General features: G+C 72.0%; 55 protein-coding genes, 1 tRNA gene and 1 pseudogene (1 of these 57 cut by a window edge). 26 read left to right on the top strand and 31 right to left on the bottom strand.

What is annotated here, in order from left to right; genetic code table 11:
* Positions 1 to 211 precede the first annotated feature (211 nt).
* Complete coding sequence (locus DRV96_RS12250) at positions 212 to 1,096, top strand: LysR family transcriptional regulator (RefSeq protein WP_119291464.1); 885 nt, start codon at positions 212 to 214, stop codon at positions 1,094 to 1,096.
* 24 nt (positions 1,097 to 1,120) lie between these two features.
* On the opposite strand, the gene DRV96_RS12255 is transcribed toward DRV96_RS12250, so the two are convergent.
* The 14 genes from DRV96_RS12255 to DRV96_RS12320 all read right to left on the bottom strand — a co-directional run bounded on the left by DRV96_RS12255 (position 1,121) and on the right by DRV96_RS12320 (position 15,406).
* Complete coding sequence (locus tag DRV96_RS12255; RefSeq protein ID WP_119291467.1) at positions 1,121 to 1,969, bottom strand: class I SAM-dependent methyltransferase; 849 nt, start codon at positions 1,967 to 1,969, stop codon at positions 1,121 to 1,123.
* Positions 1,970 to 2,037: 68 nt separating this feature from the next.
* Entirely contained in the window at positions 2,038 to 2,901 is an 864-nt protein-coding gene (locus DRV96_RS12260; RefSeq protein ID WP_119291469.1) for an isocitrate lyase/PEP mutase family protein, read from the bottom strand.
* Positions 2,898 to 4,265 carry an FAD-dependent oxidoreductase gene (locus DRV96_RS12265; RefSeq protein ID WP_119291472.1) on the bottom strand — a complete coding sequence of 456 codons (1,368 nt, stop codon included), beginning with the start codon at positions 4,263 to 4,265 and terminating at the stop codon, positions 2,898 to 2,900. Before DRV96_RS12265 ends, DRV96_RS12260 begins: the two co-directional genes overlap by 4 nt.
* The gene (locus DRV96_RS12270) at positions 4,262 to 5,734 is read right to left on the bottom strand and encodes a dihydroorotase (RefSeq protein ID WP_119291474.1); all 1,473 of its coding nucleotides are present in this window, start codon (positions 5,732 to 5,734) and stop codon (positions 4,262 to 4,264) included. The genes DRV96_RS12265 and DRV96_RS12270 overlap by 4 nt, the downstream gene beginning before the upstream one ends.
* Positions 5,731 to 6,243 carry a LeuD/DmdB family oxidoreductase small subunit gene (locus tag DRV96_RS12275; RefSeq protein WP_119291476.1) on the bottom strand — a complete coding sequence of 171 codons (513 nt, stop codon included), beginning with the start codon at positions 6,241 to 6,243 and terminating at the stop codon, positions 5,731 to 5,733. Before DRV96_RS12275 ends, DRV96_RS12270 begins: the two co-directional genes overlap by 4 nt.
* Complete coding sequence (locus tag DRV96_RS12280) at positions 6,240 to 7,520, bottom strand: 3-isopropylmalate dehydratase large subunit (protein WP_119291479.1); 1,281 nt, start codon at positions 7,518 to 7,520, stop codon at positions 6,240 to 6,242. The genes DRV96_RS12275 and DRV96_RS12280 overlap by 4 nt, the downstream gene beginning before the upstream one ends.
* Positions 7,521 to 7,522: 2 nt before the next feature.
* Positions 7,523 to 8,233 carry an ABC transporter ATP-binding protein gene (locus tag DRV96_RS12285; RefSeq protein WP_119291480.1) on the bottom strand — a complete coding sequence of 237 codons (711 nt, stop codon included), beginning with the start codon at positions 8,231 to 8,233 and terminating at the stop codon, positions 7,523 to 7,525.
* Entirely contained in the window at positions 8,230 to 8,985 is a 756-nt protein-coding gene (locus DRV96_RS12290) for an ABC transporter ATP-binding protein (RefSeq protein WP_119291482.1), read from the bottom strand. The genes DRV96_RS12285 and DRV96_RS12290 overlap by 4 nt, the downstream gene beginning before the upstream one ends.
* Positions 8,978 to 9,940 (bottom strand): branched-chain amino acid ABC transporter permease, encoded by a 963-nt coding sequence (locus tag DRV96_RS12295; RefSeq protein ID WP_119291485.1) that lies wholly within the window; start codon positions 9,938 to 9,940, stop codon positions 8,978 to 8,980. The genes DRV96_RS12290 and DRV96_RS12295 overlap by 8 nt, the downstream gene beginning before the upstream one ends.
* A gap of 5 nt (positions 9,941 to 9,945) precedes the next feature.
* Positions 9,946 to 10,818 carry a branched-chain amino acid ABC transporter permease gene (locus DRV96_RS12300; RefSeq protein WP_119291490.1) on the bottom strand — a complete coding sequence of 291 codons (873 nt, stop codon included), beginning with the start codon at positions 10,816 to 10,818 and terminating at the stop codon, positions 9,946 to 9,948.
* A 135-nt stretch (positions 10,819 to 10,953) separates the two neighbouring features.
* The gene (locus DRV96_RS12305) at positions 10,954 to 12,153 is read right to left on the bottom strand and encodes an ABC transporter substrate-binding protein (protein WP_119291492.1); all 1,200 of its coding nucleotides are present in this window, start codon (positions 12,151 to 12,153) and stop codon (positions 10,954 to 10,956) included.
* Between the two features lie 29 nt (positions 12,154 to 12,182).
* Positions 12,183 to 12,962, bottom strand: coding sequence for a GntR family transcriptional regulator (locus DRV96_RS12310; RefSeq protein WP_119291494.1), 780 nt, complete (start codon positions 12,960 to 12,962; stop codon positions 12,183 to 12,185).
* A gap of 136 nt (positions 12,963 to 13,098) precedes the next feature.
* Positions 13,099 to 14,187, bottom strand: a complete 1,089-nt coding sequence (locus DRV96_RS12315) for a M14 family metallopeptidase (protein WP_119291576.1) — start codon at positions 14,185 to 14,187, stop codon at positions 13,099 to 13,101.
* A gap of 10 nt (positions 14,188 to 14,197) precedes the next feature.
* Positions 14,198 to 15,406 (bottom strand): M20 aminoacylase family protein, encoded by a 1,209-nt coding sequence (locus DRV96_RS12320; protein WP_119291496.1) that lies wholly within the window; start codon positions 15,404 to 15,406, stop codon positions 14,198 to 14,200.
* 116 nt (positions 15,407 to 15,522) lie between these two features.
* Here DRV96_RS12320 and DRV96_RS12325 point away from each other — a divergent pair, with 116 nt between their 5' ends.
* On the top strand, positions 15,523 to 16,101 hold the full coding sequence (locus DRV96_RS12325) for a hypothetical protein (RefSeq protein ID WP_119291498.1): 579 nt from the start codon (positions 15,523 to 15,525) through the stop codon (positions 16,099 to 16,101).
* Positions 16,102 to 16,276: 175 nt separating this feature from the next.
* The gene (locus DRV96_RS12330; RefSeq protein ID WP_119291501.1) at positions 16,277 to 16,930 is read left to right on the top strand and encodes a DUF2202 domain-containing protein; all 654 of its coding nucleotides are present in this window, start codon (positions 16,277 to 16,279) and stop codon (positions 16,928 to 16,930) included.
* Between the two features lie 100 nt (positions 16,931 to 17,030).
* Here the strand turns inward: DRV96_RS12330 and DRV96_RS12335 are convergent, their stop codons facing one another.
* From DRV96_RS12335 to DRV96_RS12345, 3 genes are all read right to left on the bottom strand, one after another.
* The gene (locus tag DRV96_RS12335; RefSeq protein ID WP_119291504.1) at positions 17,031 to 17,474 is read right to left on the bottom strand and encodes a hypothetical protein; all 444 of its coding nucleotides are present in this window, start codon (positions 17,472 to 17,474) and stop codon (positions 17,031 to 17,033) included.
* 127 nt (positions 17,475 to 17,601) lie between these two features.
* Entirely contained in the window at positions 17,602 to 18,096 is a 495-nt protein-coding gene (gene mrtJ / locus DRV96_RS12340; RefSeq protein WP_162911036.1) for a JDVT-CTERM system glutamic-type intramembrane protease MrtJ, read from the bottom strand.
* A 144-nt stretch (positions 18,097 to 18,240) separates the two neighbouring features.
* Entirely contained in the window at positions 18,241 to 20,649 is a 2,409-nt protein-coding gene (locus DRV96_RS12345) for a choice-of-anchor O protein (protein WP_210757036.1), read from the bottom strand.
* Between the two features lie 328 nt (positions 20,650 to 20,977).
* On the opposite strand from DRV96_RS12345, the gene DRV96_RS12350 reads away from it, so the two are divergent.
* The 4 genes from DRV96_RS12350 to DRV96_RS12365 all read left to right on the top strand — a co-directional run bounded on the left by DRV96_RS12350 (position 20,978) and on the right by DRV96_RS12365 (position 25,372).
* Positions 20,978 to 21,706 (top strand): Crp/Fnr family transcriptional regulator, encoded by a 729-nt coding sequence (locus DRV96_RS12350; protein ID WP_162911038.1) that lies wholly within the window; start codon positions 20,978 to 20,980, stop codon positions 21,704 to 21,706.
* A 71-nt stretch (positions 21,707 to 21,777) separates the two neighbouring features.
* A complete protein-coding gene (locus DRV96_RS12355; protein ID WP_119291512.1) occupies positions 21,778 to 23,841 on the top strand; it encodes a molybdopterin-containing oxidoreductase family protein in 2,064 nt (687 codons plus the stop codon).
* On the top strand, positions 23,838 to 24,962 hold the full coding sequence (locus tag DRV96_RS12360) for an aminopeptidase (protein ID WP_419187053.1): 1,125 nt from the start codon (positions 23,838 to 23,840) through the stop codon (positions 24,960 to 24,962). Before DRV96_RS12355 ends, DRV96_RS12360 begins: the two co-directional genes overlap by 4 nt.
* Before the next feature lie 20 nt (positions 24,963 to 24,982).
* Positions 24,983 to 25,372, top strand: a complete 390-nt coding sequence (locus tag DRV96_RS12365) for a polyhydroxyalkanoic acid system family protein (RefSeq protein ID WP_119291514.1) — start codon at positions 24,983 to 24,985, stop codon at positions 25,370 to 25,372.
* A 135-nt stretch (positions 25,373 to 25,507) separates the two neighbouring features.
* On the opposite strand, the gene DRV96_RS12370 is transcribed toward DRV96_RS12365, so the two are convergent.
* The gene (locus DRV96_RS12370; RefSeq protein ID WP_119291515.1) at positions 25,508 to 25,762 is read right to left on the bottom strand and encodes an acyl-CoA-binding protein; all 255 of its coding nucleotides are present in this window, start codon (positions 25,760 to 25,762) and stop codon (positions 25,508 to 25,510) included.
* Between the two features lie 90 nt (positions 25,763 to 25,852).
* Here DRV96_RS12370 and DRV96_RS12375 point away from each other — a divergent pair, with 90 nt between their 5' ends.
* Entirely contained in the window at positions 25,853 to 27,406 is a 1,554-nt protein-coding gene (locus DRV96_RS12375; RefSeq protein ID WP_162911039.1) for a wax ester/triacylglycerol synthase family O-acyltransferase, read from the top strand.
* On the opposite strand, the pseudogene DRV96_RS12380 reads toward DRV96_RS12375, so the two are convergent.
* Positions 27,393 to 28,367: pseudogene (locus DRV96_RS12380) on the bottom strand (LysR family transcriptional regulator); the annotation flags it as partial. The gene DRV96_RS12375 and the pseudogene DRV96_RS12380 overlap by 14 nt on opposite strands.
* Here DRV96_RS12380 and DRV96_RS12385 point away from each other — a divergent pair.
* The 3 genes from DRV96_RS12385 to DRV96_RS12395 are packed head-to-tail and all read left to right on the top strand — an operon-like array spanning position 28,294 to position 33,090.
* Positions 28,294 to 30,453 (top strand): thiamine pyrophosphate-dependent enzyme, encoded by a 2,160-nt coding sequence (locus tag DRV96_RS12385; protein WP_119291519.1) that lies wholly within the window; start codon positions 28,294 to 28,296, stop codon positions 30,451 to 30,453. The pseudogene DRV96_RS12380 and the gene DRV96_RS12385 sit on opposite strands and share 74 nt — an antisense overlap.
* Positions 30,454 to 30,494: 41 nt before the next feature.
* The gene (locus DRV96_RS12390) at positions 30,495 to 31,484 is read left to right on the top strand and encodes a Bug family tripartite tricarboxylate transporter substrate binding protein (protein ID WP_119291521.1); all 990 of its coding nucleotides are present in this window, start codon (positions 30,495 to 30,497) and stop codon (positions 31,482 to 31,484) included.
* A 4-nt stretch (positions 31,485 to 31,488) separates the two neighbouring features.
* Positions 31,489 to 33,090 carry an indolepyruvate oxidoreductase subunit beta family protein gene (locus DRV96_RS12395; protein WP_119291523.1) on the top strand — a complete coding sequence of 534 codons (1,602 nt, stop codon included), beginning with the start codon at positions 31,489 to 31,491 and terminating at the stop codon, positions 33,088 to 33,090.
* A 6-nt stretch (positions 33,091 to 33,096) separates the two neighbouring features.
* Here DRV96_RS12395 and DRV96_RS12400 read toward each other — a convergent pair whose 3' ends face one another.
* Positions 33,097 to 33,870: a tetratricopeptide repeat protein gene (locus DRV96_RS12400; RefSeq protein ID WP_119291525.1), complete on the bottom strand. Its 774-nt coding sequence runs from the start codon at positions 33,868 to 33,870 to the stop codon at positions 33,097 to 33,099.
* 48 nt (positions 33,871 to 33,918) lie between these two features.
* Positions 33,919 to 34,587 carry a TetR/AcrR family transcriptional regulator gene (locus tag DRV96_RS12405; RefSeq protein ID WP_119291527.1) on the bottom strand — a complete coding sequence of 223 codons (669 nt, stop codon included), beginning with the start codon at positions 34,585 to 34,587 and terminating at the stop codon, positions 33,919 to 33,921.
* Positions 34,588 to 34,669: 82 nt separating this feature from the next.
* On the opposite strand from DRV96_RS12405, the gene DRV96_RS12410 reads away from it, so the two are divergent.
* Entirely contained in the window at positions 34,670 to 35,587 is a 918-nt protein-coding gene (locus DRV96_RS12410; RefSeq protein WP_119291529.1) for an ABC transporter ATP-binding protein, read from the top strand.
* Positions 35,584 to 36,345 (top strand): ABC transporter permease, encoded by a 762-nt coding sequence (locus tag DRV96_RS12415; RefSeq protein WP_119291531.1) that lies wholly within the window; start codon positions 35,584 to 35,586, stop codon positions 36,343 to 36,345. The genes DRV96_RS12410 and DRV96_RS12415 overlap by 4 nt, the downstream gene beginning before the upstream one ends.
* On the opposite strand, the gene DRV96_RS18590 is transcribed toward DRV96_RS12415, so the two are convergent.
* Together DRV96_RS18590 and DRV96_RS12425 are read right to left on the bottom strand one after the other, a co-directional pair.
* Complete coding sequence (locus tag DRV96_RS18590) at positions 36,327 to 38,207, bottom strand: M48 family metalloprotease (protein ID WP_119291533.1); 1,881 nt, start codon at positions 38,205 to 38,207, stop codon at positions 36,327 to 36,329. The genes DRV96_RS12415 and DRV96_RS18590 overlap by 19 nt on opposite strands.
* Positions 38,208 to 38,239: 32 nt before the next feature.
* The gene (locus DRV96_RS12425) at positions 38,240 to 38,857 is read right to left on the bottom strand and encodes a LemA family protein (RefSeq protein ID WP_119291535.1); all 618 of its coding nucleotides are present in this window, start codon (positions 38,855 to 38,857) and stop codon (positions 38,240 to 38,242) included.
* 62 nt (positions 38,858 to 38,919) lie between these two features.
* On the opposite strand from DRV96_RS12425, the gene DRV96_RS12430 reads away from it, so the two are divergent.
* The 12 genes from DRV96_RS12430 (at position 38,920) to DRV96_RS12485 (ending at position 47,963) form a co-directional block, all read left to right on the top strand.
* Complete coding sequence (locus DRV96_RS12430) at positions 38,920 to 39,201, top strand: BolA family protein (RefSeq protein ID WP_119291537.1); 282 nt, start codon at positions 38,920 to 38,922, stop codon at positions 39,199 to 39,201.
* Between the two features lie 94 nt (positions 39,202 to 39,295).
* Positions 39,296 to 40,570 carry a UDP-N-acetylglucosamine 1-carboxyvinyltransferase gene (gene murA, locus DRV96_RS12435; protein ID WP_119291539.1) on the top strand — a complete coding sequence of 425 codons (1,275 nt, stop codon included), beginning with the start codon at positions 39,296 to 39,298 and terminating at the stop codon, positions 40,568 to 40,570.
* On the top strand, positions 40,567 to 41,214 hold the full coding sequence (gene hisG / locus DRV96_RS12440; protein ID WP_119291541.1) for an ATP phosphoribosyltransferase: 648 nt from the start codon (positions 40,567 to 40,569) through the stop codon (positions 41,212 to 41,214). Before murA ends, hisG begins: the two co-directional genes overlap by 4 nt.
* Positions 41,211 to 42,524 (top strand): histidinol dehydrogenase, encoded by a 1,314-nt coding sequence (gene hisD, locus DRV96_RS12445; protein WP_119291543.1) that lies wholly within the window; start codon positions 41,211 to 41,213, stop codon positions 42,522 to 42,524. Before hisG ends, hisD begins: the two co-directional genes overlap by 4 nt.
* 30 nt (positions 42,525 to 42,554) lie before the next feature.
* Positions 42,555 to 43,640 carry a histidinol-phosphate transaminase gene (gene hisC, locus DRV96_RS12450; RefSeq protein ID WP_119291580.1) on the top strand — a complete coding sequence of 362 codons (1,086 nt, stop codon included), beginning with the start codon at positions 42,555 to 42,557 and terminating at the stop codon, positions 43,638 to 43,640.
* Complete coding sequence (hisB, locus tag DRV96_RS12455; protein WP_119291545.1) at positions 43,637 to 44,233, top strand: imidazoleglycerol-phosphate dehydratase HisB; 597 nt, start codon at positions 43,637 to 43,639, stop codon at positions 44,231 to 44,233. The genes hisC and hisB overlap by 4 nt, the downstream gene beginning before the upstream one ends.
* 3 nt (positions 44,234 to 44,236) lie before the next feature.
* Entirely contained in the window at positions 44,237 to 44,884 is a 648-nt protein-coding gene (gene hisH, locus DRV96_RS12460) for an imidazole glycerol phosphate synthase subunit HisH (protein ID WP_119291547.1), read from the top strand.
* Between the two features lie 66 nt (positions 44,885 to 44,950).
* Positions 44,951 to 45,697: a 1-(5-phosphoribosyl)-5-[(5-phosphoribosylamino)methylideneamino]imidazole-4-carboxamide isomerase gene (gene hisA, locus DRV96_RS12465; RefSeq protein ID WP_119291549.1), complete on the top strand. Its 747-nt coding sequence runs from the start codon at positions 44,951 to 44,953 to the stop codon at positions 45,695 to 45,697.
* Positions 45,698 to 45,811: 114 nt separating this feature from the next.
* Positions 45,812 to 46,591 carry an imidazole glycerol phosphate synthase subunit HisF gene (hisF, locus tag DRV96_RS12470; RefSeq protein ID WP_119291551.1) on the top strand — a complete coding sequence of 260 codons (780 nt, stop codon included), beginning with the start codon at positions 45,812 to 45,814 and terminating at the stop codon, positions 46,589 to 46,591.
* On the top strand, positions 46,588 to 47,187 hold the full coding sequence (gene rsmD, locus DRV96_RS12475) for a 16S rRNA (guanine(966)-N(2))-methyltransferase RsmD (RefSeq protein WP_235823382.1): 600 nt from the start codon (positions 46,588 to 46,590) through the stop codon (positions 47,185 to 47,187). The genes hisF and rsmD overlap by 4 nt, the downstream gene beginning before the upstream one ends.
* On the top strand, positions 47,184 to 47,684 hold the full coding sequence (coaD, locus tag DRV96_RS12480; RefSeq protein ID WP_119291554.1) for a pantetheine-phosphate adenylyltransferase: 501 nt from the start codon (positions 47,184 to 47,186) through the stop codon (positions 47,682 to 47,684). The genes rsmD and coaD overlap by 4 nt, the downstream gene beginning before the upstream one ends.
* Positions 47,685 to 47,702: 18 nt before the next feature.
* Entirely contained in the window at positions 47,703 to 47,963 is a 261-nt protein-coding gene (locus DRV96_RS12485) for a YfhL family 4Fe-4S dicluster ferredoxin (RefSeq protein ID WP_119291557.1), read from the top strand.
* A gap of 6 nt (positions 47,964 to 47,969) precedes the next feature.
* On the opposite strand, the gene DRV96_RS12490 is transcribed toward DRV96_RS12485, so the two are convergent.
* From DRV96_RS12490 to DRV96_RS12525, 8 genes are all read right to left on the bottom strand, one after another.
* Positions 47,970 to 48,377, bottom strand: a complete 408-nt coding sequence (locus DRV96_RS12490; protein ID WP_119291559.1) for a DUF4124 domain-containing protein — start codon at positions 48,375 to 48,377, stop codon at positions 47,970 to 47,972.
* Positions 48,374 to 48,997, bottom strand: coding sequence for an aminoacyl-tRNA hydrolase (pth, locus tag DRV96_RS12495; RefSeq protein WP_119291561.1), 624 nt, complete (start codon positions 48,995 to 48,997; stop codon positions 48,374 to 48,376). The genes DRV96_RS12490 and pth overlap by 4 nt, the downstream gene beginning before the upstream one ends.
* Before the next feature lie 79 nt (positions 48,998 to 49,076).
* The gene (locus DRV96_RS12500) at positions 49,077 to 49,727 is read right to left on the bottom strand and encodes a 50S ribosomal protein L25/general stress protein Ctc (RefSeq protein WP_119291563.1); all 651 of its coding nucleotides are present in this window, start codon (positions 49,725 to 49,727) and stop codon (positions 49,077 to 49,079) included.
* 133 nt (positions 49,728 to 49,860) lie between these two features.
* The gene (locus DRV96_RS12505) at positions 49,861 to 50,823 is read right to left on the bottom strand and encodes a ribose-phosphate pyrophosphokinase (protein WP_119291565.1); all 963 of its coding nucleotides are present in this window, start codon (positions 50,821 to 50,823) and stop codon (positions 49,861 to 49,863) included.
* Between the two features lie 82 nt (positions 50,824 to 50,905).
* A tRNA-Gln gene (locus tag DRV96_RS12510) sits at positions 50,906 to 50,982 on the bottom strand.
* A 38-nt stretch (positions 50,983 to 51,020) separates the two neighbouring features.
* Positions 51,021 to 51,914, bottom strand: a complete 894-nt coding sequence (ispE, locus tag DRV96_RS12515; protein WP_119291567.1) for a 4-(cytidine 5'-diphospho)-2-C-methyl-D-erythritol kinase — start codon at positions 51,912 to 51,914, stop codon at positions 51,021 to 51,023.
* A gap of 7 nt (positions 51,915 to 51,921) precedes the next feature.
* A complete protein-coding gene (locus DRV96_RS12520; protein ID WP_235823383.1) occupies positions 51,922 to 52,443 on the bottom strand; it encodes a lipoprotein insertase outer membrane protein LolB in 522 nt (173 codons plus the stop codon).
* Positions 52,440 to 54,347, bottom strand: coding sequence for a tetratricopeptide repeat protein (locus DRV96_RS12525; protein WP_235823384.1), 1,908 nt, complete (start codon positions 54,345 to 54,347; stop codon positions 52,440 to 52,442). The genes DRV96_RS12520 and DRV96_RS12525 overlap by 4 nt, the downstream gene beginning before the upstream one ends.
* An 89-nt stretch (positions 54,348 to 54,436) precedes the next feature.
* On the opposite strand from DRV96_RS12525, the gene mutM reads away from it, so the two are divergent.
* A protein-coding gene (gene mutM, locus DRV96_RS12530; RefSeq protein WP_119291571.1) for a bifunctional DNA-formamidopyrimidine glycosylase/DNA-(apurinic or apyrimidinic site) lyase crosses the window boundary here: on the top strand, positions 54,437 to 54,730 show its start. Its footprint extends 537 nt past the window's final position; 294 of the gene's 831 nt are visible here — the first part of the coding sequence; the start codon lies at positions 54,437 to 54,439; its stop codon lies off the right edge, out of view.

The following is a 54,730-nucleotide window of genomic DNA, read 5'->3' on the forward strand; positions in this document are numbered from 1 at the left end:
ATCGTCACCACCCAAGGCAAGAGCCGTGTGCGGTAGCTCCGCATGCACGGATCTGTGGAGGGGGTGCTGGGTGACTGGCATTCCTACTCCGACTCGTTTCGTCGCACGCCGGCGCGACGGCGCCGGCACGGAGCGCATCGTGATCGGCATCGGAGTGCATGTCCATTGCATTATGATCAGCAGTACGATGCGCTGCACGCATCGTGTTGCCATGACGCTGGTCCAGCTTCGGCACTTTCTTGCCCTCGCCGACACCCGCTCGTTCCGCCGCGCGGCCGAGGCGTCGTTCCTGACGCAGCCGGCGCTGAGCCGCAGCATCAAGGCGCTGGAAGACGAGCTCGGCCAGCCGCTGTTCGACCGCGTCGGCTGGACCACCGAGCTGACGCCGTTCGGCCGCGAGCTGCTCGGCCGCGCGCGCCGGCTCGTCGACGAGGCCGACAGCATGAAGGAAGCGGCCCAGCGCCTGGGTCAGGGGCTCGCCGGCACGCTGCGCGTCGGCCTGGGGTCGGGCCCCGGCGCGGTGCTGACCGTGCCCGTGCTCGCACACGTCGCGACGCGGCTGCCCGGTGTGCGCATCGAGTTCGCGCGCGGCGGCATCACGCTGCTCAAGCACGCACTGCGCGAGCGCCGGCTCGACGCCCTCGTGATCGACGCGCGTTCGCTCGATCCGGCGCCGGATCTCAACGTCGAGCCGGTCGGCGAATTGCGCGGCGCCTTCCTGTGCCGGCCGGATCACCCCTTGGTGCGCCGGCGCCGCCCGCCGACCTTCGACGAGGTCGCGCGCTACCCGATCGCGTCGTCGCCGCTGAGCGCCGAGATCGCGCGGCTGCTCGTCGAGCGCTACGGGCCGCAGGCGCACCCCGACGAGTGCGTGCGCCTGCGCAGCGACGAGATCGCGCCGCTCGTGCAGGTGGCGCTGCACACCGACGCGGTGCTGCTGGCGATCCGGCGCGCCGCGCCCGAGCTCGTCGAGCTCGAGCTGGCGCCGCGGCTGGACGCGAACGCGCGCTTCGGCCTCGTCACGCTGGCCGGCCGCGCCGAGGCGCACCTGCTGCCGATGCTGCGCGCGATGGTGGCCACGCACCTGCGCGACTGACGCACCGCTCGCGGCGCGTGTGGCTCAGCCCCCGCCGGTCAGCCGGTAGACGAGCAGGTGGTAGGTCTTGTAGCGCTCGAACACCTCGCGGCTGCGGAACCCAGAGAAATACTTGTAGTTCGCCTTCGCGAGCTTCTTGCGCAGCAGCCAGAACCCGAGGCGGCTGGTCAGCGGGTGGTTCTCGCTCAGGTAGCGGTGCAGCGTCAGGCCGGCCGGCTTCAGGCGGTTCATCAGCAAGTCGTTGAGCAGCTCGAGGTTCGGGCTGACGCGCTGCGTGATGTCCTCGTCCTTCACGAGCTCGAACGGCGCCTGCGCGATGCGCGCCTGGAACTCGCGCCACCGGTGGCCGCCCTTGAAGCTGCGGTCGCCGGGGCCGCCGTCGCCGTCGGCGTCGGTCTTGAAGAAGTCGCAGATCAGCATCGTGCCGCCGGGCTTGAGCATCTTCGGCACGCGCGTCAGCGACGACGCCAGCGCGATATACTGGAAGCTCTCGCTGAACAGCGCCACGTCGTAGCCGCGCACGTCGTCGGGCATGTCCTCGAAGCGGCACTCGTACAGGCGCGGCTCGCGGCCGCGGTGGCCCTCGAGGCGCTGGCGCACCGCGCGCGCGAGGTCCGCCGCCGGCACGACGCCGTCGACCTCGTAGCCGCGGTCGAGCAGCTGGCGCAGCAGGTGGCCGGTCCCGCAGCCGATGTCGAGCACGCGCGCCGGCGCCGGCGGCAGCTCGGCGATCAGCATGTCGTTGTAGCGCTGCTGCGCGATGCCGATGTTCGCGAGCTTGAGCTCGAGGTCGCCGTCCCACAGGCCGTAGTGCAGGTCCTCGACGTCGAGCAGCTGCTTGGCCAGGACGAGGCCGAGTTCCTTGCTGTCCATGCGTGCGTCCGGTGTGCCGCCGGCAGGCGGCTTGTCTCGTGGCGGCGCATTGTCGCCGCGGCGCGTGCTCAGCCACCGGCGTCGTAACGCCGCCCGAGCGCCATCAGCTCGGGCGTGCCGATCACGGCGTTCAGCCCGTCGAAGTCGAGCATGCGCTCGCGCCACGGTGCCGTCGTGCCGTGCGCGGCGAGGCTCGCGTAGTAGCCCTGCAGCGCGTGCGCGAGCGCGCGCACCGTGCCGCCGGGGAAGATCGCCAGCCGAAAGCCGCGCCGCTGCAGTTCGGCCGCCGACTGCACCGGCGTCTTGCCGCCCTCGACCATGTTGGCCAGCAGCGGGGTGCGGTGCGCGAAGCGCGCGCAGGCGGCGTCCATCTGCGCCGGCGTGCGCAGCGCCTCAATGAAGAGGGCGTCGACGCCGCATTCGAGGTAGCGCTCGGCGCGCTCGAACGCCGCGTCGAGGCCCTCGACGGCCAGCGCGTCGGTGCGCGCGAGGATCAGCGTGCGCTCGCTCGTGCGCGCGTCGAGCGCGGCGCGCAGCTTGCCGCACATCTCGGCCACGGGCACGACGGCCTTGCCGTCGAGGTGGCCGCAGCGCTTCGGGAAGGTCTGGTCCTCGAGCTGGATCATCGCCGCGCCGGCACGCTCGAAGCCGCGCACGGTGCGCTGCACGTTCAGCGCGTTGCCGAAGCCGGTGTCGGCGTCGACGATCACCGGCACGCGCACCCGCTCGGTGATGCGCGCCAGCGCGTCGGCGACCTCGGGGTAGGTCGTCAGCCCGACGTCGGAGCGGCCGAGCCGCGTGTACGCGATCGACGCGCCGCTGAGGTACAGCGCCTCGAAGCCGGCCTGCTCGGCCAGCAGCGCCGACAGCGCGTCGTAGACGCCCGGCGCGAGCAGCAGCCGCGCGTCGGCCAGACGCTGCTTCAGGCTCACGCGGCCTCCAGCAGCTCGCGTGCCGTGTGCGCGGCGATGTACCCGCCGGCCACGGCGCTGAGCAGCCCGTTGCCCGAGAGATACCCCCACACGGCGTTGCCCGAGACGCCGCGCGCCGCGCCGCCGGCGGCGAGCAGGTTCGGGTGCACGGTGCCGTCGCTGCGGCGCGCGCGGCAGCGCGCGTCGATGTCGAGGCCGCCTTGCGTGTGGAACAGCGCGCCGGTCACCTTGATCGCGTACAGCGGCGGCGCGAGTGGGCGGCGTGCGCTGGCCAGCGTGTCGGCCAGCGTCTGCGCGTCGCAGCCGATCACGACGGCCAGCGCGTCGATGCTGTCGGCACGCCGCAACGCACCGGCCGCCTCGGCGTCGCGGAAGTCGGGAAACGTGCGGCCGAGTGCGAGCAGCCGCTCGTCGAACACGTTCCACGCGACGCCGCCCGGCTGCGCGAGCACGTGCACCGCGGCCTCGGAATAGCCCTGGGTCTCGTCGTGGAAGCGGCGCCCGTGCGCGTTGACCTGGATGCCGCCTTCGGCCATCAGCGCCCACGTGATCAGCACGCCCTGCGGCACGGCCCACGAGCCGTGGCCCTGGTAGCCGCCGAGGTCGGCGAGCGCCAGCCCCAGCTGGCGCGCCCACGCGATCGCGCTGCCGTCGTTGCCGACGTGTCCGGCGAAGGTCGCATCGCGCATCTCGGGCAGCAGCTCGGCGACCAGCGCGCGGTGGCCGCCGAAGCCGTTGCACGCCAGCAGCAGCACGTCGCTTGCGAGGTGCTCGACGCCGCCGTCGGGACGGGTGTAGCCGACGCCAAGCACCCGATCGCCATCGCCGACCCACAGCTCGCGCACCAGCGCGTCGGTGACGAGCATCGCGCCGGCGCGCTCGGCCGCCGCCGTCAGCGCGCCGACGAGCGCGGCGCCGGTGCGCGCGGGCAGCGTGTGCATGCGGCGCACCGAATGGCCGGGGTAGAGGAAGCCGTCGAGCAGCTCGAAGGCCAGCCCGTGGCGCTGCTGCAGGGCGTCGAGCGCCGGCGCGATCGCCTCGGTGTACGCGCGCACCAGGTGCGCCGCCGCGGTGCCGTGCGCCTTGGCCTGGATGTCGGCAGCGAAGCGTTCGGGGCTGTCGTCGACACCGGCGGCGCGCTGCACCGCGGTGCCGGCGGCCGGCACGAAGCCCGACGACAACGCGGTCGAGCCCTGCGGCACCGCGTCGCGCTCGAGCAGCACGCAGTCGATGCCGGCGTCGCGCAGCCTCAATGCCGCGGTCAGCCCGCAGGCGCCGGCGCCGACGATGGCCACCGGCACCGCCGGCGTGCCGGCGGGCATCGCCGCGGCGCGCACGACGCGCGGCTCGTCGTGCGGGGTCATGCCGTCGGTCGGTGCAGGTACTGGCCGCGCGGCTTGCCGAGCACCTCGCCGTTCTCGTAGATCTTGTGGCCGCGCAGGAAGGTCGCGTCGACGCGCGCCGACAGCTCGAGCCCCTCGAACGGCGTGTAGCCCTGCGTCGACGGCGACTCCGACGCACGGATCGTCCACGTCTTGGCCGGGTCGACGATCGCGATGTCGGCGTCGAAGCCTTCGGCGAGGTCGCCCTTGCGGTTCAGGCCGTAGCGCTGCGCCGGGTTCCAGCTCGTCACGCGCGCCATGTGGTTGTAGCCCATGCCGCGCTTCGTGCCTTCGCTGACGAGCGCGGGCAGCAGGTACTCGGTGCCGCCGAAGCCGCTCTTGGCCATCCAGATGTTGCCGAAGTAGTGCTTCGGCACCTTCATCTCCTGGCGGCAGCACGCGTGGTCGCTGACGACCCAGTCGAGCTCGCCGGCCAGCAGCGCCTCCCACAGGTATTCGACGTCGTCGCGCGGACGGATCGGCGGGTTGACCTTGGCCAGTTCTCCGGCCTTCGAGGTGATGTCGAGCATCAGGTGGCCGATCGTCACTTCGCGCCGGAAATCGATGTGCGGGAACACCTCGGCCATCATCAGCGCGGCCTGCACCGCCTTCTTCGAGCTCAGGTGCAGCAGGTTGATGTTGGGCAGCGCCGTCTCGTGCGCGAGGTAGCTGGCGATGAACACCGCGAGTCCCTCCGAGTGCGGCGGCCGCGACGCGCTGTAGGCGGCCAGGCCCTTGAGGCTCTTGTCCTTCTCGACCAGCTTGGTGTAGGCCGTCATGATCTCGGGCGTCTCGCAGTGCAGGCTCAGCGAAATCTGGCGGGCCTTGTCGGGGAAGCGCTCGCGCGCGGCCTGCAGGCCGCGCATGATGAACTCGAAGTGCGCGAGGTCGTAGCGCTCGTCCTCGCCGATCATCAGGAAGTCGCGCTGGCTGTCGCTGCGCCCGTGCAGGCCGTGCGAGCCGTAGAACATGAAGATCTTGAAGCTCGCGACGCCGTGCTTGTCGATCAGCATCGGGATCTCGTCGATGTGCTCGCGCGCGATCGGCGCGAGGTGGTAGCCATAGTCGACGTGGAAGCGACCCTTGCTGATCTTCAGCACCTCGGGGTAGAACTTCTTGTACGCGCCGCCCTTGTTCAGGTAGTACTGGCCGGTGCGGAAGTAGTTCAGGCTCGAGGTGACGCCGCCCATCGCGGCAGCCTTGCTCTCGGTGACCGCGTCCTCGGCCAGCGGCGAGTAGATCCCGCTGTGCATGTGCGCATCCACGACGCCGGGGAAGGCCAGCCGCCCCTTGCCGTCGTAGACCGTCTTCGCGCGCGTCGCGGCGATGCCGGGCGCGATCTTCGCGATGCGCTCGCCGGCCACGGCGATGTCGGCGTCAAACACGACGTTGCCGTGCGGCCGCACGACGCGCACGTTCTTGATCAGCAGGTCGAACTCGGGTGTGCTCATGGGTTCTCCGTGCGGCGCGCGTTCGCGAAGCGCGCCTTCAGTTGAGGCAGCAGGCCGCCGGCTTCGACCATCTCGAGCAGGAAGCCGGGGATCGGTTCACAGGCCAGCACCTCGCCGCTGGCGCGCACGACGCGGCCGGCGCGCGCGTCGAACGAGATCGTCTCGCCGTCGACGATGCGCTCGGCCTGCGGGCACGTCAGCAGCAGCAAGCCGACGTTGAACGCGTTGCGGAAGTACAGGCCGCTGTAGCTCGGCGCGATCACGGCAGCCACGCCGAGGTGCACGAGCACGCTGGCGGCCTGCTCGCGCGACGAGCCGATGCCGAAGTTGGGGCCGGCGACGATCACGTCGCCCGCGCGCACGCCGCGCGCGAAGTCGGGGCGCACCGTCTCGAGGCAGTGACGCGCGATCACGTCGAGCCCGTGCTTCATCGCGTGGCCGGGCGCGAGCTGGTCGGTGTCGATGTCGGCGCCCAGGCGCCAGACGGTGTGGCGTGCGGCGGCGCTCACGCCAGCAGCTCCCGTGCGTCGGCGATGCGCCCGTGCACGGCCGACGCGGCCACCGTGTACGGCGAGCCGAGGAACACGCGCGCCGACGCCGCACCCATGCGGCCCTTGAAGTTGCGCGCCGTCGACGAGATCACGGTGCTGCCCTCGGGGATCGCACCGCCGTAGCCGGCGCAGGCGCCGCACGCGCTGGGCAGCAGCGTCGCGCCGGCGTCGAGCAGCGCCTGCATCGTGCCCTCGCGCTCGGCGGCCTCGCGGTCCTTGACGCTCGCGGGGGCGACCATCAGCCGCACGCCGGCGGCCACGCGCCGGCCGTGCAGCACGCGCGCGGCGGCGCGCAGGTCGTCGAGCTTGGCGCCGGTGCACGCGCCGATGTAGGCGACGTCGACCTTCGTCGGCTCGAGGTCGTCGACGCCGCGCACGTTCGCCGGGCTGTGCGGCAGCGCGACCTGCGGCGCGAGCGCCGACGCGTCGAAGCCGTGGCGCACGCCGGGGGCGTCCTCGTCGCTGCGCCAGCGCGCGAGTTCGTCGTCGGCGACGTCGACGCCGACCTCGCGCAGCCACGCCTGCGTCGTCGCGTCGGGCGCCACCAGCCCGACCTGCGCGCCGAGCTCGGCGCTCATGTTGCACAGCGTCATCCGCTCGGCCATCGACAGCGCCGCCACCGCCTCGCCGCAGTACTCGACGGCCTGGTACTGGCCGCCGTTCATGCCGAAGCGCCCGAGCATCGCGAGCATCATGTCCTTCGCGCCGACGCCGGGCGCCAGCCGCCCGATCCAGCGCATGAAGATCGTCTGCGGAACCTTGAGCCAGATCTCGCCGGTGGTCACGACGCCGAGCATCTCGGTGGCGCCGATGCCGAACATGTAGGCGCCGAACGCGCCGCCGGTGGGCGAGTGCGAGTCGCCGCCGACGCAGAACATCCCCGGGCGCAGGTGCCCGCCCTGCGGCAGCACGACGTGGCAGATGCCCTCGCCGTCGTGCACGTGCGGCAGCGCCTGCGCGCGCGCCCAGTCGCGCGCGATCGCGACGATGCGCCGCGACTCGTCGTCGTGCGCGGGCAGGTAGTGGTCGATCACGAGCACCACCTTGCGCTTGTCCCAGATCGGCGCGCCGAGCTCGGCGAGCATCGGTGCGAGCCGGCGCGGGCCACTCGAGTCGTGGAACATCGCGAGGTCAACGCGGCACGTCACGATCTCGCCCGGCGTCACGTGCGTGCGGCCGGCCGCGCGCGCGACGAGTTTCTGCGCCAGCGTCTGCGGGGAGCGCGTCGCGTCCATCGTCACAGCCCCAGGTAGGCCTGTTTCAGCTCGGCGCTGGCGAGCAGCTCGGCCGGCGCGCCGGCGAAGCGCACCGCGCCGTTCTCGAGCACGTAGGCGCGGTCGGCGATCTCGAGCGACTGGCCGACGTTCTGCTCGACGAGCAGCACCGCGAGCCCTTCCTCGTGCAGGCGCCGGATCAGCGCGAACATCTCCTCGACGAGCAGCGGCGACAGCCCCAGCGACGGCTCGTCGAGGATCAGCAGCCGCGGCTCGGCCATCAGACCGCGGCCGATCGCGAGCATCTGCTGCTCGCCGCCGCTCATCGTCCCGGCCTTCTGCGCGCGGCGCTCGGCCAGCCGCGGGAACGTCGCGAACACGCGCTCGAGGTTGGCGGCGCGGCGCTCGCGCCCGCGCGTGAATGAGCCGAGCTCGAGGTTCTCGAGCACCGTCAGGTTCGGGAAGATCTTGCGTCCCTCGGGCACCTGGATCAGCCCGGCCTTGACGACGTCGCGGTAGTGCGCGCGGGTCAGTTCGCGGCCGTCGAACGACACCCGGCCGCCCCACGCCGGCACGATGCCGCACACCGTGTTGTTCAGCGTCGACTTGCCGGCGCCGTTGCTGCCCAGCAGCGCGACGATCTCGCCGTCGTGCACCTGCAGGTCGACGCCGCGCAGCACCTCGACGCGGCCGTAGCCGCCGCGCAGGCCCTGGATGTCGAGCAGCGGCGTCATGACGCCTGTCCCCCCCGCAGCCGCGCCGCGGTGCCGTGGCCCAGGTAGGCCTCGATCACGCGCTCGTCGGCCGTCACCTGCGCCGGCGTGCCGCTGGCGATCAGCTGCCCCTGCGCGAGCACCCACACGTGTTCGGCCAGGTTCATCACGGCCTGCATCACGTGCTCGATCATCAGCACCGTGACGCCGCTTTGCGCGATGCCGCGCACGACGGGGATCATCTCGGCGATCTCCTGCGGGTTCAGCCCGGCGAGCACCTCGTCGAGCAGCAGCAGCTTGGGCCGCGTGGCCAGCGCGCGCGCGAGCTCGAGCCGCTTGCGCCCGGCCACCGTCAGGTCGGCGGCGGGCTTGTCGAGCTGCGGCGCCAGGCCCACCTGCTGCGCGACGCGCTCGGCGGCGGCCAGCGCCGCGGCGCGCTTCGGCTCGTGCAGGTGCGCGCCCACCGCGATGTTCTCGCGCACCGTCTGCGCCGCGAACGGCTGCACGATCTGGAACGTGCGCGTCATGCCGGCGCGCGCGTTCCGGTGCGGCGCGCGGCCGGTGACGTCGACGCCGTCGAACACGACGCGGCCGCTGTCGGGCACGAGGAAGCCCGACATCAGCGCAAACAGCGTGGTCTTGCCGGCGCCGTTGGGGCCGATCAGCGCCGTCAGCGTGCCCGCTTGGACCGTCAGGCTCACGTCCTGCACCGCGCGCAGCCCGCCGAAGGCGATCGAGAGGCCCTGCAGGTCGAGCAGCGCGCGCTCAGCCACGGTCGCGCCTCCACAGCTCGCGCACCGAGCGGCCCATGCCCGACAGCCCGCGCGGCAGGAACATCACGATCAGCACCAGCACCGTGCCGTAGATCACCATGTTCAGCCCCGGCAGCTGGCCGAACAGGTTGCGCGTCAGGTCCGCGAGTAGGTGCAGCACGAGGGCGCCGAGCACCGGCCCCCACAGCGTGCCCATGCCACCGACGATCGCGCCGACCAGCGCCTCGACCGACACGTGCGGGCCGAACGCGATCGACGGGTCGATGTACTGGAACACCTGCAGGTAGAACGCGCCGGCTGCGCCCATGAACGCGCCCGACAGCGTGATCGCGCCGAGCTTGGTGCGGTACGGGTCGACGCCCACTGCGCGCGCGGCGTCCTCGTTGTCGCGCACCGCCTGCAGCTGCGCGCCGAAGCGCGAGTGGCGCAGCCACGCGGTGACGAGCAGCGCCGCGACGACGAAGCCGAGCACGACGCCGATGTAGCCCTTGCGCGTGCCGAACTGCAGGTTGGCGACCGACTCCTGCAGTGGCAGCATCAGCCCGACGCCGCCGCCGGTGAACTCGACCGACACCGCGAGGATGCGGAACACCTCGGCGAACGCCAGCGTGACGAGCGCGAAGTACGACCCCTTGAGCCCGTAGCGGAACGTCAGCGCGCCGACGGCGAGGCCCACGGCGCCGGCGACGACGACGGCCAGCGCCAGCGCGACCCACGCGTTGAGCCCGCCCTGCAGCTGCGCGATCGCCTGCACGTAGGCGCCGCAGCCGAAGAAGAGGGCGTGACCGAACGAGAACTGCCCGCCGTAGCCGCCGAGCAGGTTCCACGCCTGCGCGAGCAGTGCGGCGTACAGCGTCAGCATCACGAACGTCAGCCACACGCCCGAGTCGAGCGCCCAGGTCAGCAGCGCGACGCCGGCGGCGAACGCGGCGATGGCGGCGAGGTCGCGTCCCATCGTCGTCAGGCCCTCGCGCCGAACAGGCCCTGCGGGCGGAACAGCAGCACCGCGATGAAGATCGCGAAGATGCCGATCTGGCCGAGCGACTCGCCGAGGAACAGGCCGCCGAGCGACTCGACGACGCCGATCAGCAGGCCGCCGACCAGCGCGCCGGCGAAGCTGCCCATGCCGCCGAGCACGACGATCGTGAACGCGACGAGCACGAAGCCGCTGCCGACCTGCGGGTTGACGTAGTACGCCGGCAGCAGGAAGCACGCCGCGGCGCCGAGGCACGCCAGCCCGATGCCGAAGCACATCGCGTAGACGTGGTCGACGTCGATGCCCATCAGCTTGGCGCCGTGCTTCTCCTTGGCCACCGCGCGGATCGCGCGGCCGAGGTCGGTGCGCGTGACGATCCACAGCAGGACGGCCGACGTGACCAGCGCGCCGGCGAAGGCCACGAGCTTCGGCAGCGCGATGAAGGCGGGGCCGATCGGCACGGTGGTCAGCGTGTAGGCGGTCTCGATCGTGCGCGTGTCGCTCTTGAACAGCATCAGCGCGAGGTTCTCGAGCACGATCGACAGCCCGAGCGTGACGAGCAGGATGTTCTCGTCCTTGCCGTGGCTCGCGCGGTTGACGATGCCGCGCTGCAGCGCGTAGCCGAGCGCGAACATGCCCGGCACCACCAGCGGCAGCGCCAGGTACGGGTCGATGCCCCAGTGCGTCTTGAGCAGGTACACGGCGTACAGCGCCACCATCAGCGACGCGCCGTGCGCGAAGTTGATGATGTGCAGCACGCCGTAGATCAGCGTCAGCCCGAGCGCGATCAGCGCGTAGACCGCACCGGTCGTCAGGCCGTTGAGCAGCGACGGAAAGAGGATGCCGAAGTCGAACAAGGTTGCGCCGGGTCGAATGTCCGTAGGCGCCTCGCGGCGCCTACTGCCGGATCAAGCGGCCGCCGCGGATCCGGCTTCGCCGGTCCGCTGGCGGCGCCCCCTGGGGAGAGGCGGCCGCGAGGCCGCTTCGGGGGGTCACGCCTTGAGCGGGAAGATCGGCTCCACCTCGCGGTACTCGCGCGGCACGATGACCTTGATGTCGCCGCCGACGACCTGCGTCATCAGCGGCTGCGCGCCCTGGTTCTGCCCGTTGACGAACTTCGTCGGCCCGTACGGCATGATGTGGTCGGCGAACGTGCTCTTCTCGAGCGCGTCGATGATCGCGGCGCGGTCGGCACTCTTCGCGCGCTCGATCGCGTCGGCGAGCAGCATCGTCGCCGTGTAGGCCATGAAGACCTCGTAGGTGAAGAACAGCCCCTTGGCCTCGACGCGCTTGCGCAGCGCGGCGCTCTTCGGGTTCTTCGGGTTGAACCAGTGGTTGCAGTCGATAATGCCGTTGGCCGCTTCGGGGAACTCCTTCAGGAACTTGTAGCTCGACGCGGCGCCGCCCAGCACGCTGTAGATCGCCTTCGGCACGACGCGCTGCTGCTGCATCGTGCGCACGAGCAGCGCGTACTCGTTGTAGTAGTTGGCCGGGATCACGATGTCGGGGTTCACCGACTTCATGCGCAGCACGATGTTGTTGAAGTCGCGCGTCGGGTTGGCGTGCTTGATGATTTCCTTGACCTCGAAGCCGAAGCCCGGCAGCTCGCGCGCGAGCAGGTTCGCGGTGCCGGTGCCGAACAGGCTCTCCTCGTGGATGATCATCACCGTCTTGGCCGGCTTGCCCGCCACCGTGTTGAGCACGTGCAGGTTGTTGACCGCGACCTGCGCGCAGGTGCGGTAGCCCGGGCCGAAGCGGAACGTGTTCTTCAGGCCGCGCTCGACGATCTGGTCGGCCACGCCGACGTCGACGACGTGCGGCAGGTTGTACTTGGCCGCGGCCTGCGTCGTGGCCAGGCAGATCGCGCTGGCGAACGCGCCGACGACCGCCGAGCAGCCCGCCTCGTTCATCTTCTCGACCTCGGCGGCGCCGGCCTGCGGCGTGCTCTGCGCGTCGCCGAGCATGACCTCGAGCTTGGCGCCGCCGAGCGACTTGATGCCGGTCTTGTTGATGTCCTCGATCGCGAGCAGTGCACCCTCGCGGCACTGCTGCCCCGAGAACGCGAGTGCGCCGGTGACCGGGTGCAGGATGCCGACCTTGACCGGTCGCGGCTGCGCGCCGCCGATCAGCGGGAACGCGAGGGCGGAGGCCCCGGCGGCGGTGTGCTGCAGGAACTGGCGACGGTTGCTCATGGTGTGCGCTCCTCGGGCAGGGTGGGGGGTCAATGGAACTGCGCGGACAGCTCGGTGCTGACCCACAGCTTGGCGTCGATGCTGCCGACGCGGGACAACTGCATGCGGTACTGGTAGCGGTCGGGGCGGTACAGGCCGTGCAGCCACTGCACCGGCCGCTCGGCCTCGTCGCGCACCAGGCGCGTGACGGCCAGCAGCGCCGAGCCGACCGGCACGTCGAGATGGCGCGCGGTGGCCGCGTCGGCGAGCTGCGCCGAGATCGTCTGCACCGCGCTGCCGATGCGCACGCCCGAGGCTTCGAGCAGCACCAGCAGCGGCTTGCGGCCCAGCTCGCGCCGGCCGAAGCCAGCGGCGAGGTCGGCCGGCACGTGCGTCGTGATCAGCGACAGCGGACCCTGCGCTGTCGAACGCACGCGCACCGCCTTCTGCACCGGCGTGCCGGGGTCGAGCTGCAGCGCGGCGGCGACCTCGTCGTCGGCGGCGAGCGTTTCGCACGACAGCACCTTGACCGATGTGCGCAGGCCCATGTTGACGATGTTCTCGAGCAGCCCGGTGAGTCGCGCGCCGGCGCCGCGCGTGCCGTCGGCCGCCGGCATGCGCGGTATCGTTCCGCGGCCGGGTGCGCGCTCGATCAGGCCCTCGTTCTCGAGCTGCTCGAGCGCCTTGCGCACCGTCACGCGCGCGACGCCGAACTGGTCGGCCAACGCCAGCTCGCCGGGCAGCCCGTCGGCGAAGCGACCCTCCTGCAGCTGCTCGCGCAGGACCAGGTAGATCTGGTGGTACTTCGGCAATGGAAGGCTAGTGCCCATCGCCAGGCATCTGACCACTGTCCTAATGTCCTGTCAATAGGACAAATGCAGCGGCCCGCTGCGGGTTTGCCCTCGGGTCGGGCGGCTCGTGCATCACAGGCGCCGTATCGCGACGGCGCGCGGCAGCGGTGCGCGTTCAGCGCCCCGACAGGCCGGTCACGGCCTGGTGCGCCGCCTCGAGCCCCTGCTCGATGACGCGCCGCTTCCAGTCGTCGGTGTCGGTGTAGAACGCATCGCGCACGCGGCGCTTGATCGCCGCGCGCAGTGCGTCGTCTTCGACCTCGGGGTGGTTCTCGAGCCACTGGTCGGCGCGCAGCGCGTCGATCACTTCGGCCACCGGCACGGTGCCGTATTCCAGCGCGATGCCGGTGTACTCGGCCTGCGGGCACTCGTCGTAGGCGGCGAGCCACATCAGCCCGGTCAGCAGCGCCGACGTCGAGCTACCGTCGTAAATCGACGTCACACCATCACCCCACCACGCCCGTGCGCGCGCCAGCGCGGCGGGGTCGTCGCGGCAGGCGAAGATGCGCTCACCCACACCGTTCGGGCCCAGCCCCGTGTGCAGGTCGATCCAGCCCAGCCGTGTGCAGGGCTGCGCCTGCTCCTGCAGCACGTGGCGCAGCGTCACGTGGCTCCAGGTCGGCGCGCGCCCGCCGTAGAACAGCCCCTGCGGGTGGTCGTACTGGCCGCCGGTCACGGCGGCCTGCAGCGCGCGCTCGCCGTGCTGCCCCGCATAGGCCATCAGCTCGGCCTGCACCTCGGGCGCGGGCGGCCACGTCGGCGGCACGATCAGGTGAGCGAGCCGGTCGTACGCCTCGTTGCGTGGCAGCGGGCGGTGGAAGTCGTGGAAGTTGCGGTTCAGGTCGACGTTCTCGTGCGTCGTGCGCCGCCACCACGAGAAGCCCCACGGGTTCAGCGCGTGCAGGTACAGCACCGCGACGCCGGCGGTCCGCGCGGCGGCGTGGAACGCCGGGTCGGCGAGCAGCGCGCCCTGCACGCCCGAGCCGCAGAAGCCCTCGACGCCGTGGCAGCCGCTGCTGACGATCAGCAGTGCCGGCGCGTCGTGCGGTCCGAAGCGCGCGACGTCGAGCGCCAGCGCCTCGCCGTCGCGCCCACGCAGCGGGTGCATGCGGCTGTGCACCTCGAGCCCGGCGCGCTCGGCGGCGGCGAGGAACTTGCGCCGCGCCTCGGCGTAGCTCTGCGCGAAGAAGCGGCTCGCGTCCATCGCCGCCACGTCAGCCGCGCGGCGTCGCGAGCCACTTCTCGGCGAGCCGCACCCACAGCGTCGCGCCGAGCGGGATCAGCTCGTCGTTGAAGTCGTAGTGCGGGTTGTGCAGCGTGCACGGGCCCAGGCCGTGCACGTGGTCGCTGTAGGCCTCGCGGTGCGCGCCGTCGCCGTTGCCGATCACGAAGTACGCGCCGGGCTTCTCGAGCAGGAAGTAGCTGAAGTCCTCGGCGCCCATCGTCGGCTCGAACTCGAGCGTGTTCTCGGGCCCGACGACGTCGCGCATCACGCCGCGCACGAAATCGGCTTCGGCCTTGTGGTTGATCGTCGGCGGGTAGTTGCGGCGGAACTCGAAGCGGCACTCGGCGCCGAACGCGGCGCAGGTGTGCTCGGCGATCTCCTTCATGCGCCGCTCGATCAGGTCGAGCACTTCAAGGGTGAAGGTGCGCACCGTGCCCTGGATCTCGCAGCGGTCGGGCACGACGTTGGTCGCCTCGCCGGCGTGGATCATCGTCACCGAGATCACGGCGGCGTCGGTAGGCTTCTTGTTGCGCGTGACGATGGTCTGGAACGCCTGCACCATCTGGCACGCCACCGGCACCGGGTCGATGCCGTTGTGCGGCAGCGCCGCGTGCGAGCCCTTGCCGGTGACCGTGATGCGGAACTCGTTGCTCGACGCCATCGCGGGGCCGTCGCACACCGCAAACTGGCCCACCTTCAGGCCCGGCCAGTTGTGCATGCCGAAGACGGCCTCCATCGGGAACTTGTCGAACAGGCCGTCTTTGATCATCTCGCGCGCGCCGCCGCCGCCTTCTTCGGCCGGCTGGAAGATCAGGTAGACGGTGCCGTCGAAGTCTCGGTGCCGCGCGAGGTGCCGCGCGGCGGCCAGCAGCATCGCGGTGTGGCCGTCGTGCCCGCAGGCGTGCATCTTGCCGGGGTGCTTGCTCGCGTGGGCGAACGTGTTGTGCTCCGTCATCGGCAGCGCATCGATGTCGGCGCGCAGCCCGACGGCGCGGTTCGACGTGCCGTTCTTCACGATGCCGACGACGCCGGTCGTGCCGAGTCCGCGGTGGATCGGGATACCCCAGTCGGTCAGTGCCTTGGCGATCACGTCGGCGGTGCGCCGCTCCTCGAAGCACAGCTCGGGGTGGGCGTGGATGTCGCGGCGGATCGCGGTGATCGCGGCCGCGTCGGCGAGGATCGATTCGATGAGTTGCATGGCGTGTCTCCTGCGCGGTCGATCTTACGCGGGGGCTGCTGCGGGCATGAACTCCGCGCGCCGATGTCCCCCATCGCGGCGGCCTAAACTGGTCGGCGTTTCGCAGGAGTCACGCGATGACGAAGATCCCCTCCGCTGCCGAGCGGCCGCAGCCGCGGCTGGGCGACCAGTGGCAGTTCGCGACGCGTCTGGTCGGCGGTGCGTCGCCACTGCTGCTCGACCACGTCGTGCGCGAGCTGCGCCCCGACGGCGGCTGGACCATCGCGGTGCGCAAGGCCGGCAGCGACGACCCCTGGCTCACGCAGGTGTTCGACGCCGAGTTCAACCGCGTCGCGCGCGAGCTGATGCCCGGCGAGTCGATGCGCTACACGCCGGCGTTCCCGCTGTTTCGCTTCCCGCTCGAGCCGGGGCGGCGCTGGAAGGCCGCCGTCGAGCAGCGGCAGGACGGCGAGCCGGGGCACCGCATCGTCGAGGTCGACGCGCGCGTCGTCGGCCCGGAAGCCGTCGAGGTGCCGGCCGGGCGCTTCGACGCGTGGCGCATCGAGGCCGTGCACCTGGCCGGCGGCGTGCGCATCGACACCGTCTACTGGTACGCCCCGCGCGCCAAGCGCTCGGTGCGCGGCATCGAGAAGAGCCGCTCGGCGCAGGGCACGAGCGAGCTCGTCTACGAGCTGCAGTCGCTGCGGCTGGTCTGAACCGCTGCTCCCACACCCCTCGCGGCGGTGCGGGCAAGCGCTTTCGTCAACCACAGGTGGCGCTTGGAGCGACCGCTCTAACGTACGTCCTGTTACTGGCTGCTGACACTTTGGCACAGACCCTGGGAGAAACCCTCCCCATACTCCGTGACGTATTCCACGAGAAGGGGACGTCATGCGACGCAAGCAATTCCTGCGTGTCCTGGGGGCGGTCATCGGTGTGGCGGCAGCGGGCCCGCTGCTGACGGCCTGCGGCGGCGGTGACGATATCGACGCCACGACGGCAACGATCTCGTCGGTCACACGGACGCTGTCGGACGAAGAGATCGAGGGACTCAAGTTCATGCGCGAGGAAGAGAAGCTCGCGCACGACGTCTACGTCACCCTGTTCGCGCGCTGGGGCGCCACCGTGTTCGCCAACATCGCCGAGAGCGAGACCGAGCACACGAGCGCGATCCTCGACCTGCTGCTCAAGCACGGCATCGAGGACCCGGCCGCCGGCAATCCGGTCGGCGTGTTCGACAACGACGATCTGCAGGCGCTGTACGACCAGCTCGTGGCCGCGGGCCAGGCCAGCCTCGTCGACGCGCTGAAGGTCGGCGCGCTGATCGAGGAGAAGGACATCCAGGACATCAACGACAAGCTCGCCGCGACCGACGAGACCGACATCGCCCAGGTCTACGGCCACCTGCTGTGCGGTTCGCGCAATCACCTGCGCTCGTTCAACCAGGCGCTGCTCGACCAGGGTGTGACCTACGTGCCCACCGTGATCACGCAACAGGAGTGGGACGCGATCGCGTCCTCGGCGTACGAGACCTGCGGCGGCTGATGCCGCGGCACCGAGCGGTGCCATCAATGAAAACACCGGGCCGCGGCCCGGTGTTTGTCTTCTCGCAGGCCCCGCGCGTCATGGCGCGGGGCGCAGGGACTCAGCGACCGCCGCCGCCACCCCCGCCACCGCCGGCCCCCGGGCGCGGCCCGGCGCCGGGGCCAGGGCCCATGCCCGGGCCAGGACCCATGCCCGGCCCGGGGCCCATGCCCGAGCCCGGCCCGCGGCCGGCCGGCGGGTCGTCGGGCAGCGTGACGCCGCGCTCGCGCGCGCGCACCTTCATGCGCTCGTGGTGCTCGGCGCGGATGCGCTCGCGTTCCTGCGCCGTCGTCGCGGTGCGCATGCGCTGGCGGTACTCGTTGCGCTCCTGCTCCGTCATCAGTTGGTGGCCGTAGATGTCCTGATCGCGGATCTGCAGCCGCTCCTGCTCGCGCAGCTGCTCCTGCGTCATCGTCTGGGTCTGCGTCTGCGCCTGCGCCACGGCCGCGCCACCGGCGAGCGCGGCGGCCAGCGCGAGAGCCGTCCATCGGGTGGGATGTCTCATCGTCTGCTCCTGGAGTTGAGTCCGAACGTGGGCGGGTCTGTATACCCCCCACAGGTATATTAACGCCAGACGACTTCCGCGCGTTGACGGGCCGCGGTAACGGTTTGTGGGGTGGTGCTCGTGCGCCTCAGCGCGCCAGCGCCGCCGCCGCGCCGAAGCCCAGGTTGTAGAGCGCGTGCAGCGCCACCGCCGGCCACACGCTGGCGAAGCGCTCGCGCAGGTGGCCGAACACCAGCGACGGCGCCGCCACCGCCAGCGCCCACGCCAGCGGCTGTGCCGGCAGGTGCAGCGCGACGAAGACCGCGGTGGTCAGCGCGTTGGCCACGCTGACCGGCCCCCAGCGCCGCGCGCGCGTCAGCCGCAGCAGCTGCCCCTGCAGCACGCCGCGCAGCACCAGCTCTTCGAGCAGCGGCTGCACGACGACGAGCGACACCCACGCCCACGCCCCGGCCGGCGCGCGCATCTGCGGCCCCGTCCACAGCGCCAGCGCCAGCCACACCGGCGCCGCGGCGGCGAGCGCGAGCAGCCAGTGGCGGTCGGAGGGCCAGCGCGCCGGCCGCGGCGCGACGAGGCCGCACTCCTCGCGCAGCGACGGCAGGGGCGAAGGCGGCGGCGGGCTCACGGGGCGCGATCGTCGCATGCGCGGCTGGCGAGCGTCCCGGTGCGTCCCGGCGCGCCGTGTCTGGTGCCGAGGGGGAAATGAAAACGCCGCCCGCAGGCGGCGTTGCAAACCCCCGGGCGGCAGGCGCCCGGGGTGCCGTGCGCATCAGCGGCGGCGTGCGCGCTGCACGCGGCGCAGGCCGACGCCCGCAAGGCCGAGGCCGGCCAGCAGCAGCAGTGTCGGGTCGAAGCCGCCGTTGCCGGTCGTGCAGCCGCCGCCACCGCCGCCGCCACCGTCCGTGCTTTGCACCGCTGCGTCGGCGCTGCGGAAGCGTGCCGCCGAGCCGGTCGGGCTTTCGGTGTTGAAGACGGCATAGACACGCTTGCCGTCCGGGCGCGCCTGCGGCTGGGTCTCGAACGCCGACTCGTCGTCGTTGAACAGGCTGCCCTGTTCTTCGGAGATCCGCACCGGCGTGGCATAGGTCGCGCCAGAGTCGAAGCTCACCGTGGCGTACACGCCCAAGTCATCACCGCCCTCGGGGTCGGACGGGTAGACGTTCTCCTGGCTGCCCCACATCAGCCAGATCACGTTGCGGTTCTGGCAGAAGGCCGGGTCGCTGGCCGTGGCCGGATCGTTGCCCTCGCAATAGCCCGGCGCCGTGTTGCTCGCGGGCGTGCCGAAGATCCGCGGCTCGCGCACGTTGATGCGCTTGTCGGTGACGTTCGTGACGTTCTTCGGCAGACCCCAGCTTCCGCCGCTGGCGTTCGAGGTGCCGTCGAACGTGAACTTGCGGATCCAGAAGTTGTAGTTGTTGATCAGCGCCCAAAGCTCGTAGAGGTTGCTCGTGTAGTTGTAGCCGACCCACAGGTCGTCACCCCGCAGCACGCCGCGGTGGGCGAGTGCGTTCTCGGTGAAGTTCCGTTCGGTGTCGTCAGCCAAGCCATCAGTGCCCGATGTCAGCACGGAAGCACGGCTGCTGATGTTCTCGGCACGCGCATGACCAGCCGTCGGGGTCAGCGCGATCGCTTCCGAGTACAGCGAGGTGGCACAACCTGCCGACACCGCCGGCACCATCCGGCTGCTCGCCAGGCCGCTCTGGATGCTGGTCGCTACGTCTGGATCCACCATTCCGCGGCGAATCACGATGTCAGAAGGCCCGCCTTTGTCGGCTTCCCCTTCTTTCCAGAAGATCGCGATGTTGATGCCGCTGCGGTTGGGCACGGCCGGCGCGGCCACCCCAGTGGCTTCGGCGGCGCTCTGCGTCAGGAAGCGCACGCGGCGCGCGTTGCGCTGCGGATCGCTGATGATGCAGCCGGACTTGACGTTCGAAGTCGGCACCGATGCCGAGTCGCCGGCAAACTGCGGCGGATTGTTGTACGGGAACGAGTGATAGCGGATGAACTTGCCGCTGTCCAACCCTTCGGCGCCTTTCGTCTCTTCCCAGGCGAGCACCGTTGTCGTGCCAACCATCCCGATGTTCGGCCGCGCCGCCCCGGCGTTGCCCTTCTCGACGAGGTTGCCATCGACCGGATTCCCGTTCGCGTCGAACACGTTGACGATCTGGCCGGACAGCCCCGTCTTCTTTTCCAGTTCCCAGTTGTCGGTCACGCGATAGCCGAAGGCGCGCGCCGTGCCCTGCGTCAGTGGCGACAGGTGGTACGTCGGCACCTCCGTCGTCGCGTTGACCTCGAAGTACGTGTACCAGACGTCGGTGCCGCCCGTGACATTGGCGCCCGAGGCGCCGTCGCCGGGACCATCCGCTTCGCCGAGCTGCAGCCCTTCCGGGTCCTCCTGCCACGAGACATTGATGCGCGCAGTCGGCGCTTGGTAGGTGCCGAAGCTCGAATCCTGCTTGGCGTCGCGCTCCCCGTTGCTCAGTTGCTTTGGTTCCGACCACGTGAGGCCGCTGTCGGCCGAGTACGCCATCCACGTGCAGTGGAACGGGATGGTGCGCATGTCGCGCTCGACATACCGGATCGCCCTCTGGTTCGGGTTCGGGTAGAAGCCGGGATCGGTATCGGTTTCTGCCGGAGCGATGCCATCACGCAAGTCGCCATCCGGACAGAAGGCGCCGATCCAGGTCAGCACCAGCACCGGGCCGTTTTGCTTGATGTTGGGCTTGTCGGTGTTGCCGTAGTACGGTGCCAGTGTGGTGCCGCTAGCCTGCCACCTGGTCTTGATGCTGTACTTCAGCGCTGAGCCCGACACGTTGCCGCCACCGAAAGGCGTCGTTGCGTACGTCCAATCGCTTTCCTGGTTGCAGGTCTTGCGCGGCGCGGGCGCCGTGTCCTGGTCGGGCGTGCAGACCTTGACGAAGATGTCGCGTGCAGGTCGGTCTTTGTCGGCTTTGGTGTCGTACACGTTGAGCGCGCCAGCCGGGGAGTCGCCATAGACGGCAATCAGCGTGCCGTCGGCCGCACGTATGAGCTTGGGCTTGTGGCCGTTGCTGCCTTCGCTGAGTGTGATCTCAGGTTGCAGCGTGATCAGGTAGGTGGCGGCATAGGCCAGTCCGGCGACGCCGGCCAGTCCCAGCAGCGCCAGCGGCAGCGTCTTCTTCAATGCGAACTTCTTCACCACGGTCTCCATTCCGTCGGTTGACCTTCCAGGCGGCGGCAGCCCGCCGCGATCAAGACCCTCTACCCCGTGGGGCTTGGGGCCTGAACAGTCTCGCTGACGGTGCGCTCGACGGTTGTTGTGTCAGGTCAAGAACGCCACGTCACGCCCTCCCCCGCAAATCGGTGTTTCGTCGCAATTGCGACGTTTCGCGTGCGCGCGGTGTGCCCTACGGTCGCGCGGACAACGGCCCGCTCAGGGGGACGGTGACTATGCGATAGGCTCGCCGCGCTGTTCGGCAAGCGCCCGCTGCACAGATCAAGCGCGGGTTCGCACCTGGAGGAGAAGCGTGAAGTCCGAAAAACAGACGGTTTTGTGTCCTTGGCCGGCGGGCCCCGAGGCCGTGACGGGGCGGCACCCGCTGTGCCTGATGTGCGACGTCGTGGACCGTGCGCCCCCGGCGTCGGCGCTCGCGGCCGACGGGCTGCCGCCGGCGGTGCGCATGCCGTTGCGTGCCGGCGTGCGGCTGTTCGAACAGGGCACGGTGGCGCACGCGGTCTACGTGGTGCAAAGCGGCATCGTCAAGGAGACGCTGCGCGACGACGACAGCGGCGAGTGCATCGCGCGGCTGGTGATGCGCGGTGGCGTGGCCGGCATCGGCGGGCTCAGCGGGCCGCATCCGCATTCCGGTCAGGTGATCCACCCCGGCTACGCCTGCCGCATCCCGATGGCGCGGTTCGAGAAGGTACTCGCCGAGCACCCCGGCGCGCTGCCGCGCCTGTACGCCGATGGCCGGCAGGCCATCGCCGACGCCGACCGCATCATCAGCGAGATGTGCCACGGTCCGGCACGCGCGCGGCTGGCGCGCGCGCTGCTGTACCTGCGCAGCACGCTGGCGCCCGGCGAGGCGCTGCGCCTCAAGCGCGCCGACCTCGCGCAGCTGATGGCGCTGAACCCCACCAGCGTCGCGCGGCTGCTCGGCGAGTTCCGCCGCGACGGGCTGCTCGAGCAGCAGGGCCGCTACTGCGTCGCGATCGACACTGCGCGACTGCGCGAGCTCGCGCACGCCGAGGCTTGAGCGCCGAGCACGCCTGCCGTGCGCGTCCGCGCCACCGTGTCGGGGCGGGCGATGTGCCATATTCGGCGCCGATGGACGCCACCGCTTCGCCCGCCGCGCGCACCGTGCGCGGCGCCTGCCCGCACGACTGCCCCGACACCTGCGCGCTCGTCGTGACGGTCCAGGGCGGCCGTGCGGTGCGCGTGCAGGGTGCGGCCGACCACCCGCCGACCGGCGGCGTCCTGTGCACCAAGGTCAGCCGCTACGCCGAGCGCACGCACCACCCGGATCGGCTGCTGCACCCGATGAAGCGCGTCGGCCGCAAGGGCGAGGGGCGCTTCGCGCGCATCTCGTGGGACGAGGCGCTGGATACCGTCGCGGCGCGGCTGAAAGCCATCGCCGCGCGCGACGCGCAGGCCGTCGTGCCGTACAGCTATGCCGGCACGATGGGGCTGCTGCAGGGCGAGTCGATGGCGGCGCGCTTCTTCCACCGCCTGGGCGCCAGCCGGCTGGAGCGCACGATCTGCGCCAGCGCCGGCGGCGAGGCACTGGCCGCGACCTATGGCGGCAAGATCGGCATGCACCTGCGCTTCTTCGCGCAGTCGAAGCTGATCCTGATCTGGGGGAGCCACTCGATCGCGTCGAACCTCCATTTCTGGACGCTCGCGCAGCAGGCCAAGCGCGCCGGCGCCAAGCTGTGGTGCATCGACCCGCGGCGCACCGAGACGGCCGACAAGTGCCACCGCCACCTCGCGCTGCGCCCCGGCACCGACGGTGCGCTGGCGCTGGCGCTGGTGCACGAGCTGATCGCGCACGGCTGGATCGACCGCGACTACGTCGACCGCCACGTCGACGGGTTCGACAAGCTCGCCGAGCGCGCGCGGCCGTGGCCGGCCGAGCGCGCCGCGGCCGTGTGCGGCGTGCCGGCCGACGACATCCGCGAGCTCGCGCGCGACTACGGCACGACGCAGCCGGCGGCGATCCGCCTGAACTACGGCATGCAGCGCGTGGCCGGCGGCGGCAACGCGGTGCGGCTCGTCGCGCTGCTGCCGTGCCTCGTCGGTGCGTGGCGCCATGCGGCCGGCGGGCTGCTGCTGTCGAGTTCGGGCTGGGCCGCGCCATTCCGCGACGACGCCGCGCTGCAGCGGCCCGAGCTCCTCACGGGCCGGCGGCCGCGCACCGTCAACATGAGTACGATCGGCGACGCGCTGCTGCACCCCGGCGGCGGTGCGTTCGGCCCGCGTATCGACGCGCTCGTCGTCTACAACAGCAACCCGGTGGCGGTCGCGCCCGAGTCGCGCAAGGTCGTGGCCGGCTTCGCGCGCGAGGACCTGTTCACCGTCGTGCTCGAGCAGTTCCCGACCGACACCGCCGACCACGCCGACATCGTGCTGCCGGCCACGACGCAACTCGAGCACCTCGACGTGCACACGAGCTACGGCCATACCGACGTGCTGATCAACGAGCCGGCGATCGCCCCGCTCGGCGAGGCGAAGCCCAACACGCAGATCTTCCGCGAGCTCGCGGCACGCATGGGCTTTACCGAGCCTTGCTTCGCCGACGACGACGAGGCCTTGCTGCGCCAGGCGCTCAAAGGCATCGACCTCGACGCGCTGCGTGCGCGCGGCTGGGCGAGCCTGCCGCTGCCCGACGCGCCATTCGCCGACGGCGGTTTTCGCACGCCGTCGGGCAAGGCGGTGGTCGACGCGCCGGGGCTGGGCGTGCCCGACTTCGTGCCGAACCACGAGTGCGTGCAGACCGCGCCGGCACTGGCAGCGCGCTACCCGCTGGCGATGATCTCGCCGCCGGCGCGGCACTTCCTGAACTCGACCTTCGTCAACGTCGCGAGCCTGCGCGCGATCGAAGGCGAACCCCTGCTTGAGATCCACCCCGACGACGCGGCGCCGCGCGGCATCGCCAGCGGCGCCGTCGTGCGCGTGTTCAACGACCGCGGCACGCACCGCTGCCGCGCCGAGGTGACGACGCGCGCGCGCCCCGGCGTCGTCGTCGGGCTGGGCATCTGGTGGCGCAAGCTCGGGCTCGACGGCACCAACGTCAACGAGCTGACGAGCCAGCGGCTGACCGACCTCGGCCGCGCGCCGACGTTCTACGACTGCCTGGTCGAGGTGGCGGTCGACACCGCGGCCGCGGCTTGAAGCGCGCCGCGGCGATCGCACTCGTGGCCGGCCTGTCGCTCACCGGTGCCGCCGCCGTCGCGCTCGCGGCGGCGTGCCTGACCGCCGGCTGCGCCAGCGTCGGCTACTACGCGCAGGCGGTCGGCGGCCACGTCGATCTGCTCAACCGCGCGCGCCCGGTGGCCGACGTGATCGCCGACGACGCGACGCCGCCGGCGCTGCGCGAGCGGCTCGCGCTCGCGCAGCGCATCCGCGACTTCGCGGTCGCCGAGCTGGCGCTGCCCGACAACCGCAGCTACCGCCGCTTTGCCGACCTGCAGCGCCCCGCGGCGGTGTGGAACGTCGTCGCGGCGCCCGAGCTGTCGCTCACGCTCAAGACCTGGTGCTTCCCGGTCGTCGGCTGCGTCGGCTACCGTGGCTACTACGACCGCGCGGCGGCCGACGCGCTGGCTGCGCAGCTGCGCGCCGACGGCTGGGAGGTGCTGGTGTACGCGGTGCCGGCGTACTCGACGCTGGGCCGGCTCGAGTGGCTCGGCGGCGACCCGCTGCTGTCGACCTTCATCCACTGGCCCGAAGGCGAGCTGGCGCGGCTGATCTTCCACGAGCTCGCGCATCAGGTCGTCTACGCCGCCGGCGACACGACATTCAACGAGTCGTTCGCGACCGCCGTCGAGCGGCTGGGCGGTGCGCGCTGGCTCGAGCGCCACGCCAGCGCCGCGGTGCGCGACGAGTACGCCGCGTTCGATGCGCGCCGCCGCCAGTTCCGCGCGCTGGCGCTGGCCGCGCGCCGCGAGCTCGAGGCGGTGTATGCGAGCGCGGTCGACGACGACGCCAAGCGCGCCGCGAAGGCCGAGGTGTTCGCGCGCCTGCGCGCCGACCACGAGCGCCTGAAGCGTGAAGAATGGGGCGGCTTCACCGGCTACGACGGCTGGTTCGCGCGCGCCAACAACGCGGCGCTGGGCGTGCAGGCCGCGTACGACGAGTTCGTGCCGGCGTTCGAGCGCCTGTTCGACGCCGCCGGCGGCGATTTCGCGCGCTTCTACGCCGAGGTGCGCCGGCTGGCCGACTTGCCGAAGGCCGAGCGGCACGCGACACTGCGCGCCGCCGTGGCCACCGCCGCCGGGGGCGCGGCCGCTCAATAGGGGGAAGAGGGGGAGTCGACGTGTCCGAGATCCGCATCCGCCGCGAGCACGACCTGGGCCTGGACGAGGCGCGCAAACTCGCCTTGAAGTGGGCCGAAGAGGCCGAGCGCCGGTTCGGCATGGATTGCACCGTCGTCGAAGGCGAGTACAGCGACACCGTCGAGTTCAGCCGCAGCGGCGTCAAGGGCCAGCTCGTCGTCGCGGCCGACCACTTCGACCTGCAGGCCAAGCTCGGCTTCCTGCTCGGCGCGTTCGCCAAGACGATCGAGACCGAGATCGAGAAGAACCTCGACGACCTGCTCGGCGCCCGCCAAGCGCTGGCGAAGACCCCGAAGGCCGCCGCCAACAACGGCGCGGCGAAGAAGGTCGCCGCGAAGAAGAACGGCAACGGCGCGCGCAAGAAGGCGTAGGTCAAGATCCCGTAGCCGAGGTCGCCACGCGCATTCCGGCACTAGGGTTCAAGCAGACGCCGCGGATCCGGCTTCGCCGGTCCGCTGGCGTCGCCCCCTCGAGGGGGCAGCGGCGAAGCCGCTTCGGGGGTGGGCCTACTTCAGCGACTCGATCAGGTCGACATATTCCTGCATCGCCGCCTCGGCGCTCTTGCCTTTCTGCTCGTTCCAGGCATCCCACTTCGCGCGCCCGACCATGTCGGTGAAGCCGGGACGCTTGCCCTCGACGTCGCCCTCGGTGGCCTGCTTGTACAGCGCGTAGATCTTCAGCAGCGTCGCGTTGTCGGGCCGCTCGGGCAGCTTCTTGCTGTCGGCCACGGCCTGTTCGAAGCGGGACTTGAGGTCGGCCATCGCGCGTCTCCTGGTCGGTGAAAATGGGCCTTGACGGGCGGGATGTTAACCAGCATCGTGCCCACGACCACCGCCTCCAGGAGCCTGTCGATGTCCTCTGCCGCCGAGCGCATGTCGCGCGTCGACACCGCGTGGCTGCGCATGGACAGCGACGTCAACCTGATGATGATCGTCGGCGTGTGGCTGCTCGCGCCGGCGGTGTCGTACGAGGCGGTTTGCGAGCGGCTGCGCACCGCGCTGCTGCGCTACCCGCGATTTCGCCAGAAGGTCGTCGAGGACGCGCTGGGCTACCTGTGGGTCGATGACGAGCATTTCGACATCGAGCGCCACGTCAGCCGCGAGCGGCTGGCACGCCGGCGCGGGCAGAGCGAGCGCCAGGCGCTGCAGGAGCGCACCGCCGAGCTGGCGACGACGCCGCTGGACCGCGAGCACCCGCTGTGGCACTGGCACCTGATCGAGGACTACGAGGGCGGCAGCGCGATCATCATCCGCATCCACCACTGCATCGGCGACGGCATCGCGCTGATGTCGGTGCTGCTGTCGATCACCGACGGCGGCCACGCGCCGCCGCGGCGGCGCCCACGCGGCAACGGCCGCGATGGCGACTGGCTCGCCGACACCGTCGTGCGCCCGCTGACCGACCTGACGGTGCGCGCGATCGGGCTGTACGGCGAGGGTGTCGCCAGGTCGATCGACCTGCTCGCGCACCCGGGCAAGCCGCTGGCCGGCTCGCTCGACATGGCGCGCGTCGCGCTGCAGGTCGCCAGCGACGCCGCGTCGCTCGCGCTGATGCCCGACGACTCGCCGACGCGGCTCAAGGGCCACCCGGTGGGCCTCAAGCGCGTCGCGTGGTGCGAGCCGCTGCCGCTCGACGACGTCAAGGCGGTGGCCAAGGCGATGCACTGCACCGTCAACGACGTGCTGCTGTCGTGCGTGGCCGGCGCGATCGGCGCGTACCTGCGCGAGGTCGGCGACGACCCGGCGGGCAAGGAGATCCGCGCGATGGTGCCGGTCAACCTGCGCCCGCTCGAGCAGGCGCACGAACTGGGCAACGGCTTCGGCCTCGTGCCGCTGGTGCTGCCGATCGGCATCGAGCACCCGATCGAGCGGCTGTACGCCGTGCACGCGCGCATGAGCCAGCTCAAGGGCAGCTATCAGCCGCTGCTGGCGTTCCTGATCCTCGCGGCGTCGGGGCTGCTCGTGAAGCCGGCGCAGGACCTCGTCACGGGCCTGTTCGCGAGGAAGACGACGGCCGTGATGACCAACGTGCCGGGCCCGCGCGAGCCGCTGAAGTTCTGCGGCTCGACGCTGCGGCAGAACATGTTCTGGGTGCCGCAGTCGGGCCACATCGGCATGGGCGTGTCGATCCTCAGCTACGGTGGCGGCGTGCAGTTCGGCCTGATCACCGACAAGAAGCTGTGCCCCGAGCCGCAGAAGATCATCGACCGCTTCGCGCCCGAGTTCGCGAAGCTGCTGTGGGTGACGATGATGCTGCCGTGGGGCGATCAGCTCGAGGCGCTCGAGCCGAACGGTTCGCCGGGGTACGGCCCACCGGCGCGAAGCGCATCGCCAGCGCGATCTCGCGCAGCCAGCGGTGGCCGGCGTCGTGCTGCGCGCGCCAGTGCCAGTGCATCGACACCGTGAACGGCGGCAAGCCGAGGTCGGGCTCGACGACCTGCAGGTCGTGCCGCTGCGCGAAGCGCTGTGCGGGCCGCAGCGGCAGGATCACCGCGAGGTCGGTGGCCGCGAGGATCGTCGGCACGACCATGAAGTGCGGCAGCGCGAGCCGGATGCGCGGCTCGAGCCCGAGCATCTGCAGCGCGCGCGCCGGCTCGGCGTGGCTCTTGACGACGATGAAGTCCAGCCGCTCGAGTGCGGCACGGTCGGTCAGCCGCCTGGCCAGCGGGTGGCCCCGGCGCAGCAGCACGACGTAGCGCTCCTCGAGCAGGGGCGCGTGCTCGGTACCCACGAGCGAGGGCAGGTAGCCGAGCGCGAGGTCGAGCCGGCCGTCCTCGAGCGCGGGGCCGATCGCCTGCGGCTCCATCTGCACCGCCTCGACGCGCACGCCCGGCGCCTGCGCACCGACGGCGGCCATGATCTGCGGCAGGAACTCGTCGGCGCCGATGTCGCTCATGTGCAGCGTGAAGCGGCGCACCGAGCGCGCGGGGTCGAACGCGTCGGCCTCGTGCAGCGCGGCGTCGAGCAGCTGCAGCGCCGCGTCGACCTGGCGCGCGAGCTGCTCGGCGCGGCGCGTCGGCGCGACACCGCCGGGGGCGCGCACGAACAGCGGGTCGCGCAGCGCGAGCCGCAGCCGCGTCAGCGCGTGGCTCGCGGCCGGCTGCGACAGCCCCAGGCGCCCGGCGGCGCGGCTGACGTTGCGCGTCTCGTGCACGGCGCGGAAGACGTGCAGCAGGTTCAGGTCGAGCTCGTGCAGATGCATGGGCCGAATCGTACTTAGTGATTTCATCGCATGGACGAATGACGCGCCGCTGGCTAGATTGCTTGCCTCGGCACAACACGGCGGCCACGGCGTGGAAGTCCAGTTCACCGAAGAGATCGAGCAGCTCAAGAAGGGCGCCGGCCAGACCTTCCAGGGCGAGGGCATCCTCGCGATCACGAAGGCGCTGCTGCAGTCGGGCGTGGCCTACATCGGCGGCTACCAGGGCGCGCCGGTGTCGCACCTGCTCGACGTGATGGTGCAGGCCAAGCCCTATGTCGACACGCTCGGCGTGCACGTCGAGGCCTGCGCGAACGAGGCCTCGGCCGCGGCGATGCTCGGCGCGAGCCTGCACTACCCGCTGCGCGGCTGCGTGACGTGGAAGTCGATCGTCGGCACCAACGTCGCGGCCGACGCGCTGTCCAACCTCGCGTCGCCGGGGGTGGTCGGCGGCGCGCTGATCGTCGTCGGCGAGGACTACGGCGAGGGCGCGAGCGTGATCCAGGAGCGCACGCACGCCTATGCGCTCAAGAGCACGATGCTGCTGCTCGACCCGCGCCCCGACCTGCCGACGATGGTGCGCATGGTCGAGCACGCGTTCGCGCTGTCGGAGGCGTCGAACATGCCGGCGATCCTCGAGCTGCGCATCCGCGCGTGCCATGTGCGCGGGCGCTTCGAGTGCAAGGACAACGTCGCGCCGGCGTGGTCGACGCGCCACCCGATCGACGAGCCCGCCGGCTTCGACTACATGCGCCTCGCGCACCCGCCGGTGACGTTCCGCCACGAGAAGCTCAAGGTCGAGCAGCGCATCCCGGCCGCGCAGCGCTACATCGCCGAACACCGGCTCAACGAACACGTCGCGGGCGACTTCGCCGACGTCGGGCTGATCGTGCAGGGGGGGCTGTACAACGCGACGCTGCGTGCGCTGCAGCAGCTCGGGCTGGCCGACGCGTTCGGCGCGAGCCGCGTGCCGCTGCTGGTGCTCAACGTGACGTTTCCGCTCGTGCCCGACGAGGTCGTCGCGTTTTGCGCCGGCAAGCGCGCGGTCGGCGTGCTCGAGGAGGGCAGCCCCGAGTACATCGAGAAGGACGTCGTCGCCGCGATGCGCCGCGCCGACGTGCCCACGCCGCTGCACGGCAAGGACCTGTGGCCGGCCGCGGGCGAGTACACGGTCGAGGTGATCGCGCAGGGGCTGGTCGCGTTCGCCGAGCACCACCTGCCGCAGGTCGATCTCACCGCCGCGCGCGCGTGGCTGGCCGGCAACCGCGCGCGGCGCGACGACGTCGCGAAGGCGATGGGGCCGCTGCCGGCACGTCCGCCGGGCTTTTGCGTCGGCTGCCCCGAGCGGCCGGTCTTCTCGGCGCTCAAGCTCGCGCAGGCCGAGGTCGGGCCGGTGCACGTCGCGGCCGACATCGGCTGCCACGCGCTCGCGACCTTCGAGCCGTTCAGCTCGGGGCACTCGATCCTCGGCTACGGCATGAGCCTCGCGAGCCGCGCCGGCGTCAGCCCGATGATGCAGCGCCGCACGATCGCGATCATGGGCGACGGCGGCTTCTGGCACAACGGGCTGCTGACCGGGGTGCAGTCGGCGCTGTTCAACGGCGACGACGCGGTGCTGCTGATCATGAAGAACGGCTACACGTCGGCCACCGGCACGCAGGACATCATCAGCACGCCCGACGACGAGGCCAAGGCCGCGGCGGCCAGCGCCGGCACGCTGCACCAGAGCCTGGCCGACAAGAACCAGACGATCGAGACGACGCTCAAGGGGCTGGGCGTGCAGTGGCTGCGCACCGTGCACACCTACGAGGTCGACGTGATGCGCCGCACGCTCGAGGAGGCGCTGACGAGCGACTTCACGGGGCTGAAGGTGATCGTCGCCGAGGGCGAGTGCCAGCTCGAGCGGCAGCGGCGCATCCGGCCGTGGATCGCGCAGCGCCTCAAGTGCGGCGAGCGCGTCGAGCGCGTCAAGTACGGCGTCGACGAGGACGTGTGCAACGGCGACCACGCGTGCATCCGCCTGTCGGGCTGCCCGACGCTGACGCTGAAGGACAACCCCGACCCGCTGAAGGTCGACCCGGTGGCCACCGTGATCGACGGCTGCGTCGGCTGCGGGCTGTGCGGCGCCAACGCGCACGCGGCGACGCTGTGCCCGTCGTTCTACCGCGCCGAGGTCGTGCGAAACCCGAAGTGGCACGAGAAGCTGCTGCACGCGCTGCGCACGCCGCTGGTGCGCGCGCTGCAGACCGCCTGAACCCCGCACCCCCATCGACAAGAGAACGAAAGGAGACGGCGATGACCCGAACCGCACCCCTGTCGCGCCGCGGCGCGCTCGCGCTGGGCATGGCGCTGGCGCTGGCCGGCGCCGCCTTGCCGGCCGCGGCGCAGACCTTCCCCGACAAGCCGCTGAAGCTGATCGTCAACTTCCCGCCCGGCGGCGCCGCCGACGTGATCGGCCGCGCCGTCGCGCAGGCGATGGGCGAGTCGCTGAAGCAGCAGGTCATCGTCGAGAACCGGCCCGGCGCCAACGGCAACATCGGCGCCGAGGCGGTGGCCAAGTCGCCGGCCGACGGCTACACGCTGCTGATGAGCAGCGGCGGCGCGATGACGGTCAACCCGTTCCTGTACCGGCAGATGCCGTTCGACGCCGAGAAGGACCTCGTGCCCGTCGCGTCGGTCGCGCGCGTGCTGGTGTTCCTGATGGCGCACCCGTCGGTGCCGGCCAACAGCGTCGCCGAGTTCGTCGCCTATGCGAAGGCCCACCCGGGCAAGCTCAGCTACGGCTCGGCGGGGCAGGGCAGCTCGCCGCACCTGGCTGCCGAGATGTTCACGCGCCAGGCCGGCATCCAGGCCACGCACGTGCCGTACCGCGGCGCCGCGCCGGCGCTCACCGACCTGCTCGCCGGGCAGGTGCAGTTCATGTTCGACCCCGGCCCGGGCCTGAAGCACGCCGCCGAGGGCAAGCTCAGGCTGCTCGCGGTCGGCAGCCCGCAGCGCGCGTCGCAGCTGCCGAACACGCCGACGCTGGCCGAGTCGGGCTTCCCGGGCTTCGACGCCGACACCGTGTTCGGCATCTACGCGCCCGGAGGCACGCCGGCCGCGCTGGTCGCGCGGCTGCACGACGAGGTCAACAAGGCGGTGGCGAGCGCGAAGGTGCAGGAGGTGATCAAGGGCATCGGCGGCGAGCCGCTCGCGCTGACGCGGCAGGCCTTCATCGAGCGCCAGAACGCCGACCGCGCGCGCTTCGGCAAGTTCATCCAGGACGCGGGCATCAAGGCCGAGTGACGCCATGCCTGGCACCGGCTCGCGCCCGATCACGATCCTCGTCTGCGCGCTCGGCGGCGAGGGCGGCGGCGTGCTGTCGCAGTGGCTGTTCGACACCGCGCTGGCCTGCGGCCACAGCGCGCAGAGCACGTCGATCCCCGGGGTCGCGCAGCGCACCGGCGCGACGACGTACTACCTCGAGGTCCACCCCGAGCCCGACGCCGCGCTCGGCGGCCGCCGGCCGGTGTTCAGCCTGAACCCGGTGCCCGGCGCGATCGACCTGCTGGTGTCGTCGGAACTGCTCGAGACGGTGCGCCAGATCGGCCTGGGCATGGCCAGCGCCGAGCGCACGACGGTGATCTCGTCGTCGTCGCGCGCGCTGACGGTGGCCGAGAAGATGCAGCCCGGCGACGGCCGCGTCGGCGACGCCGCGCTGCTGGCGACGCTGCAGCGCCACGCGCGTGCGGCCGAGGTGTTCGACATGAGCGCGCTGGCGCGCGAGACGGGCACCGTGATCAGCGCGGTGCTGCTCGGTGCGATCGCCGCATCGGGCGTGCTGCCGTTCGCGCGCGAGGCCTACGAGGCGACGATCCGCCGCAGCGGCCGCGGCGTCGACGCGAGCCTGGCCGGCTTCGCGCGGGCCTACGAGCGCGTCGCGGCGAGCCGGCGCCAGCGCGCGCAGGCCGAGCAGGCGCTGCAGGCGGTGACCGCCGCCGCCGGCGCGAAGGCCTGCGACGGCGCGCCTGCGCTGCCGGCCGCGGTGCGCGACGCGTTCCCGGCCGCGGTGCACGACGTGCTCGCGCTCGGGCACGCGCGCCTCGTCGACTACCAGGACGCGCGCTACGCGGCGCTGTACGTGCAGCGGCTCGCGCGCGTGCTCGATGCCGAACGCGCCGGCGACCCCGGCGCGGCGCTCGGCCACGCGACGACGCGCGAGACGGCGCGCTGGCTCGCGCTGTGGATGGCGTTCGACGACATCGTGCGCGTCGCACACCTGAAGCTGCGCGCCGCACGGGCGCAGCGCGTGCGCGCCGAGGTCGGTGCGCGCGACGACGAACTCGTCAAGGTCTACGACCACTTCAAGCCCGGCGTGCCCGAGTTCGCTGCGCTGCTGCCGCAGCCGCTGGCCGAGCGCCTGCTTGCGTGGGACGCGCGCCGTCGCGCGCAGGGCCGCGCCCCGTGGGCGCTGCCGCTGAAGGTCGGCACGCACACCGTGCTCGGCGCGCTCGCGCTGCGCACGGTCGCGGCCCTGAAGGGCCAGCGCCGGCGCGGCAGCCGCTTCGCGCTCGAGCAGTCGCTGATCGAGCGCTGGCTCGCCGCCGTCGAGCGCGGTGCGCGCGAGCACGCGGCGCTCGGCCACGAACTCGCGCAGTGCGGGCGGCTGATCAAGGGCTACGGCAGCACGAACGAGCGCGGCAAGGAGAACCTGCTGCACATCGTCGACCACCTCGCGACGCGGCCGGTGCCGCCTGCCGAGCGCGCTGCCGCCGTGCGCGCCGCGCGCGAGGCAGCGCTGGCCGACGAGGGCGGGCGCGCGCTCGACCGCGCGCTGGTCGCGCACGGCGCGCCGCCGCGGCCGCCGAAGCCGCAGCCGGTGCGCTTCTACCGGCGGCGGCCGCAGACCTGAGCGGCGTCAGTCGTCGAGCTCGGCGCGCGCCATCTCGACGTCGAGCCGTTCCATCGCGTCGATCGGCTCGCACGCGGCGGCCTCGGCGTAGAGCTTCTCGGCCTCCTTGAGCTTCTTCTCGCCCTCGAGCATCACGAGGCCGTTGGCGTACTCGACCCTCGCGATCGCGCTCCTCGGGTTGAGCTTGAGCGCCTCGCGGTACATCTTCAGCCCGGTGGCCGCGTCGGCGCCCTGCGTGCGGCCGATCAGCTTGCCGACCTTGTCGATCACCTCGGCGTGGAACGCGCCGAGCGCGATGTGCGCGTCGGCGTGCTTTGGCGCGAGCGCGATCGTCGTCTCGAGCGCGTGCTTGACCTTGGCACCCAAACCCTGCGCGAGCGCCTTCGCGACGCTGATGCCCTGCCCGTAGCGGCCGAGCGCGTAGGCCTGCCAGTACCACGCGTTGGGGTTCTTCGGCTCCGCGGCCTGCTGCTTCTCGGCGCGCTCGGCGGCCTCGAGGAACATCGCGAGCTTGGTCTTCTCGCTCTTCTCGAGGTAGTTCGCGTAGATGCACTGCGCCTTGTTGGCCACCGTGAGGCCAGCGCCACCGGCTTTCAGGCCCGCTTCGTAGGCCTTCTGGAACTCGCCCGCGTGGAACAGCGCCCACGCGGCCTGCACCGCCTCGTCCTTCGGCCACGGCTCGACGTCGCCGGCGTGCAGCCGCGGCCAGTGCTTCTTCAGCGCCGCCGCGTCGTAGCGGTACGCGCTGGCGTCGTACGGGAAGGGGGTCCACTTGGCCATCGTCGTCTCCTCGTCGTTGGCGTTCTCGGGACTGCGGCGCGCCGTCGCTCAGGTCGTGCGGTAGGGGCCCGCGAGCGTGTGCAGGTGCTCGGAGGTGGCCGGCTCCAGGTACGGCGCGAGCAGGCTCAGCACGTGGTAGGCGCCACGCGCGAGCGCCGCGCCGGCGGCGTCGGGCTCGAGCGCGTGGCGCGGGTCACGCACGTATTCGTAACTCAGCCAATAGGTCAGCACGACGACCATCGCGGTGGCCACCGGCTCGGCCTCGCGCGCGCCGATGCGCACCGCGCTGCCGCGCGCCAGCCCGTCGAGCACCGCACGCACCGCGCGGCCCTTGTCCTTGAGCACGCCCTGGAACTGCGTCTCGAGCCGGCGGTTCTTCGACAGCAGGTCGTTGAGGTCGCGGTACAGGAAGCGGTACTGCCAGATCAGCTCGAACAGCATGTGGAAGAACAGCCACGCGTCCTCGACGTGGCGCACGTCGTCGGCGGCGCGCAGCAGTTCGGCGAGCGCCTTCTGATAGCGCGCGAACAGCGCGTTGATCAGCTCGTCCTTGGCCGGGTAGTGGTAGTACAGGTTGCCCGGGCTGATGTTCAGTTCGGCCGAGATCAGCGTCGTGCTGACATTGGGTTCGCCGAAGCGGTTGAACAGGTCGAGCGTGACGTCGAGGATGCGCTCTGCGGTGCGGCGCGGCGGCTTCGCGGGCTTCGGCGACGGCATGGTGCGCCGATTCTGGCGCATCGGCATGCGCGCCCGGCGCGGGTGCGGCGCGGGTGCGGCGCCGGCCTAGAATCCGCGCCCCATGCCCGCGATCAGTTTCCATCACGTCAGCAAGGTGTATCGCGGCGCGCGCGGCCCGCTGTGGGCGCTCGACGACGTCACGTTCGACATCGAGCGCGGCGAGTTCTTCGGACTGCTCGGCCCCAACGGTGCCGGCAAGACGACGCTGATCTCGATCCTCGCCGGCCTGGCCCGCGCCACGGCGGGCCGCGTCAGCGTGATGGGCCACGACGTCGTCGCCGACTACGCCGCCGCGCGCAAGGCGCTGGGCATCGTGCCGCAGGAGCTGGTGTTCGACCCGTTCTTCAGCGTGCGCGAGACGCTGCGCATCCAGAGCGGCTATTTCGGCGTGCGCGGCAACGACGCGTGGATCGACGAGCTGCTCGAGGGGCTGGGCCTCGCGGACAAGGCTGGCGCGAACATGCGGCAGCTCTCGGGCGGCATGAAGCGCCGCGTGCTGGTGGCGCAGGCGCTGGTGCACCGCCCGCCGGTGATCGTGCTCGACGAGCCGACCGCCGGCGTCGACGTCGAGCTCAGGCAGACGCTGTGGGCCTTCGTCGACCGGCTGAACAAGCAGGGCCACACGGTGCTGCTGACGACGCACTACCTCGAGGAGGCCGAGGCGCTGTGCGGGCGCATCGCGATGCTCAAGCTCGGGCGCATCGTCGCGCTCGACCGCACGTCGGCGCTGCTGGCCGGCACCGCGAGCACGATGCTGCGCTTCAAGACCGACGACGCGCTGCCGCCCGACGTCGCCGCGCACGCGCGCGTGACCGGGCGCATCGCGCAGGTCAGCGCACACGACGCCGCCGAGGTCGAGCGCATCCTCGCGCGGCTGCGCGAGGCGGGCGTGCGCGTCGAGGACCTCGAGATCGGCCGCGCCGACCTCGAGGACGTGTTCCTCGAGATCATGCAATCGGCCCACACGACGACGCGATGACGCTCGAAGGCGCGACGACGCTGTTCTACAAGGAGGTGCTGCGCTTCTGGAAGGTCAGCTTCCAGACGATCGCCGCGCCGGTGCTCACCGCGGTGCTGTACCTGCTGATCTTCGGGCACGTGCTCGAGGACCGCGTCGAGGTCTTCCCGGGCGTGGGCTACACGAGCTTCCTGATCCCGGGGCTCGTGATGATGAGCGTGCTGCAAAACGCGTTCGCGAACAGCTCGTCGAGCCTGATCCAGAGCAAGATCACCGGCAACATCGTGTTCCTGCTCGTGACGCCGCTGTCGCACTGGGCCTGGTACGTGGCCTACGTCGGCGCGTCGATGGTGCGCGGGCTCGTCGTCGGCGCCGGCGTGTTCGCCGTCACGGTGTGGTTCGCGCCGATGCGCTTCGAGCAGCCGGGGTGGATCGTCGTCTTCGCGGCGCTCGGCGCCGCGCTGATGGGCTCGCTGGGGGTCATCGCCGGGCTGTGGGCCGAGAAGTTCGACCAGATGGCGGCGTTCCAGAACTTCATCGTGATGCCGCTGACGTTCCTCGCCGGCGTGTTCTATTCGGTGCACGGGCTGCCGCCGTTCTGGCTCGAGGTCAGCCACCTGAACCCGTTCTTCTACATGGTCGACGGCTTCCGCGCCGGGTTCTTCGGCGCGAGCGACGTGTCGCAGTGGATCAGCCTCGCGGTGGTCGGCGCCGCGTTCGTCGCGGTCGCGGCGATCACGCTGCGGCTGCTGGCCAGCGGCTACAAGCTGCGCCAGTAGGCGCCGAGGTCGGGCACACGCGCGGCGAGCGCCGGCGGCAGCGGCACGTCGAGCAGGTGCGCCGCGGCCGCGATCACGGCCGCGACGTCGTCGCTGACGGCCAGCACCGTGTCGTCGGCCCACGCCTGCACCCATGCGCGCACCGGCAACGGGCGCTGCAGCGCGGCCAGCCGCTGCAGCCGCGCGAGTGCGCGCAGCGCCGCGCGCGGCGTCGCCGTCGGGACCGCGATGTCGGCGACGCCCATGGTGTGGCGCGCGCGCCTTGCCCACGCGGCGGCGCGCGCGGTGCCGGCGCCAGCGCTGGCGGCGATCACGTCGGCGAGCCACTGCGTCGCGAGGGCGGCGTCGCGGTGGCGGGCGGCCAGCGTGTTGCGCGCGGTCGGTGCCGCGAACGGCAGCGCCCGCGCGCGCAGCCGGTGCCGCAGCAGCAGCCCGCGCAGCGCGACGTCGGGGCTGCGCGCCACGGCGCGTGCCTCGGCCTGCAACGCCCGCCGTGCGGCCGCAGGGGCCTGCGCGGCGCGCCGGGCCAGCGCGTCGAGCACCGCGAGCCGGGCGGCCGGCCCCAGCGCGGCGAGGTCGCCTTGCATCGCCGCCGCGCGTGCGGCCGGCAGCGGCTGCCACGCCGCGGCGTGCGGGGGCGCCGCGGCCGGGCGCAGCAGCGCGAGCAGCGCGGCGCGCAGTTCGCCCGGCCCCTGCCAGCGCGCGATGCGCGCCAGCGCCTCGGCTTCGCGCGCGGCGCGCTGCGCGCCGGGGTCGGCCAGCGCGGGCCGCTGCACGGCATCGTGGCGGGCGGCTTCGGGCGACGCGGCCATCCCGCCAGCCGCAGCGGCGGTGTGCCCGGCGGCCGGCGTGAGCGCCGCGATCGGCAGCCGTGGCTCGTCGGCGACCGGGCGTGGCAGCGGGTCGGCGGGCAGCCCGGGCATCGCGCGGCCGTACAGCCGGCGGATGCGCTCGGCCAGCGGCGGGTGCGTCGCCCACCAGGCGCCGAACGACGACGAGACGAGGAACAGGTGCGCGAGCGGGCCGGTGCGCGCCGACAGCGCATCGGCGTGCGTGCGCTGCTGCTCGGCGATCTTGCGCAGCGCGCCACCGAGCCCGGCGACCTGGCGCGTGTACTTGACGGCCGACGCGTCGGCGAGGAACTCGCGCTGGCGCGACACCGCGGCCTGCAGCAGCCGCCCGGCGGCCCAGCCGAGCGCGCCCACCGCCATCAGCGCGAGCCCGAACAGCACGCCGGCGTGGCGACGTCCGCGCGCGTCGGGCTCGGTCAGCTCGTGGCCGAGGTCGAACAGCAGCCGCAGCCCCCAGACCATGCCGACCAGCCGCATGTTCAGCGCCGTGTCGCCGTGCACGAGGTGGCTGATCTCGTGCGCGACGACGCCCTGCAGCTCGGCGCGGTCGAGCCGCTCGAGCGCGCCGCGCGTGACGGCGACCACCGCGTCGTCGGCGCTCCAGCCGGCGGCGAAGGCGTTGATCGCGTCCTCGCGCGGCAGCACCCACGCCGCCGGCGGCTTCGTGTTGGCGGCGATCGCCATCTCGGCGACGACGTTGGCCAGCCGGCGTTCGAGCATGTCGGTGCGGTCGGCCTCGCGCGCGCCGGCCAGCCGCGCGACGTGCGCGCCGCCCTCGCGCAGCCGCATCGACTCGACGGCGCAGCCGCCGAGCACGTACAGCAGCACCAGCGCGGTGTTGGTCGCGAAGAACCAGTCGGGGTAGCCGCTGGCCCACGGCACCGTCGCGCGGTACGCGAGCGCGAGCGCGCCGTTGACGGCCAGCACGAGGCCGGCCACGACGAGCACGAACAGCGCGATCAGCTGCCGCGAGCTCGCCTGCGCGGCCTCCTGGTGGCGGCGAAAGCGCATCGTGCCCGCGAGCGGTCCGCGTCCGCGGCGCGTCAGAACTGCACGCGCGGCGCGCGCCGCTCCTCGTCGCTCGCGGTCGACTCGAGCATCGCGGCCGGCCGAAAGCCCGTCAGCCGCGCGACGATCAGCGACGGGAAGTGCTGCACGGCGTTGTTGTGGTCGAGCACCGCGTCGTTGAACGCCTGGCGCGCGAACGCGACGCGGTTCTCGGTGTGCGTCAGCTCCTCGCTCAACTCGCGCATCGTCTTGTCGGCCTTCAGCTCGGGGTAGGCTTCGGCGACGGCCAACAGCCGCCCGAGCGCACCGCCGAGCACGCCGTCGGCGGCGGCCAGTGCGCCGATCAGGCCGGGGTCGGCGGGGGCCAGCTTCGCGCGGTCGGCCGCGGCGCGCGCGGTGTTGCGCGCGGCGGTCACGGCCTCGAGCGTCTCGCGCTCGTGCTGCAGGTACTTGCGCGCCACCTCGACGAGGTTGGGCACCAGGTCGTAGCGGCGCTTGAGCTGCACGTCGATCTGCGCGAACGCGTTGGCGATCTCGTTGCGCAGCCGCACGAGCCGGTTGTAGACCCACGCCGCCCACGCGAGCACGGCAGCGGCGAGCAGCCACTTGAGCAGGGTGGTCGGCGCGAGGCCGAGGGCATCGAGGGATTCCATCGCAGGCCTTTCGGGGAGGGTCGACGGCGAGCGGGCAGGGCCGTCCTTACAATCGGCGCACCATGGCCGATCCGACCGCTGCCGACGTGCGCGCCTATATTGCCGCCGGCCTCGACTGCGAGCACCTCGAAGTCGAAGGCGATGGCCGCCATTTTTTCGCGACCATCGTCTCGCGCGAGTTCGACGGCCGCTCGCGCGTCGCGCGCCACCAGCGCGTCTACGCGGCGCTGGGCGATAGAATGCGCGAGCAAATCCACGCGCTGTCGATGAAGACGCTGACCCCCGCCGAGTGGGCCGCCCAGGACGGGCCGGCCGCCGGCCGGAGCGCCCCCCACCACCACTGAACACCGCCGCGGCGACCGCGGCGGTGGGGACGTGCGCGACGGCATCGGGCCCGCGCCGTCCGCCTCCCGCCCGCGGCGCCGCCGCCCCGAAGCCATGGACAAACTCCGGATCCGCGGTGGCCGCCCCCTCGAGGGTGAGGTGGTGATCGCCGGCGCGAAGAACGCCGCTCTGCCCGACCTGTGCGCCGCGCTGCTGACCGCCGAGCCGCTGACGCTGGCCAACGTGCCGCGGCTGCAAGACGTCGCGACGATGCTCAAGCTGCTCGCGCACATTGGCGTGCGCATCGAACGCGGCGACGCGCAGGCCGACGTCGTCACGCTCGACGCCAGCCGCATCACGGCGCCCGAGGCGCCGTACGACCTCGTCAAGACGATGCGCGCGTCGGTGCTCGTGCTCGGGCCGCTGCTCGCGCGCTGCGGCGTGGCGCGCGTGTCGCTGCCCGGCGGCTGCGCGATCGGCTCGCGCCCGGTGGACCAGCACATCAAGGGGCTGCAGGCGATGGGCGCGGAGATCGCGGTCGAGCACGGCTACATCGTCGCGCAGGCCCCGGCCGGCGGGCTGCGCGGCGCGCGCATCACGACCGACATGATCACCGTCACCGGCACCGAGAACTTCCTGATGGCCGCGGCGCTCGCGCGCGGCGAGACGGTGCTCGAGAACGCGGCGCAGGAGCCCGAGGTCGTCGACCTCGCCGAGCTGCTGATCGCGATGGGCGCGAAGATCGACGGCCACGGCACGAGCCGCATCCGCATCCAGGGCGTCGACGCGCTGCACGCGCCGCGCGCGCCGCACCGCATCATCCCCGACCGCATCGAGACCGGCACCTTCCTGTGCGCCGTCGGCGCCGCCGGCGGCCACGCGCGGCTGCGCGGCGCACGCGCCGACCACCTCGACGCCGTGATCGACAAGCTGCGCGAGGCCGGCGTGAGCGTCGACGCCGGCGACGGCGTCATCGAGGTGCGCATGAGCGGCCGGCCGCGGCCGGTGAGCTTTCGCACCAGCGAGTACCCGGCGTTCCCGACCGACATGCAGGCGCAGATGATGGTGCTCGGCTGCATCGCCGACGGCACCTCGCGCGTCAGCGAAACGATCTTCGAGAACCGCTTCATGCACGTCAACGAGCTGGCGCGGCTGGGCGCGAAGATCGAGGTCGACGGCCACACGGCCGTCGTGCACGGCGTGCCGCGGCTGTCGGGCGCCACCGTGATGGCCACCGACCTGCGCGCGTCGGCCAGCCTCGTGATCGCCGGGCTGGTCGCCGACGGCGAGACGGTCGTCGACCGCATCTACCACCTCGACCGCGGCTACGACCGCATGGAAGTCAAGCTGCGCGCGCTCGGCGCCGACATCGAGAGAGTGAAGGCATGAGCATCACGCTGGCGCTGTCCAAGGGCCGCATCTTCGACGAGACGCTGCCGCTGCTCGAACGCGCCGGCGTGCGCGTGCTCGAGAATCCCGAGACCTCGCGCAAGCTGATCCTGCCGACCAGCCGCGACGACCTGCGCGTCGTGCTGGTGCGCGCGTCCGACGTGCCGACCTACGTGCAGTACGGCGGCGCCGACCTCGGCGTCGCCGGCAAGGACGTGCTGCTCGAGCACGACGGCACCGGGCTGTACCAGCCGCTGGACCTGCGCATCGCGCGCTGCCGCATGAGCGTGGCGGTGCGCGACGACTACGACTACGCCGCCGCCGTGCGCCAGGGCGCGCGCATCCGCGTGGCCACCAAGTACACGAAGACGGCGCGCCAGCACTTCGCCGACAAGGGCGTGCACGTCGACCTGATCAAACTGTACGGCTCGATGGAGCTCGCGCCGCTGACGGGGCTGGCCGACGCGATCGTCGACCTCGTCTCGACCGGCAGCACGCTGCGCGCGAACCACCTCGTCGAGGTCGAACGCATCATGGACATCTCGTCGCGGCTGGTCGTCAACCAGGCCGCGCTCAAGCTCAAGCGCGAGCCGCTGCGCGCGCTGATCGACGCCTTCGCCGCCGCCGTCGCGCCAACGCCATGACCGTCGCCATCCGCCGTTTGACCACCGCCGCGTTCGAGTTCGAGCAGCACTTCCAGCGTCTGCTGCACTGGTCGGCCGAGACCGATCGCGAGATCGAGACCCGCGTCGCACAGATCCTGGCCGACGTGCGCGCACGCGGCGACGCCGCGGTGCTCGAGTACACCGCGCGCTTCGACGGCGTGCAGGCGGCCTCGGTGGCCGCGCTCGAGATCCCGCAGGCCGAGCTGCACGCCGCGCTCGCGGCGCTCGCGCCGGCGCGCCGCGCCGCGCTCGAGGACGCCGCGCGTCGCGTGCGCGACTACCACGAGCGCCAGCTCGACGCGTGCTGCCGCGGCTGGAGCTACCGCGACGCCGACGGCACGCTGCTCGGGCAGAAGGTCACGCCGCTGGACCGCGTGGGCATCTACGTGCCCGGCGGCAAGGCGGCGTACCCGTCGAGCGTGCTGATGAACGCGATCCCGGCGCAGGTGGCCGGCGTCGGCGAGATCGTGATGGTGGTGCCGACGCCGAAGGGAGAGCGCAACGCCCTCGTCCTCGCCGCGGCGGCGGTCGCCGGCGTGCACCGCGCCTTCGCGATCGGCGGCGCGCAGGCGGTGGCCGCGCTGGCCTACGGCACGGCCACCGTGCCGCGCGTCGACAAGATCACCGGCCCCGGCAACGCCTACGTCGCGAGCGCGAAGAAGCACGTCTTCGGCCAGGTCGGCATCGACATGATCGCGGGGCCGAGCGAGATCCTCGTGCTCGCCGACGGCACGACGCCGCCCGACTGGGTCGCGATGGACCTGTTCAGCCAGGCCGAGCACGACGAACTCGCGCAGAGCATCCTGCTGTGCCCCGACGGCGGCTACATCGACCGCGTGCAGCAGGAGATCGAGCGGCTGCTGCCGACGATGCCGCGCGCCGGCATCATCCGCGCGTCGCTCGAAGGGCGCGGCGCACTGATCCACACGCGCTCGATGGAAGAGGCGTGCGCGATCGCCAACCGCATCGCGCCCGAGCACCTCGAGGTCGCCAGCGCCGAGCCGCAGCGCTGGGAGCCGCTGCTCAGGCACGCCGGCGCGATCTTCCTCGGCGCGTTCACCAGCGAGAGCCTCGGCGACTACTGCGCCGGGCCGAACCACGTGCTGCCGACCTCGGGCACCGCGCGCTTCAGCTCGCCGCTGGGCGTGTACGACTTCGTCAAGCGTTCGAGCCTGATCGAGGTCAGCGACGCCAGCGCGAAGGCGCTCGGGCCGATCGCCGGCGAACTGGCCGACGGCGAGGGGCTGGCCGCCCACGCCGAGGCGGCGCGCATGAGGTTGCGGGGATGACGTTGTGGGAATGAGGCGGCAATGAGCGGCATGCCGACGCTGGCCGAACGCATCGCGCGCACGATCCGCCAGGACGTGCAGTCGATGCACGCCTACGCGATCCAGCCGAGCGCCGGGCTCGTCAAGCTCGACGCGATGGAGAACCCGTTTCGCCTGCCGCCCGAGCTGCAGCGCGAACTCGGCGAACGGCTCGCGCGGGTGGCGATCAACCGCTACCCGACGCAGTGCGTCGCCGACGTGATCGCGGCGCTGGCGCACTTCGTCGAGCTGCCGGCGGGCTGCAAGCTGATGCTGGGCAACGGTTCCGACGAGCTGATCTCGCTGCTCGCGCTCGCGTGTGATGTGCCGGGTGCGACGATCCTCGCACCGGTGCCCGGCTTCGTGATGTACGAGATGTCGGCGAAGCTGCAGGGCCTGCGCTTCGTCGGCGTGCCGCTGACGGCCGACTTCGAGCTCGACGAGGCGGCGATGCTGGCCGCGATCGAGCGCCACCGCCCGGCGATCACCTACCTCGCGTACCCGAACAACCCGACCGCGAACCTGTGGGACGACGCGGTCATCGACCGCATCGTCGACGCGGTCGCGCAGCAGCATGGGCTGGTCGTTTTCGACGAGGCGTACCAGCCGTTCGCGTCGCGCACGTGGATGCAGCGCATGGCGCATCACGACCACGTGCTCGTGATGCGCACGCTCTCGAAGTTCGGCCTTGCCGGCGTGCGGCTCGGGTATCTGGCCGGCGCGGCGGCGCTCGTCGAGCAGATCGACAAGGTGCGCCCGCCGTACAACGTCGGCGCGCTCAACGCCGAGGCGACGCTGTTCGCGCTCGACCACGCCGACGAATATGCCCGGCAGGCCGCGCTGCTGCGCGCCGAGCGCGAGCGGCTGCAGCGCGCGCTGCGCGAGCTGCCCGGCGTGCGGCCGTACCCGAGCGAGGCGAACATGATCCTCGTGCGTGTGCCCGACGCGGCGCGCGCCTTTGCCGGCATGAAGCAGCGCGGCGTGCTGGTGAAGAACGTGTCGGCGCTGCACCCGCTGCTGGCGGACTGCCTGCGGCTGACGGTGGGCACGCCGCAGGAGAACACCCTCATGCTCGACGCGCTGAAGGCCAGCCTATGACGACGAACCGCAGCGCCGAGGTCCGGCGCGACACCAAGGAAACGCGCATCCGCGTGCGCGTCGACCTCGACGGCACCGGGCAGTCGAAGCTCGCCACCGGCATCGGCTTCTTCGACCACATGCTCGACCAGGTCGCGCGCCACGGGCTGATCGACCTCGAGGTCGAGGCGCAGGGCGACCTGCACATCGACGGCCACCACACGGTCGAAGACGTCGGCATCACGCTCGGCATGGCGGTGGCCAAGGCGGTGGGCGACAAGAAGGGCCTCGTGCGCTACGGCCATGCCTACGTGCCGCTCGACGAGGCGCTGTCGCGCGTCGTGATCGACTTCTCGGGCCGCCCGGGGCTGCACCTGCACGTGCCGTTCACGAGCGGCATGGTCGGCGGCTTCGACACGCAGCTGACCTACGAGTTCTTCCAGGGCTTCGTCAACCACGCGCTCGTCACGCTGCACGTCGACAACCTGAAGGGCGCGAACGCGCACCACCAGTGCGAGACGGTGTTCAAGGCCTTCGGCCGCGCGCTGCGCATGGCCGCGGCGATCGACCCGCGCGCGGCCGGCGTCGTGCCGTCGACGAAGGGCACGCTGTAGGTCATGACGAGGACGGTCGCCGTCGTCGACTACGGCATGGGCAACCTGCGTTCGGTGTCGCAGGCGGTCGCGCACGTCGCGCGCGACGCCGACGTGAAGGTCATCGTCACCGGCAACCCCGAGGAGGTCTATGCGGCCGAGCGCGTCGTGCTGCCGGGCCAGGGCGCGATGCGCGACTGCATTCGCGAACTGCACGACTCGGGGCTGAAGGACGCCGTGCTGCACGCGGCGGCCAACAAGCCGCTGATGGGCGTGTGCGTCGGCATGCAGATGCTGCTCGACCACAGCGAGGAGCAGGACACGCCCGGGCTCGGGCTGATCGCCGGGCGCGTGAAGCGCTTCCGCCTCGAGGGGCAGCGCCAGCCGGACGGCAGCCGCTACAAGGTGCCGCAGATGGGCTGGAACCGCGTGTTCCAGACCCGCGCGCACCCGTTGTGGACCGGCGTGCCCGACGGCGCGTGGTTCTACTTCGTGCACAGCTACTACGCGCAGCCCGACGACGCGCGCCACGCGGCCGGGGAAACCGAGTACGGCCTGCGCTTTACCTGTGCGGTGACGCGGGATAATATTTTTGCCACCCAGTTCCACCCCGAGAAGAGCGCCGCTCACGGCCTGGCCCTGTACCGCAACTTCCTGCACTGGAAGCCCTGACCATCGTCCTGCGGTCTGCCTCGCGCTTCTCGCGTCCCGTTCGTTCACCCCCGCTCTGACCGAGCCATGCTGCTGATCCCGGCCATCGACCTCAAAGACGGCAAGTGCGTGCGCTTGCAGCAGGGCGACATGAACGCGTCGACGACGTTCGGCGACGACCCGGCCGCGATGGCACGACGCTGGCTCGACGCCGGCGCGCGGCGGCTGCACCTCGTCGACCTCAACGGCGCGTTTGCCGGCAAGCCCGTCAACGAGGGCGCGATCAAGGCGATCCTGAAGGAAGTCGGCGACGAGATCCCGGTGCAGCTCGGCGGCGGCATCCGCGACCTCGACACGATCGAGCGCTACCTCGACGACGGGCTGAGCTACGTGATCATCGGCACCGCGGCGGTCAAGAACCCGGGTTTCCTGCGCGACGCGTGCACCGCGTTCGGCGGCCACATCATCGTCGGCCTCGACGCGAAGGACGGCAAGGTCGCCACCGACGGCTGGAGCAAGCTCACCGGTCACGAGGTGATCGACCTCGCGAAGAAGTTCGAGGACTACGGCGTCGAGGCCGTCATCTACACCGACATCGGCCGCGACGGCATGCTCACCGGCATCAACATCGAGGCCACCGTCAAGCTCGCGCAGGCGCTGACGATCCCCGTCATCGCCTCGGGCGGGCTCGCCGACATGGCCGACGTCGAGCGCCTGTGCGCCGTCGAGGACGAGGGCATCGCGGGCGTGATCTGCGGGCGCAGCATCTACACCGGCGCGCTCGACTTCGCTGCCGCGCAGGCGCGTGCCGACGAACTGAACGGCGCGCCGTGAGCCCACCCCGAAGCGCCTTCGACGCTTCCCGCCCGGGGGGGCGACGCCAGCGCACCGGCAGCGCCGGATCCGCGGCGGCCGCGTCGACATTCGCTTGGCCGGCGCGAGGCTGAGATGCTCGCCAAGCGCATCATCCCCTGCCTCGACGTCACCGGCGGGCGCGTCGTCAAGGGCGTCAACTTCGTCGAGCTGCGCGATGCCGGCGACCCGGTCGAGATCGCAGCGCGCTACAACGACCAGGGCGCCGACGAGTTGACTTTCCTCGACATCACCGCGACCAGTGACGGACGCGACCTGATCCTGCACATCATCGAGGCGGTCGCGTCGCAGGTGTTCATCCCGCTGACGGTCGGCGGCGGCGTGCGCAGCGTCGACGACGTGCGGCGGCTGCTCAACGCCGGTGCCGACAAGGTCAGCTTCAACTCGGCCGCGGTCGCCAACCCGCAGGTGATCCGCGACGCGTCGGACCGCTACGGCGCGCAGTGCATCGTCGTCGCGATCGATGCCAAGCGCCGCCACGGCGACGACCTCGCCGCGCGCGGCCCCGGCTGGGACGTCTACACGCATGGCGGGCGGCGCAACGCCGGGCTCGACGCCGTCGCGTGGGCGCGCCGCATGGCCGAGATGGGCGCCGGCGAAATCCTGCTCACGAGCATGGACCGCGACGGCACGAAGAGCGGCTTCGACCTCGAGCTCACGCGCGCGGTGGCCGACGCGGTGCCGGTGCCGGTGATCGCCTCGGGCGGCGTCGGCGCGCTCGAGCACCTGAGCGAGGGCATCCGCATCGGCGGCGCCGACGCCGTGCTCGCCGCCAGCATCTTCCACTACGGCGAGTTCACGGTCGCGCAGGCCAAGGCGCTGCTCGCGCGCGACGGCATCCCCGTGCGGCTGTGAGGCCCGTGCGCGGCCACGCGCCGCCGCGCGAGGTGCGGCTGATCGGCGGGCGCTTCAAGCGCAGCAAGCTGCCGGTGGCCGACCGCCCCGGCCTGCGGCCCACGCCCGACCGCGTTCGCGAGACGCTGTTCAACTGGCTCGGCCAGGACCTCAGCGGCTGGCGCGTGCTCGACGCGTTCGCCGGCAGCGGCGCGCTGGGCTTCGAGGCGGCGTCGCGCGGCGCGGCGCAAGTCGTGCTGGTCGAGCGCGACGTGGCCCTGGCCGCGAGCCTGCGCGAGAGCGCACAGCGCCTCGGCGCGAGCCAGGTGCAGGTCGTCGCGACCGACGCGCTGGCGTGGATGGCGCGTGCGGCGCCGGCGTCGTTCGACCTCGTGTTCATCGACCCGCCGTTCGACGCGGGCCTGTTCGACGCCGCACTGGCCGCCGCGGCGCCGCTGCTCGGCGAGGGCGGCTTCGTCTACCTCGAGGCACCGCGCGCCTTCGAGCCGCCGCCAGCGGGGTGGACGCTGCACCGCCACGGCCGCGCCGGCGCGGTGCACTACCACCTGCTGCAACGCTACACTGACCCGGACCCCGACCGCAGGAGCGAGCCGTGACCTCGACGACCCGCCTGACCGCCGTCTATCCCGGCACTTTCGATCCGATGACCCTCGGTCACGAGGACCTGATGCGCCGCGCCAGCGCGCTGTTCGAGCGCCTGATCGTCGGCGTCGCCGCCGGGCACCACAAGCGCACGATGTTCACGATCGGCGAGCGCATCGAGATCGCGAAGGAGGCCGCGCGGCCGTACCCCAACGTCGAGGTGATCCCGTTTCGCGGCCTGCTGCGCGACTTCGTCGTCGACAACGGCGCGAAGGTCGTCGTGCGCGGGCTGCGCGCGGTCAGCGACTTCGAGTACGAGTTCCAGATGGCGGGCATGAACCGTCAGCTGATGCCGCACGTCGAGACCGTGTTCATGACGCCGAGCGACCAGTTCCAGTTCGTCAGCGGCACCTTCGTGCGCGAGATTGCCACCTTGGGCGGTGATGTCTCCAAGTTCGTGTCACCCTCCGTCCTCGAGCGGTTGAACGGACGCGTCGCGGCGTCCACCTGAACAGACGAGGGACCCCCGATGGCGCTGATGATCACCGACGAGTGCATCAACTGCGACGTCTGCGAACCCGAGTGCCCGAACCAGGCGATCTCGATGGGCCCCGAGATCTACCAGATCGACCCCGAGCGCTGCACCGAGTGCGTCGGCCACTTCGACGAGCCGCAGTGCGTGCAGGTCTGCCCGGTGGCGTGCATCCCGCTCGACCCGCAGCGCGTGGAGTCGAAGGAGACGCTGTGGGCCAAGTACCGCCGGCTGCAGGCGCAGGCGGCGGCGACCTGACGCGCCTCAGTCGCCGGCGCCGGCCGGCGGGGTTCGCGCCGGCTTCTTCGTCGTCGGCACCTTGGGCGACTTCGCACGCCGCGTCTCGCGCGGCGTGTCGGCCGCACCGCGGGGATCGGTGCGCGGCGCCAGCGTGAAGCCGGCCGCCTGCCGCGTCGCGAAGCCCTCGGCCTCGCGTGCGCGTCGTTCTTGCGCGAGGCGCTCGGCGAGTGCGGCGTCGCGTGCCGCGACGGCCCGTGCGGCGTCACGGGCTGCGGCGTCGGTGCGGCCGTCGACGACGAATCCGCGTTGCTCGCCGCACGGCGTCTGCGAGAACGTGCGGCCGTCGCCGCAGCGATAGATCGTCGTCTGCGCGGCCACGCCGCAGGCTGCGAGCAGCGGCAGCGCGGCAGCGACGGCGCGCCAAGTGTTCATGGCTGCGGCGGGGCGGGCGCCGCTGCTGGTGCCGCCGGCTTCGGCCGCGGCGGCTTGGCGTGCAGGCGCATCGTCGCACGGTCCATCTCGCCGGCCAGCAGCAGGTCGAGCGCGTCGAGCGAGCGCGCGATGCACTGCTCGATCGCGTCACGCTCGGCCGGCGGCGGCTTGCGCAGCACGTAGTTGACGACTTCGGCCTTGACGCCCGGGTGGCCGATGCCCAGCCTCAGCCGCCAGAAGTCGGCACTGCCGAGCTGGGCGACGATGTCCTTCAGGCCGTTGTGGCCCGCGTGGCCGCCGCCGAGCTTGAGCTTGAGCTGCCCCGGCGGCAGGTCGAGCTCGTCGTGGGCGACGAGGATCTCGCCGGGGGCGATCTTGAAGAAGCGCGCCAGCGCGGCGACCGACTTGCCCGACATGTTCATGTAGGTCTGCGGCTCGAGCAGCCACAGCGGTCCGGCGGGCCGGTTCACACGCGCGACGAGGCCGTGGTAGCTGCGCTCGGCCACCAGCGTCGCGCCGAGCTTGCGTGCGACCGCGTCGATCCACCAGAACCCGGCGTTGTGGCGGGTGGCGTCGTATTCGGGGCCCGGGTTGCCCAGGCCGACCAGGAGTCGCAGCATGCGGTCGATTATCGAAGCGCCGCGGCCAACAAAAAGCCCCACCGCGGTGGGGCTGCCGAAGAGGGGGCCGCGGCTCGGCTCACTTCTTGTTCTGCTTCTCGTCCTTCTTGCCCTTGGCCGGCTTGCCCTTCTCGGCCTTCGGCGCCGCCGGCGCCGGCGCGGCCTCTTCCTCTTCCTTCGGCACCGTCACCGCGACGATCACCGGGTTGAGCGTGCCGCGACGCACGTACTTGATGCCCGGCGGCAGCTTCAGGTCGCTGGCGTGCAGCGACTGGCCCTTGACGAGGTGCGACAGGTCGATCGTGATGAACTCGGGCAGCTGCGAGGCCAGGCACTCGACCTCGAGCTCGGTGGCCACGTGGCTGACGAGGCACTTGTCGGTCTTCACCGCCGGCGAGTTCTCCTCGCCCGTGAAGTGCAGCGGCACCTTCTTGCGCAGGCGCGTCGTCTCGTCGACGCGCTGGAAGTCGACGTGCAGCACCTGCGGCTTCCACGCGTGCATCTGGAAGTCGCGCAGCAGCACCTTCTCGGTCTTGCCGCCGAGCTCCATGTCGAGCAGCGACGAGTGGAACGCTTCCTTTTTCAGCGCGAAGAACAGCGCGTTGTGGTCGAGCTCGATCATCTTCGGCTCGCCGGCACCGTAGACGATGCCCGGCACCTTGCCCGCGTTGCGCAGGCGGCGGCTCGCTCCGGTCCCCTGCTGCGTACGCTCGTAAGCGGTGAACTTCATCTTTCACTCCGGTTGAAAACGGCCCCGCGACCAGGGCCCTGACTCGCGGGCTGCGTGCCCGCTGCTCGATGGGTTGCCGGCGCGGCGCACCCACCCAAGGAAAGGGTCGCCGCGAGGCGACCCGCTCTTCCCTCTAGAAGTTACTGTTCTGCTCGGCGAACAGCGACGTCACCGACTCGCCGTCGCTGATGCGACGGATCGTCTCGGCGAACAGGAACGCCACCGACAGCTGCCGGATCTTCGGGCACGTCTTGGCCGACTCGCCCAGCGGCAGCGTGTTGGTGATGACGACTTCGTCGAGCGCCGAGTTGCGGATGCGCTCGATCGCCGGGCCCGAGAACACCGCGTGCGTGCAGTACGCGTAGACGCTGCCGGCGCCGCGCTCCTTGAGCACCTCGGCGGCCTTCACGAGCGTGCCGGCGGTGTCGATCATGTCGTCCATGATCACGCAGTTGCGGCCCTCGATCTCGCCGATCACGTGCATCACCTCGGCGACGTTGGCCTTCGGCCGGCGCTTGTCGATGATCGCGAGGTCGCAGCCGAGCTGCTTGGCCAGCGCGCGCGCGCGCACGACACCGCCGACGTCGGGCGAGACGACGACGAGGTCGCGGTAGTTGCGGCCCTTGAGGTCCGACAGCAGCACCGGCGACGCGTAGATGTTGTCGACCGGGATGTCGAAGAAGCCCTGGATCTGGTCGGCGTGCAGGTCCATCGTCAGCACGCGCTCGACGCCGACGACTTCGAGCATATTGGCGACGACCTTCGCGCTGATCGGCACGCGCGTCGAGCGCGGCCGGCGGTCCTGGCGCGCGTAGCCGAAGTAGGGGATCACCGCGGTGATGCGCCGAGCGCTCGCGCGCTTGAGCGCATCGACCATGATGCACAGCTCCATCAGGTTCTCGTTGGTCGGAGAACCGGTGGGCTGGATCACGAACACGTCGCGCGCGCGGACGTTCTGCTGGATCTCGACGTCGACCTCGCCGTCGGAGAAGCGCCCGACCTTGGCGTGGCCGAGTTCGACGCCGAGGTGCGTCGCGATCTCTTGCGCCAGCGCCGGGTTGGCGTTGCCGGTGAACAGGACGGTGTTGAACAGCACGGTGGGTCGCGGCGTCGGTGCCGGGCCGCGAGCGCGGTCAACGCGCGCTGCCCTCGGGCGGGATGGTCATGCGGATGGGGTTTGGCAGGGGAGGAAGGATTCGAACCCTCGAATGTCGGAATCAAAATCCGATGCCTTAACCAACTTGGCGACTCCCCTACACAGGACACGGCTCGCGCCGCGCCCTCGAAACCGGATCAGTCGGCCCAGTGCGCCAGAGGGTGCACCGGCAGACTGCGAGACAGGCGCCCCGTCCAGCCCGGCGGCAGGGTGTCGAACACCTCGCTGCCCGGCGTCGCCACGGACGGATCGCCGTCGTCGATTCTCGCAAACACCGCGCTGCCCGAGCCACTCATCCGGGCGGGGCCGAAGCGCGCAGCGAGCCACTGTCGCGCCTGTCCCACCTCGGCGCACAGCGCCTCGGCCACCGGCTCCAGGTCGTTGCGCCCGAAAAGCTCGGACGTCGCGCCACGATCCCGGGCGATGTCGGCAAGAAAGCCTAGAAGTATAACAGGGGCGGTGTCGCGCGTCAGCCGCGGGTCGCCGAAGACGGCCGGCGTCGACACCGATGCGGCCGGCTTGACGACGGCGAAGCGCATCGGTGGCAGCTCGACCGGCGTCAGCCGCTCGCCGATGCCCTCGACGAAGGCGGGCGTGCCGGCGACGAAGAACGGCACGTCGGCGCCCAGGCGCGCCGCCAGCGCGAGCAGCCGCGAGCGCGGCCAGCGCAGGCCCCACAGCCGGTTGAGCGCGAGCAGCGTCGTCGCCGCGTCGGAGCTGCCGCCACCCAGGCCTGCGCCCCACGGCACGCGCTTGAGCACGTGGATGTCGGCGCCCAGCGGCGTGCCGCTTTCGCGCTGCAGCAGCGTCGCCGCGCGCACGCTCAGGTCGTCGGCGGGCAGCGCCGGGCCGAGGTCGTGGCGCTGCAGCCGGCCGTCGTCGCGGCGCTCGAAGTGCAGCGTGTCGGCCCAGTCGATCGGCACGAACACCGACTGCAGCAGGTGGTAGCCGTCGTCGCGGCGGCCGACGACGTGCAGGAACAGGTTCAGCTTGGCCGGGGCCGGGACTTCGTACAGCGCTTTCAGCGTCATCGTGCGCTCACGACGCGGCGTCGAGCCGCACGCGCACCGTCACCGCCGGCGGGCGTGCCCGCTGCAGCACGATCCAGCCGTCGGCGCGGCGGGCCAGGTCGACGGACCAGCCCAGCTGCGCGAAGCCCGACGCGGTCGGCTCGCTCGGTGCGGCCGGCCAGGGTCGCGCGCGCAGCCAGTCGAACAGCGCCGCCAGCGGCAGCGCCTCGCCGAGCACGTCGCGGGTCAGCGCGTCGAGGTCGGCGTAGACGCGCGCGCCGTCGCCGGTGGCCAGCTCGACGCGGCCGGGCTGCCAACGGGCCTGCGCGAGCGTCGTGCCCAGCGGCGCCGTCAGCAGCAGCGCACCGCGCTCGGCGCTGCCGCTGAGCTCGAAAGCGCTGGCGAACTGCCGCTCGGCCGCACCGTCGTGCGCGGCGACCTGCAGCGCCAGGCGGCCGGCGATCACGTCGGCGGCGGGCGGCGCCGTCGCGCAGCCGGCCAGCAGCGCGAGCGCGGCCAGCGCCGGTGCGCACGCACGCCGCAGCGTCACAGGTCGACCCGCAGCCGCGACAGCGTCTCGCGCAGCACCTCGTTGTCGGCGTCGCGGCGCTGCGCGTCGCGCCAGATGCGCCGCGCCTCGTCGCGCTCGCCCTTCATCCACAGCACCTCGCCGAGGTGGGCGGCGATCTCGGTGTCGGGGCGCGACGCGTAGGCCAGGCGCAGCAGCCGCAGCGCCTCGGCGAGGTTGCCGGCGCGGTACTCGACCCACGCCAGGCTGTCGGTGATGAACGGGTCGCCCGGCGCCAGCTCGAGCGCGCGTACGATCAGCGCGCGCGCCTCGTCGAGGCGCAGGTTGCGGTCGGCCAGCGAGTAGCCGAGCGCGTTGTAGGCGTGGTGGTGGTCGGGACGCACCTCGATCACGCGGCGCAGCAGCCGCTCCATGTCGGCCAGCCGGTCCATCTTCTCGGCCATCATCGCCTGCTCGTACAGCAGGTCGGTGTCGTCGGGGAAGCGCGCCGCCGCGGCGTCGAGCACGGCGTAGGCGTCGGCCCAGCGGCGCACCTCGCGCAGAACCTGCGTCTCGGCGAGCACCTTCGCGCGCGCGTCCTGCAGCGTGCGCTCGGGCACCGCGCGCACGAGGTTGCGCGCGCCGTCGACGTCGCCGCGGCGCGCCAGCAGCACGGCGCGGCGCGTCTGCACCTGCAGCAGCTGCTCGGGGTTCTCGATGCGCGCGAGCCACTGCTCGGCCGCCTGCAGGTCGCCGCGCTGCTCGGCGGCCTGCGCGAGCAGCAGCCAGGCCTGCGTCAGGCTCTCGTCGTCGCGCGCGTCGCTGCGTTCGTCGGCGCCGCGCTCGGTATTGCTGGCCGTCTCGCTGCCGCGCGCCGGCGCGCCCGGTGCCGTCTGTACCAATTCGAGGTAGCGCTGCAGGGCCTGCTCGGCCGCCACCGGCTCGCGCAGCTCCAGCCGCAGCGCACCGAGGGTCAGCCACGCCGGCGCCAGCCCCGGCTGCAGCCGCGTGACGTCCTCGAGCTGGGCCACCGCATCGGGGTAGCGCTGCGCGCCGGCCAGCGCGCGCGCGTAGGCCAGACGCAGCGCGACGTCGGTGTGCGGCGCGCGCAGCGCCGCGCGCACGATCTCTTCGGCCTGCGGCGTCTCGCCCATCATCTCGATGGCCAGCAGCGTCGGGCCGGGTGCGGCGGGGTCGTCGGCAGCGGCCTGCCGCAGCAGCGCCAGCGCACGTTCGCGCTCGCCGGCGGCGCGCCACAGCCGCGCCAGCGTCACGCGCGCGGCCACCCGCGTCGACTCGGCGTCGAGGTACGGACGCAGCACCGGCTCGATCGTCTGCGCCACCAGCGTCGCATCGGGCTGGCGCTGGAACAGCCGCGGCAGTGCGGCGATCATGCCCGGCCGGTCGGCCGGCGCCGAACGCTCGAGCAGCGTGCGCAGCGGTGCCGCGAGCTCGCCGGTGCGGTTCAGCGCGAGCAGCAGCTGGATCTCGTAGCGCGCGGCCTCGAGCGACGCCGGTGCCGCGTCACGCCACGCGCGCGTGGCCGCGAGCGCCTGCTCGCCGGCGCGCGCCTGCAGCGCGATCTCGACGCTGCGGCGGAACAGCGCCTCGTCGCGCGTGCGCCGCGCCGCGTCGAGGATGATCTGGTAGGCCGCGCCGGGCTCGCCGCCGCGCAGCTCGAGCTCGCCGATCAGCAGCTGGTAAAACAGTTGCGCGTCGAGCGCCGATCGTGCCGGGGGAGCCGCGGGCGCTGCGGCCGCGTCCGCCGGCGCGGTGGGCGGGGCGGGCGTCTGCGCCGCGCAGCCCGCGGCGAGCGCCAGTGCCGACACCGCCAGCGGCCACGCGCGCGACGCGGCCGGCGCGTGGCCGGCCCGCGCCGCACGGTGGCGCGCCGCTGCGCGCCAAGCTGCCAGGCCACCACGCCACATCTCGGACCCCGTCGACAAAAACCCATTCTAGGGGCCGGGCGCGCCGCCCCGCGCCGCAGGGGCGAACGCCCGGGCGGCGCGCCTGCCGGCCCGGATAATCGCGCCCGATGCCCGAGATGCCCGAGGTCGAAGTCACGCGCCGCAGCATCGCGGGCCGGCTCGAGGGGGCGCGCATCACGGGCGTGCGGCTCGGCGCGCCGCTGCGCTGGCCGCTGGGCACCGAGACCGACTCGCTCGTCGGCTGCCGCATCGGCGCCGTGGCGCGGCGCGGCAAGTACCTGTGGCTGCCGCTGGCAGCCGCGGGCGCGTCCCGCGGCGGCCTGCTCGTGCACCTGGGCATGTCGGGCTCGCTCGCGCTGCTCGCGTCGCCGCCGCCCGCCGGCCGGCACGACCACGTCGAC

This window comes from Azohydromonas sediminis (assembly GCF_003574675.1).
GTDB classification, from domain to species: Bacteria; Pseudomonadota; Gammaproteobacteria; order Burkholderiales; family Burkholderiaceae_C; genus Calidifontimicrobium; species Calidifontimicrobium sediminis.

Coding starts and splice junctions, on each gene's coding strand:
- DRV96_RS12250 (WP_119291464.1), top strand. CDS start 212: ATGACGCTGGTCCAGCTTCGGCACTTTCTTGCCCTCGCCGACACCCGC.
- DRV96_RS12255 (WP_119291467.1), bottom strand. CDS start 1,969: ATGGACAGCAAGGAACTCGGCCTCGTCCTGGCCAAGCAGCTGCTCGAC.
- DRV96_RS12265 (WP_119291472.1), bottom strand. CDS start 4,265: ATGACCCCGCACGACGAGCCGCGCGTCGTGCGCGCCGCGGCGATGCCC.
- DRV96_RS12270 (WP_119291474.1), bottom strand. CDS start 5,734: ATGAGCACACCCGAGTTCGACCTGCTGATCAAGAACGTGCGCGTCGTG.
- DRV96_RS12280 (WP_119291479.1), bottom strand. CDS start 7,520: ATGGACGCGACGCGCTCCCCGCAGACGCTGGCGCAGAAACTCGTCGCG.
- DRV96_RS12285 (WP_119291480.1), bottom strand. CDS start 8,233: ATGACGCCGCTGCTCGACATCCAGGGCCTGCGCGGCGGCTACGGCCGC.
- DRV96_RS12295 (WP_119291485.1), bottom strand. CDS start 9,940: ATGGGACGCGACCTCGCCGCCATCGCCGCGTTCGCCGCCGGCGTCGCG.
- DRV96_RS12305 (WP_119291492.1), bottom strand. CDS start 12,153: ATGAGCAACCGTCGCCAGTTCCTGCAGCACACCGCCGCCGGGGCCTCC.
- DRV96_RS12310 (WP_119291494.1), bottom strand. CDS start 12,962: ATGGGCACTAGCCTTCCATTGCCGAAGTACCACCAGATCTACCTGGTC.
- DRV96_RS12315 (WP_119291576.1), bottom strand. CDS start 14,187: ATGGACGCGAGCCGCTTCTTCGCGCAGAGCTACGCCGAGGCGCGGCGC.
- DRV96_RS12320 (WP_119291496.1), bottom strand. CDS start 15,406: ATGCAACTCATCGAATCGATCCTCGCCGACGCGGCCGCGATCACCGCG.
- DRV96_RS12325 (WP_119291498.1), top strand. CDS start 15,523: ATGACGAAGATCCCCTCCGCTGCCGAGCGGCCGCAGCCGCGGCTGGGC.
- DRV96_RS12330 (WP_119291501.1), top strand. CDS start 16,277: ATGCGACGCAAGCAATTCCTGCGTGTCCTGGGGGCGGTCATCGGTGTG.
- DRV96_RS12335 (WP_119291504.1), bottom strand. CDS start 17,474: ATGAGACATCCCACCCGATGGACGGCTCTCGCGCTGGCCGCCGCGCTC.
- DRV96_RS12355 (WP_119291512.1), top strand. CDS start 21,778: ATGGACGCCACCGCTTCGCCCGCCGCGCGCACCGTGCGCGGCGCCTGC.
- DRV96_RS12370 (WP_119291515.1), bottom strand. CDS start 25,762: ATGGCCGACCTCAAGTCCCGCTTCGAACAGGCCGTGGCCGACAGCAAG.
- DRV96_RS12375 (WP_162911039.1), top strand. CDS start 25,853: ATGTCCTCTGCCGCCGAGCGCATGTCGCGCGTCGACACCGCGTGGCTG.
- DRV96_RS12390 (WP_119291521.1), top strand. CDS start 30,495: ATGACCCGAACCGCACCCCTGTCGCGCCGCGGCGCGCTCGCGCTGGGC.
- DRV96_RS12395 (WP_119291523.1), top strand. CDS start 31,489: ATGCCTGGCACCGGCTCGCGCCCGATCACGATCCTCGTCTGCGCGCTC.
- DRV96_RS12400 (WP_119291525.1), bottom strand. CDS start 33,870: ATGGCCAAGTGGACCCCCTTCCCGTACGACGCCAGCGCGTACCGCTAC.
- DRV96_RS12405 (WP_119291527.1), bottom strand. CDS start 34,587: ATGCCGTCGCCGAAGCCCGCGAAGCCGCCGCGCCGCACCGCAGAGCGC.
- DRV96_RS12410 (WP_119291529.1), top strand. CDS start 34,670: ATGCCCGCGATCAGTTTCCATCACGTCAGCAAGGTGTATCGCGGCGCG.
- DRV96_RS12415 (WP_119291531.1), top strand. CDS start 35,584: ATGACGCTCGAAGGCGCGACGACGCTGTTCTACAAGGAGGTGCTGCGC.
- DRV96_RS18590 (WP_119291533.1), bottom strand. CDS start 38,207: ATGCGCTTTCGCCGCCACCAGGAGGCCGCGCAGGCGAGCTCGCGGCAG.
- DRV96_RS12425 (WP_119291535.1), bottom strand. CDS start 38,857: ATGGAATCCCTCGATGCCCTCGGCCTCGCGCCGACCACCCTGCTCAAG.
- DRV96_RS12430 (WP_119291537.1), top strand. CDS start 38,920: ATGGCCGATCCGACCGCTGCCGACGTGCGCGCCTATATTGCCGCCGGC.
- murA (WP_119291539.1), top strand. CDS start 39,296: ATGGACAAACTCCGGATCCGCGGTGGCCGCCCCCTCGAGGGTGAGGTG.
- hisG (WP_119291541.1), top strand. CDS start 40,567: ATGAGCATCACGCTGGCGCTGTCCAAGGGCCGCATCTTCGACGAGACG.
- hisD (WP_119291543.1), top strand. CDS start 41,211: ATGACCGTCGCCATCCGCCGTTTGACCACCGCCGCGTTCGAGTTCGAG.
- hisC (WP_119291580.1), top strand. CDS start 42,555: ATGCCGACGCTGGCCGAACGCATCGCGCGCACGATCCGCCAGGACGTG.
- hisB (WP_119291545.1), top strand. CDS start 43,637: ATGACGACGAACCGCAGCGCCGAGGTCCGGCGCGACACCAAGGAAACG.
- hisH (WP_119291547.1), top strand. CDS start 44,237: ATGACGAGGACGGTCGCCGTCGTCGACTACGGCATGGGCAACCTGCGT.
- hisA (WP_119291549.1), top strand. CDS start 44,951: ATGCTGCTGATCCCGGCCATCGACCTCAAAGACGGCAAGTGCGTGCGC.
- hisF (WP_119291551.1), top strand. CDS start 45,812: ATGCTCGCCAAGCGCATCATCCCCTGCCTCGACGTCACCGGCGGGCGC.
- DRV96_RS12485 (WP_119291557.1), top strand. CDS start 47,703: ATGGCGCTGATGATCACCGACGAGTGCATCAACTGCGACGTCTGCGAA.
- DRV96_RS12490 (WP_119291559.1), bottom strand. CDS start 48,377: ATGAACACTTGGCGCGCCGTCGCTGCCGCGCTGCCGCTGCTCGCAGCC.
- pth (WP_119291561.1), bottom strand. CDS start 48,997: ATGCTGCGACTCCTGGTCGGCCTGGGCAACCCGGGCCCCGAATACGAC.
- DRV96_RS12500 (WP_119291563.1), bottom strand. CDS start 49,727: ATGAAGTTCACCGCTTACGAGCGTACGCAGCAGGGGACCGGAGCGAGC.
- ispE (WP_119291567.1), bottom strand. CDS start 51,914: ATGACGCTGAAAGCGCTGTACGAAGTCCCGGCCCCGGCCAAGCTGAAC.